We start from the raw sequence: 53242 nt of genomic DNA on the forward strand, positions 1-53242 counted from the left end.
ATGCCGAACTTCACCACCCCTCGGCGCAAATTTGATATGACTGGCTTCTTTCTTTTCGGCCTGAGTCTGGTGCTCTTTTCCAGCGGGATGGAGTTATTTGGCGAGAAAATTGTCGCCACCTGGATAGCACTGACCATTATTCTGCTGAGTATTGTGTTACTGCTGGCTTATATTCGTCATGCGCGACGCCATCCCACCCCGCTTATTTCGTTGTCACTATTTAAGACGCGCACTTTCTCCGTCGGCATTTCCGGTAACCTGGCAACCCGTCTGGGAACAGGATGTGTGCCGTTCCTGATGCCATTGATGCTACAGGTAGGATTTGGCTTTCCGGCGCTGATTGCCGGTTGCATGATGGCGCCCACCGCGCTGGGTTCAATACTGGCGAAGTCGATGGTGACGCAGGTACTGCGCCGTCTGGGTTATCGAACCACCCTGGTGGGCATTACGGTCTTTATCGGATTGATGATTGCGCAGTTTTCTCTGCAATCTCCCGCCATGCCCGTCTGGATGTTGATTCTGCCGTTATTCATTCTCGGGATGGCGATGTCGACGCAATTCACCGCAATGAACACCATTACGCTGGCCGATCTGACCGATGATAACGCCAGCAGTGGCAACAGCGTACTGGCCGTTACGCAACAACTGTCCATCAGTTTAGGGGTAGCGATAAGCGCGGCGGTGTTACGCATCTATGAAGGGATGGAAGGAACCAATACGGTCGAACAGTTCCACTACACCTTTATAACGATGGGTGCGATTACGATCGTGTCAGCCCTGATGTTCATGTTGCTGAGAGCCAAAGATGGCCGCAACCTGATCAAAGAGCGACACAAACCTACACGGAACCCCGCGCCATCAAAACAGGAGTAAGTTGCAAACGCTGCTGTTGTAGGGCGGGTTGCGCCATCCGATGAATCAGAACATCGATGGCCAGCTCACCCAGTTCATCTTTCGGCTGATGAATCGTGGTAAGCGGCGGCGTCATGTAACGCGCCAGTTCGATGTCATCGTAGCCAATCACCGCCATGTCCTGCGGAATTCGCAATCCGGCCTGGTACAACGCCTGATAGGCGCCGACGGCCATGGCATCATTGCCGGTAAACACAGCGTGGGGCCGATGTTGATGCGAAAGCAGTTTCTGCATGGCCTCAAACCCACCGCCAAATTCAAAATCACCGGTAATTTCGTAACCGTCCGGGATATCCAGTCCGGCACGCTTCATCGCTGCGCGATACCCTTCCAGACGCAATCGCGCCGGGGTTTTATCCAATGGCCCGGTAATGCAGGCGATACGGGTAAAGCCTTTATCAATCAAATGCTGTGTAGCCAGGTCGCCGCCAAGCAACGAGTTATCCTGAATAAGATCGCTATCCCCATCGCCATCAAAAGGCGACCAGTCCATCATAACAGTAGGGATAGAAGGATAGCGCTGCATGATCTCACGCGATGGCTGGTGTGTTTCGGTACAGAGCAACAATAAACCATCCACCCGCTTTTGCATCAGGGTTTCCAGATTACGGTTCATGCGCTGCTCATCGCCTTCAGTATTGCATAACACCAGGCTATAGCCGCGTTCAAAACAGCTGCGCTCAACGCCACGCACCAGTTCGGAATAAAAGGGGTTGGTACTCGCTGTAATCAGCATGCCGATGGTGCGCGTCTGATTCAGCTTCAGGCTGCGCGCCAGCGCAGAAGGGGCGTAATTTAATGACTTGATCGCCGCATCGACTTTTTGAGTTATCGCTTCACTGACAAAGCGATCCTTATTAATGACATGCGAAACGGTTGAAGTGGAAACGCCCGCCAGGCGGGCAACATCCTTCATGGTAGCCAAGCGTTACCTCTGCTGACCTAAAAACGCCTCAATTTCTTCACGCCACGGCACGGAAGGCTGTGCTCCTTTACGGGTCACCGCAATTGCCGCAGCGGCATGCGCAAAGCGGATTGCGTCAGACAACGGTTTTTCTTCCAGCAGAGCGGTGATCAGCGCGCCGTTGAAGGTATCGCCCGCAGCGATAGTATCGACAGCGTCAACTTTAAATCCAGGTATCCGACTGCCTTCGCCATTCACACTGGCCCAGACACCCCGGCTTCCTAATGTAATCAATACGGTACGAATGCCTTTTGCATGCAGCGCCTGGGATGCTTTCGCTGCGTCTGTATCAGTTTCGACACGGATCCCCGTCAGCTTTTCCGCTTCGGTTTCGTTGGGGGTGATGATATCCACCAGCGCCAGCAGTTCGTCGGATAACTCACGCGCCGGAGCCGGGTTCAGCGCCACAATCGTATTGTTTTGCTTTGCGATCTTCGCGGCCATCAACACGCTTTCTATCGGCGACTCCAGTTGCATCAACAATGCAGATGCCTGAGCAATGCGCTCACGCTGCGCCTCAACGAATGCAGGGGAAAGCGCCGCATTAGCGCCAGCATGAATACCAATAACGTTTTCACCGTCGCCGTTCACAAAAATCAGCGCCACGCCGGTGGACTCACCGCTAATGACACTGATCGAATCGACGTCAATGTTGTCACTGACAAGCTGTTTACGGATGTTACTTCCGATATCGTCATCGCCCGTACAGGCAATGAACGCAATATTAGCCCCACTGCGACCCGCAGCCACCGCCTGATTCGCCCCTTTACCGCCAAAAGCCACCTGATAGTGATTTCCGGTGACGGTTTCGCCTGGCGTAGGGAATGTTTCAAGGTTCAGGATATGGTCGGCATTAATGCTGCCTAGAACGACAAGACTGCCTGCGGTTTTCATTTTCGGGGTGTCCATCTGAGATCGCCACCGGTATTACCCGGTGGCGTATGCCACACTTTTCTTTATATTTAGTCCCTCAGGCGACACGCGGTCGCCTGAATCGCCAGTTACTGCTTGATGACCAGCTTCAGGTCAACTGGATATTTGGCCTGAACTTTCTCGCCTTTCAGCACCTTATCCGCTGTCTCAACGCCTTTCGCGCCGATCTGGTCCGGTAACTGTGCGATAGTCGCAGCCAGTTTGCCATCATTTACCGCTTTTTCGCCATCAGGCGTACCGTCAAATCCGACCACCATCACATCAGATTTACCTGCGGTTTGCAGAGCACGCAGCGCACCCAGCGCCATTTCATCGTTCTGTGCAAAAACAGCCTGCACGTCCGGATGCGCAGTCAGTAGGTTCTGCATAACGTTCAGACCCTTAGTGCGGTCGAAATCTGCCGGCTGACTGGCCAGAACGTTAAATTTGTGTGCCGCAACGGCCTGCTGGAAACCTTCACCACGCTCACGCGCCGCGGAAGTCCCGGCAATACCTTGCAGTTCAATGACTTTTGCGCCTTCACCGGCTTTTTTGGCGATGTAATCACCGGCGATTTTCCCGCCCAGCACGTTATCAGATGCGATATGGCTGACGACGTCACCTTTAGTTGCCTGGCGGTCAAGGGTAATCACCGGGATATTCGCCTGGTTCGCCATCTTCACTGCGTTACCCACCGCGTCGGAATCCGTCGGGTTGATCAGCAGAATTTTAGTACCACGTACGGTTAAATCCTGAACGTTCGCCAACTCTTTCGCCGGGTTGTTCTGAGAATCCAGTACCACCAGGTTGTAACCCAGCTTGTCAGCCTCTTTCTGCGCCCCGTCTTTCAGCGAGACAAAGAACGGGTTATTAAGCGTGGAGACCACCAGCGCAATGGTATCTTTCGCCATTGCATTCGCGCTCACGGTGGCGCTTAGCGCAACAGCAGAAACCAGGGTAGCCAGTTTTTTCATGTTCATATTTAAGATGTCCTGTAGTCGTTGTTACTGCTTTTTGTTGTCTACCAGTACCGCCAGCAAAATCACCACCGCTTTGACGATCATCTGGTAATAGGAGGAAACACCTAACAAATTCAAACCATTATTGAGGAAACCCAGAATTAATGCGCCGATCAAGGTCCCAACAATACGACCTTTGCCGCCCGCCAGACTGGTCCCACCCAGCACAACGGCTGCGATGGCATCCAACTCATAACCCGTACCGGCAGTCGGCTGGGCAGAGGAGAGGCGCGCCACTTCAATGATGCCCGCCAGCGATGCCAGCAGCCCACACAGTGAATAGACGATGATCTTGATTTTACTGACGCTAATGCCAGACAGACGCGTTGCCGCTTCGTTACCACCCAGCGCATAGATATAGCGACCCAGACGAGTGTGGTGCAACATGTACCATGCCGCCAGGAAAACAATACCCATGATCCAGACCGGCGTTGGAACCCCCAGCGGACGACCGATACCGAACCAGCCAAACAGATCGGCATTATCGGTAAAGCCCGTATTAACCGGACTCCCGTTGGTGTACACCATTGTCACGCCGCGCAGCAGTAGCATCATGACCAGCGTGGCGATAAACGCCTGCACGCGGCCTTTCGCCACAATCACACCTGTGACTGCGCCAACAGCGGCACCTAATGCCAGGGCAGCAGCAACGGCCACCAGCGCGTTAACTTCAATCCCTACAATTGAAGCCGCCACCGCGCCGGTGAGCGCCAGCAAGGAACCGACAGACAGATCGATACCCGATGTCAGGATCACCAGCGTCATCCCCACCGCCATAATGGCGTTCACGGATGTCTGTTGAAGAATGTTGAACAGGTTATTGACGGTAAAAAAGTTAGGGCTCAACGTCGAGACAATCGCGATCAGCACCAGCAGGGCGATGAGCGACTTCTGCTCCATCAACCACGCTTTGGTGAAATAACGGCGACCAGAAACAGCCTGGGTAGTCATCTTTTTTACTCCTGATTCACGCGATTAAGCTTGCCTACAGCGGCAGCCATCAGAACTTCCTGGGTGGCCTGCTCGCGAGTGAATTCACCGCCGAGATGCCCTTCATGCATGACGATAATGCGATCGCTCATGCCTAATACTTCTGGCATCTCAGAGGAGACCAGAATGATGCTCAGGCCGTCGGCCTTAAACTGGTTAATTAACTGATAAATTTCTTTCTTGGCCCCCACGTCCACGCCGCGGGTAGGCTCATCGAGGATCAGCACCTTCGGACGGGTCATCAACCCACGGGCAATCGCCACTTTCTGCTGGTTGCCACCGGACAGCAGACCGATAGCCTGTTCCATCGACGGCGTCTTCACGTTGAACAGGCGGATAAAATCGCTTACCGCCTGTTGCTCATCCTTATGCTTCAGACTGCCGCCGCTGCGACTGAAATAGCGCAGCGCGGTCAGCGACATATTCTCTTTTACCGACATACCGAGCACTAAACCGTCGCGCTTGCGGTCTTCAGAAATATAGACGATACCGTTCGCCAGTCCGTCCTGCGGAGAACGAGTGATCACTTCATGCCCGTCGAGCGTGACATAACCACTGGTGCGTGGCAGCGCGCCATACAGAACCTTCATCAGTTCGGTACGCCCGGCTCCCATCAGGCCCGAGATCCCTAATATTTCACCTTTACGCAGAGTAAAAGAGACATCGTTCACGCCAGGTCCGCACAGGTTATCGACCTTCAGACGGATGTCGCCAGGCGCTTTATCCAGGCGCGGATACTGCTCTTCGAGCTTACGTCCCACCATCATCTCTATCAGGGAGTCTTCGGTCAGCGAGGCCACTTCACGTTCGGCAATAAACTGCCCGTCGCGGAAAACGGTCACGTCATCGCAAATCTCGAAGATCTCTTTCATGCGGTGAGAAATATAGACAATACCGCGCCCCTGCGACTTCAGTTCGCGGATCACGCGGAACAGGGATTCGGTTTCGGTATCGGTGAGCGCATCCGTTGGCTCATCCATAATGATGACTTTCGACTCAAAGCTCAGCACTTTGGCGATCTCGACCATCTGCTGGTCGCCAATCGACAATTCACCAACCTGGCGGTCGCTCTTAAAGCGCAGATTGAGTTTAGCTAACAGGAGATCCGCTTCGGCATACATTTTCTTCCAGTCAATCTTGCCAAAGCGGTTAACGAATTCGCGGCCGAGGAAAATATTTTCCGCAATGGTGAGTTGCGGGATCAGGTTAAGTTCCTGATGGATGATGCCGATACCGGCTTCCTGGGACGATTTAGGGCCATTAAAGGTGGTTTCTTTACCCAGCCACAACAGCGAACCCGCATCACGGGTATAGATACCGGTCAGCACTTTCATCATGGTGGATTTGCCGGCACCATTTTCCCCCACCAGCGCCATCACGCGGCCGGGATAAACATTGAGTGCGGCGCCGGATAGCGCTTTCACGCCAGGGAACGCTTTATCGATCCCTTTGAGTTGCAGTAATGCGTCCATGACAGCCTCAGAAAGTGACGCCAGCACAGAGAATGATATTCGCATACGGGGAACACTCCCCGCTGCGAATTACCGCCTGACTGTCTGCGGTTTGTTTTTTAAATTGTTCATGCGTGGTGTAACGAATTTCTATGGTATTTCCCTGGTGTTGTTGCAGTTGCTCGATATGGCTGAGCAACGTTTCGTGGAGCTGCGGATTATGTTGTTTAATTTCCGTCGCGAGAATGGCCGACTCAACCTGCATTTCACGGGTCACCACATCCAGTACCTGCATAAAAGAAGGTACGCCCTGGGTTAATGCCATATCAATACGCGTAGTTCTGTTCGGGATGGGTAAACCTGCATCACACACCACCAGCGTATCGGTATGCCCCAGACGGGAGATCACCGATGAAATCTCTGAATTGAGTACAGTGCCTTTCTTCATTTTCTTACTCCACTAGCGAAACGTTTCGCTGGTATTGAGTGTAGTCTGAGAAGTGAGCAAATAACCATCATTACGTAACAGATTTGTGATCACCGTCGAAACGTTTCGCTAAGTGAAATGGCAAGAGAGACAAAGCAGAGCTGGACGGGAAGAAAAATGCCGGGCAAGCGTTGCGCTGCCCGGCTGGATGAGCACGTTAAATCTCGACCTGTGTCCCCAGTTCAATCACGCGGTTAGGCGGGATCTCAAACTGGTCAGGCGCGCGCAGCGCGTTACGCTGGAGAAGCAGATACAGCTTGCCACGCAGACGCAAATACCAGGGGCGTTTGCCGACGATTAACGACTCGTGCGACATAAAGAACGACGTTTCCATCATCCGGCAGCTCAACCCTTCCAGACCGCAGCGATGGAAGACTTCTTCAACATTCGGCGTTTCACGCCAGCCGTAGCTGGCAACGACGCGCCAGAAGGTTGGCGACAGCTGTTCAATCTGCACACGACGGACGTTATGCACGTACGGCGCATCTTCAGTCCGCAGCGTCAGCAGGATCACTCGCTCATGCAATACCTTGTTGTGCTTGAGATTGTGCATCAGAGCAAAGGGGATCACATTCAGCGCGCGAGACATATATACCGCAGTTCCCGGTACGCGTACCGGCGGGGATTTCTCCAGCGAGGCAATCATCGCTTCCAGAGAATTACCGTGCTCATGCATACGACGCAGCAGGCGGAAACGTTCACTCTTCCAGGTAGTCATGATGGTGAACATCACCAGACCCAGCGATAACGGTAACCAACCACCAGACAGCAGTTTGTCGAGGTTTGCCGAGAACAATGGAATATCAATACACAGGAACGCGACGAGAATCAGCGCCACGAAGTACTTATTCCAGTGCCAGTTTTTACGCGCCACGGTGGTTGAGAGAATCGAGGTCAGCACCATCGTGCCGGTCACGGCAATCCCATACGCCGCCGCCAGGTTACTGGAGTGTTCGAAGCTGACAATCACAATGACCACTGCGATATAAAGCATCCAGTTGACGAACGGAATGTAGATCTGTCCGGACTCCATTTCTGACGTATGAATGATACGCATGGGCGACAGATATCCCAGGCGAACCGCCTGACGCGTCAGCGAAAAGACGCCTGAAATCACCGCCTGAGAGGCGATCACCGTCGCCAGCGCCGCAATGATCAGCAGCGGAATCAACGCCCAGTCCGGCGCCAACAAGAAGAACGGGTTTTTAATCGCTTCCGGATGCTTTAACAGCAGCGCGCCCTGACCAAAGTAGTTGAGCACCAGCGAAGGCAGTACCACGGTGAACCACGCCAGGCGGATGGGGAACTTACCAAAGTGCCCCATATCGGCATACAGCGCTTCGACACCGGTAATCGACAGAACCACCGCGCCAAGCGCAACAAAGGAGACGGTTTTATATTCCAGAAAGAAATGCACCGCCCACATCGGGTTCAACGCCTGCAGCACTTCGGGGTTGGCAATAATGCTGCGCAGGCCAAGCACGGCCAGAATCAAAAACCAGGCCAGCATGATAGGCGCAAATAACTTCCCCACCATCCCGGTACCGTGCTTCTGAATCATAAACAGCAGCGTCAGGACGATTATCGACAGCGGGACAATCCAGGTATCCAGCTGCGGCGCAACGATCTCCAGACCCTCAATGGCCGACATCACCGAGATGGCCGGGGTGATCACCACCTCACCATAAAAGAAGCTGCCGCCGATTAAGCCCATGATGACCAGCATAGAGGTCGTTCGCGCGGAGGTATTACGCCCCGCCAGCGACATCAGCGTCAGGATCCCCCCTTCACCAGCGTTATCAGCACGCATGACGAAAGTCAGATACTTAATCGAAACAACAAAGATGAGTAGCCAGAAAATCAGCGACAAAAAACCAAAAACGGCATCACGTTCAACGCCAAAACCAAACTGACCGGACAAACATTCACGAAGTGTATAAAGTGGGCTGGTACCAATATCACCGTAGACAACCCCAATGGCTGCGAGGGTAATCGCAGACAATGATTGCTTATTATCAGTGCTCATAGACTAGTCTTTCATATATAAAGAAATGTGTGCGTAGTCCCTTGGCCCACAAAAAGCGCACAGTATGCACGATTCCAAGCAAAATCGTACCCCTAAATGAGACCAGATTAACCTGGCTCAAAGAAAAATAAACAGCCTCCCGAACAAGTTCAGCCTGTGAACCGAAACGTCTATACTCGCTGTTAACGCAGTACATTTATGAAAGGACGCCACTCTATTATGGCTCACCCACATTTATTAGCGGAAAGAATTTCCCGCCTGAGCAGCGCGCTGGAAAAAGGTCTCTATGAGCGCAGTCACGCCATTCGGCTTTGCCTGCTGGCCGCCCTGAGCGGCGAAAGCGTTTTCTTACTTGGCCCTCCAGGGATCGCCAAAAGCCTGATTGCCCGTCGGCTGAAATTTGCCTTCCAGAATGCGCGGGCGTTTGAATATCTGATGACGCGTTTTTCCACGCCGGAAGAGGTTTTTGGCCCACTCTCTATTCAGGCGCTTAAAGATGAAGGTCGTTACGAACGCTTAACCGCCGGTTATCTTCCCGAAGCGGAAATCGTCTTTCTTGATGAAATCTGGAAAGCGGGTCCGGCAATCCTCAATACCCTGCTGACTGCGATTAACGAACGTCACTTTCGCAACGGCGCGCACGAAGAAAAAATCCCTATGCGCCTGCTGGTGGCCGCCTCCAACGAACTACCGGAAGCAGACAGCAGTCTGGAAGCGCTGTACGACCGTATGCTGATCCGTCTGTGGCTGGACAAAGTGCAGGACAAAGCTAACTTTCGCTCCTTGCTGGTAAGCCAACAGGACGAAAGCGAAAACCCGGTTCCCGCCTCACTACAGGTGAGCGATGAAGAGTATTACCGCTGGCAGAAAGACATTGGCGCAATTACGCTGCCCGATCATGTTTTTGAGCTGATTTTTACGCTGCGCCAGCAGTTGGATAATCTGCCGAATGCGCCTTACGTCTCAGACCGTCGCTGGAAAAAAGCGATTCGTCTGTTACAGGCCAGCGCCTTCTTTAGCGGGCGTGACGCCGTTGCCCCTATCGATCTCATTCTGCTAAAGGACTGCCTGTGGTACGACGCCCAGAGCCTGAACCTGATGCAGCAACAGCTCGAAATATTGATGACCGGACACGCCTGGCAACAGCAAACCATGCTGACGCGCCTCGGCGGTATCGTCCAGCAACGCATTCAGTTGCAGCAACAACAAAGCGATAAAACCGCGTTTACCGTGCTGCGTCAGGGGGGCATGTTCAGCCGTCGTCCGCATTACGATTTGCCCGCTGAGGTCACTGCGACAACTCTGACACTACTTCTGCAAAAACCCTTGAAATTGCATGATATGGAAGTGATCCACATCGCTTTTGATCGCAGCGCGCTGGAGCAATGGCTGGCGAAAGGGGGCGAGATCCGCGGTAAACTTAACGGGATCGGGTTTGCTCAGACGCTGAATATGGAAGTCGATAGCGCCCAGCATCTGGTTGTGCGCGATGTGAGTCTACGGGGCACGCGCCTGGCGCTTCCTGGTTCTTCGGAAGAAGCCATGCCCGGCGAAATCAAGCAGCAGCTGGAGGCGCTGGAAAACGACTGGCGCCAGCAGCATACCCGCTTTAGCGAACAGCAAAAGTGCCTGTTTATTCATAGCGACTGGTTAGGTCGTATTGAGGCCAGCCTTCAGGATGTCGGTGAGCAGATCCGTCAGGCGCAACAATGCTGACACTGGATACACTCAATGTCATGTTAGCCGTCAGTGAAGAGGGGATGATCGAAGAGATGATCCTCGCGCTGCTGGCCTCGCCACAGCTGGCGGTCTTTTTTGAAAAATTTCCCCGTCTGAAAGCGGCAATCACGGACGATCTACCGCGCTGGCGCGAAGCGCTTCGTCGGCGGCTTAAAGATGCACGCGTACCGCCAGAGCTGACGGAAGAGGTGATGTGCTACCAGCAGAGCCAGCTTCTCTCTACCGCGCAGTTCATCGTCCAGCTTCCGCAAATATTGACGCTATTACACCGGCTGCACTCGCCGTATGCCGAACAGGCGCAGCAACTGGTGGACAGCAACACGATATTCACCCCCGCTCTGCATACGCTCTTTTTACAGCGTTGGCGCTTAAGTCTGGTGGTGCAGACCACGACACTGAATCAGCAATTGCTTGAAGAAGAGCGTGAGCAGTTACTGAGTGAAGTTCAGGAACGAATGACCCTGAGCGGGCAACTGGATCCGGTTCTGGCAGAAAACGAAACCGCCGCAGGCCGCCTGTGGGATATGAGCGCCGGTCAGCTCAGACGCGGTGATTATCAGTTGATCGTGAAGTATGGTGATTTTCTGCGCGAACAGCCGGAGTTGATGCGACTGGCAGAGCAACTGGGGCGTTCCAGAGAAGCCAAATCCGTTCCGCGAAAAGATGCGCCGATGGAGACCTTTCGCACGCTGGTGCGCGAGCCCGCCACGGTGCCTGAGCAGGTTGATGGTATTCAGCAAAGTGACGATATTCTGCGTCTGTTGCCACCGGAACTGGCCACGCTCGGCATAACAGAACTGGAATATGAGTTCTACCGGCGGCTGGTGGAAAAACAACTGCTCACTTATCGTCTGCACGGTGAAGCCTGGCGCGAGAAGGTCACTGAACGACCGGTGATTCATCAGGATTTCGATGAACAGCCGCGCGGGCCGTTCATTGTGTGCGTTGACACCTCCGGCTCAATGGGGGGCTTTAATGAACAGTGCGCAAAGGCCTTTTGCCTGGCCCTGATGCGCATTGCCCTTGCCGATAACCGTCGTTGCTTCATCATGCTGTTTTCCACCGAAGTGGTGCGCTATGAGCTTTCCGGCCCACAAGGCATTGAGCAGGCTATCCGCTTTCTGAGCCAACGCTTTCGCGGCGGTACGGATATCGCCAGCTGTTTTCGCGCCATTATTGAACGCATGCAGGGACGAGAGTGGTTTGATGCCGATGCGGTGGTGATTTCAGATTTTATCGCCCAGCGGTTGCCTGACGAAGTGGTGAGTAAAGTCGGAGAGCTGCAGCGGGTTCATCAACATCGCTTTCACGCGGTGGCGATGTCAGCACATGGCAAACCCGGCATCATGCGCATTTTCGATCATATCTGGCGCTTTGATACCGGGATGCGAAGCCGCCTGCTCAGACGCTGGCGGCGATAAGATTACAGCAGCGAAGCTACGCTTTCACGGACCTGTGCAGGCCATACGCCGCACTGAACCTGACCAATGTGCGGCAGTTGCAGCAGCAGCATGGTTAAGCGAGACTGACCAATGCCGCCGCCAATAGTCTGCGGCATTTCACCGCGCAGCAGCGCCTGGTGCCATTCCAGACTCAGACGATCTTCATCACCGGTAAGCTTAAGCTGATGTTTCAGCGCGTCGGCATCGACACGGATGCCCATGGAAGAGAGTTCAAACGCATCTTCCAGCACCGGGTTCCAGACCAGAATATCTCCGTTCAGACCGGCATACCCCAACTCGGATGCGGAACTCCAGTCATCATAGTCCGGCGCACGAACGTCATGGCGGTGGCCATCGCTGAGCTTACCGCCGATCCCCACCAGGAAGACCGCGCCTAACTCTTTGGCGATCGCACGTTCACGACCTTTTGCATCAAGAGCCGGATAACGGCTCAGTAATTCCTGGCTGTGAACAAAGTGGATCTGCTCTGGCAGGAACGGTGCCAGACCAAATTCTTTGCTTACCGCTGCTTCGGTCGCTTTAATTCCCGCCCAGATAGCCTCTACCGTGCTTTTCAGAGTGGAGAACTGACGCTCACCGTCGCCCATCACGCGTTCCCAGTCCCACTGATCGACATACACTGAGTGGAGCGGGGAGAGACGATCTTCATCCGGGCGCAGGGCTTTCATGTGCGTGTAGAGCCCTTCGCCAGCGCTGAAGTCGTGTTGTCCCAGTGTTTGACGCTTCCACTTCGCCAGCGAATGAACCACTTCGAACTGGGCATCTGGCAGCGCTTTCACTTTCACCTGCACCGCTTTTTCACAGCCCGACAAGTTATCCTGCGTGCCATCCCCTACACGGCTGAGGATCGGTGCCTGGACTTCAATCAGACCCAGACGCTCCTCCAGTTGACGAGAGAAGTGAGATTTCACGAAGCTAATTTGGCGTTGTTTGGCAATGTAAGCGGTTTTCATTTTTTTACTCCTGCGTCCTGTTGCCTATGATTAAGCAACAAAATGGGGGTGATATTCAATAATCAACAAATAAAAAGCCGCATTCAATTTTGATTCATTAAAATTAACCGCTAAAATAGAGTGAATCATTAATACACATAAGAAAAAACTATGGAAAATTATCAGATCGACAATCTGGACCGCGGCATTCTTGATGCCTTAATGGAAAATGCCCGTACCGCCTACGCCGAACTGGCAAAACAGTTTGGCGTCAGTCCGGGGACCATTCACGTGCGTGTGGAGAAAATGAAACAGGCGGGGATCATCACCGGTGCGCGCATTGACGTCAGCCCGAAGCAACTCGGTTATGACGTCGGCTGCTTTATCGGCATCATTCTCAAAAGCGCCAAAGACTATCCTTCGGCATTGGCCAGGCTGGAAAGCCTGGATGAAGTCACTGAGGCGTATTACACCACCGGCCACTACAGCATCTTTATTAAGGTCATGTGCCGGTCGATCGATGCGCTCCAGCATGTACTTATCAACAAGATCCAAACAATTGATGAAATTCAGTCCACCGAGACACTGATCGTCCTGCAAAACCCGATTATGCGTACCATCAAGCCGTGATCGCCTTTTTTAATCCCACATTTTTCCACAGGTAGATCCCAGCTCACTCACAGCGTACAATAGCCCTTCTTTAACAGGATGGGCTCGTATGGCTGACATAACTCTTATTAGCGGCAGCACCCTCGGCGGCGCTGAATATGTTGCAGAACACCTGGCTGAAAAGCTGGAAGATGCCGGTTTTACTACTGAAACCCTGCACGGCCCGCTGTTAGAGGATCTTTCTGCCTCCGGGATCTGGTTGGTCATTAGCTCCACGCACGGTGCGGGAGACATTCCGGATAACCTTGTTCCTTTATATGAAGATCTTCAATCGCAAAAACCAGATCTGTCGCAGGTTCGTTTCGGTGCGATCGGTATCGGCAGTCGCGAGTATGACACCTTCTGTGGCGCTATCGAGAAGCTCGAAGCTGAACTGAAGCATTCCGGAGCCAGACAGATCGGCGAAACGCTGAAGATCAACATCCTTGAACACGATATTCCGGAAGATCCGGCAGAAGCCTGGCTGGGATCCTGGATTAATTTACTCAAATAAGTGTAAAGATCGTGCGATCGTGTGTGGATAACTCTGTCAGGAACCTTGGATCAACCAGTAGTTATCCAAAGAATAACCATTGTTCAGTTTTTGAGTTGTGTATAACCCTTCATTCTGATCCCAGCTTATACGGACCAGGATCACCGATCATTCACAGCTAATGATCCTTACCAAGGTATTGATCTTAATACCGGGATCCGGCTTATCCACAGCCAATGGCGATCCTAATAAGAGATCACAATAGAACAGATCTCTAAATAAAAAGATCTTCTTTTTAATAGCCAGGATCCCGGGGTCTTTCTCAAGCCGACAAAGTTGAGTAGAATCCACCGCCCGGGCTTCAATCCATTTTCACACCGCGTTATGCGAGGCAATTACCATGTTTTATCCGGATCCTTTTGACGTCATCATCATTGGCGGGGGTCATGCAGGCACTGAGGCCGCGATGGCCGCAGCGCGTATGGGTCAACAAACCCTGCTTTTGACACACAATATCGACACGCTGGGGCAGATGAGCTGCAACCCGGCGATTGGCGGTATTGGGAAGGGACACCTGGTAAAAGAAGTGGATGCGCTCGGCGGGCTGATGGCACAAGCAATCGACCAGGCAGGTATCCAGTTTAGGATACTAAACGCGAGCAAAGGACCGGCGGTTCGCGCTACCCGTGCTCAGGCGGATCGTGTGCTGTACCGTCAGGCGGTGCGTACCGCGCTGGAGAACCAACCCAACCTGATGATCTTCCAGCAGGCGGTTGAAGATCTGATTGTTGAAAACGATCGTGTCGTTGGCGCTGTGACCCAGATGGGGCTAAAATTCCGCGCCAAAGCGGTAGTGTTAACCGTTGGAACTTTCCTTGACGGCAAAATTCATATTGGTCTGGATAATTACAGCGGTGGCCGTGCTGGCGATCCGCCATCCATTCCGCTCTCTCGCCGTCTGCGCGAACTGCCGCTGCGCGTAAGCCGTCTTAAAACCGGCACCCCGCCGCGTATCGATGCACGCACGATTAATTTCAGCGTGCTGGCGCAGCAGCATGGCGACAACCCAATGCCGGTCTTCTCGTTCATGGGCAATGCTGCCCAGCACCCACAACAGGTGCCGTGCTATATCACGCATACCAACGAGAAAACCCATGACGTGATCCGTAATAACCTCGATCGTAGCCCGATGTATGCAGGCGTGATCGAAGGAATCGGGCCACGTTACTGCCCGTCGATCGAAGATAAAGTGATGCGCTTTGCCGATCGTAACCAGCACCAGATCTTCCTGGAGCCGGAAGGGCTTACCTCAAATGAAATTTACCCGAACGGGATCTCCACCAGCCTGCCTTTCGACGTGCAGATGCTGATTGTCCGCTCAATGGAAGGGATGGAGAACGCGAAAATCGTCCGTCCGGGTTATGCCATTGAGTATGACTTTTTCGACCCGCGCGACCTGAAACCGACGCTGGAAAGCAAATTTATCCAGGGCCTGTTCTTCGCCGGACAAATTAACGGTACCACCGGCTACGAAGAGGCTGCTGCCCAGGGCCTGCTTGCAGGGCTCAATGCCGCGCGTCTGTCCGCAGACAAAGAGGGGTGGGCACCGGCACGTTCTCAGGCCTATCTCGGCGTACTGGTCGACGACCTGTGCACGCTGGGCACCAAAGAACCGTACCGCATGTTCACCTCGCGTGCCGAATACCGTCTGATGCTGCGCGAAGACAACGCCGATCTGCGTCTGACCGAAATGGGGCGTGAACTGGGGCTGGTGGATGACGTGCGTTGGGCTCGCTTCAACGAGAAGCTGGAGAACATCGAACGCGAACGCCAGCGCCTGAAATCTACCTGGGTGACGCCTGCGGCGGAATCGGCCAACGAAGTGAATGCTCACCTTACTGCGCCGCTGTCTCGTGAAGCCAGTGGTGAAGATCTGCTGCGTCGTCCGGAAATGACCTATGCACAGCTCACGACCCTGACGCCGTTTGCCCCCGCACTGGAAGACGCGCAGGCTGCTGAGCAGGTTGAAATCCAGGTGAAGTACGAAGGTTATATCGCTCGTCAGCAGGATGAGATTGAAAAACAGCTGCGCAATGAAAACACGCTGCTGCCTGCCACGCTGGATTACCGCCAGGTATCTGGCCTGTCGAACGAAGTGATTGCCAAGCTAAACGATCACAAGCCGGTTTCGATCGGCCAGGCATCGCGCATCTCTGGCGTCACGCCTGCCGCTATCTCCATTCTGCTGGTGTGGCTGAAAAAACAGGGTATGCTGCGCCGCAGCGCTTAATGTGTTGAACGTTGCCCGGTGGCGCATTGCTTACCGGGCAAATTAGTTAAAACAGGTAATCACCGTGCTCAACAAACTCTCACGCCTGCTGGCAGACGCCGGCATTTCGCTTACCGATCACCAGAAAAATCAGCTGATTGCGTATGTTGAAATGCTGCACAAATGGAACAAAGCGTACAACCTGACCTCTGTGCGGGATCCCAACGAGATGCTGGTTCGTCACATTCTCGACAGTATTATCGTGGCACCGCATTTGCAGGGTGAGCGTTTTATTGATGTCGGTACCGGACCGGGGTTGCCGGGCATTCCGTTGTCCATTGTGCGTCCGCAAGCGCATTTCACCCTGCTCGACAGTCTGGGTAAACGCGTGCGTTTCCTGCGTCAGGTCCAGCATGAGCTGAAGCTGGCTAACATCACGCCAGTGCAAAGTCGTGTGGAAGAATTTCCCGCAGAGCCACCGTTTGATGGCGTGATCAGCCGGGCGTTCGCTTCACTCAATGACATGGTGAGCTGGTGTCACCACCTTCCGGGCGAGAAGGGCTGTTTTTATGCGCTGAAAGGCCAGCTACCGGAAGACGAAATAGCGTCGCTTCCTCCTGCGTTTTGTGTTGAATCGGTAGTTAAACTGCAGGTTCCGCATCTGGAAGGTGAGCGCCATCTGGTGGTGATTAAGCCAAACAAAATTTAATATTTATCAAAAAAAATAGAGAAAAATCGGTCTTTTTATTGTTAAAACACTGAGACATTTTTGCCGATATAAGTCGTTACACTTAACGCCACATTTACTGTCTATTATCAACAGGGCAACGTGGCTTTTTTGGCTAAAGACAAAATTAGTCAACACTGAAAATATCAGGCTGCTAAAAATCCAGGCGTAGAATCACTCTCGAGTGTTGAATTTTTATTAAAAATGTCAATGGTTGGTTTTTGAGATGTAATCGGTCGTTTTTAAAAGAGTGAGTGATTTTAGGCTTAAATATCAGAAAGTTGAAAAGGCATCATTTGCCAAGTAAATAAATACCGTCGGGGCGAATATGCTCAATATGTGATCTGAAGCACGCTTTAACACCAGTGTTTACGCGCTATTTGCAGTTTTGCATGATCGTTCACAGTTTGGCTAAAAGTCATAAATGTGGGCCAGGGAAAAATATTTAAACATTTATTCACCTTTTAGCTACTTATTGTTTGAAATCACGAGGGCGCACCGTATAATTTGACCGCTTTTTGATGCTTGACTCTAAGCCTCAAAGAACGTTTTATACGACACGCGGCATACCTCGAAGGGAGCAGGAGTTAAAAACGTGATGTCTGTGTCGCTCTTGAGTCGAAACGTTGCTCGTAAGCTTCTGTTCATTCAGTTTCTGGCGGTAGTAGCAAGTGGATTGCTGTTCAGCCTCAAAGACCTCTTCTGGGGCACTTCCGCAATATGCGGAGGTATGGCAGTCTTTCTGCCTAACGTGTTGTTTATGATATTTGCCTGGCGTCACCAGGCGCATACACCTGCTAAAGGCCGAGTGGCCTGGACGTTCGCCTTCGGCGAAGCCTTCAAGGTGTTAGCGATGCTGATTTTGCTGGTGGTGGCGCTGGCGGTTTTCAAGGCGGTATTTTTGCCGCTGATCGTTACGTGGGTTTTGGTGCTGGTGGTTCAGATACTGGCGCCGGCTGTAATTAACAACAAAGGGTAAAAGGCATCATGGCTTCAGAAAATATGACGCCGCAGGATTACATAGGACACCATCTGAACAACCTTCAGTTGGACCTGCGTACATTCTCGCTGGTGGATCCGCATAACCCCCCAGCCACCTTCTGGACGCTCAATATTGACTCCATGTTTTTCTCGGTGGTGCTGGGTCTGTTGTTCCTGGCTTTGTTCCGCAGCGTGGCCAAAAAGGCGACCAGCGGCGTACCAGGCAAGTTTCAGACCGCGATTGAGCTGATAATCGGCTTTGTGCATGGTAGCGTGAAAGACATGTACCATGGCAAAAGCAAGCTGATTGCACCACTGGCCCTGACGATCTTCGTCTGGGTATTCCTGATGAACCTGATGGACTTACTGCCAATCGACTTGCTGCCGTACATCGGCGAGCATATCTTCGGTCTGCCTGCACTGCGCGTGGTTCCGTCTGCTGACGTGAACGTTACCCTGTCCATGGCGCTCGGCGTATTTATCCTCATTCTGTTCTACAGCATCAAAATGAAAGGCATCGGTGGCTTCGCGAAAGAGTTGACGCTGCAGCCGTTCAATCACTGGGCGTTCATCCCTGTCAACTTAATCCTTGAAGGGGTAAGTCTGCTGTCTAAACCGGTTTCTCTCGGTCTGCGACTGTTCGGCAACATGTATGCCGGTGAGCTGATTTTCATTCTGATTGCTGGTCTGTTGCCGTGGTGGTCACAGTGGATCCTGAATGTGCCGTGGGCCATTTTCCACATCCTGATTATTACGCTGCAAGCCTTCATCTTCATGGTTCTGACGATCGTCTATCTGTCGATGGCGTCTGAAGAGCATTAATTTACCAACACTACTACGTTTTAACTGAAACAAACTGGAGACTGTCATGGAAAACCTGAATATGGATCTGCTGTACATGGCTGCCGCTGTGATGATGGGTCTGGCGGCAATCGGTGCTGCGATCGGTATCGGCATCCTCGGGGGTAAATTCCTGGAAGGCGCAGCGCGTCAACCTGATCTGATTCCTCTGCTGCGTACTCAGTTCTTTATCGTTATGGGTCTGGTGGATGCTATCCCGATGATCGCTGTAGGTCTGGGTCTGTACGTGATGTTCGCTGTCGCGTAGTAAGCGTTGCTTGAATTAAGAGCAATATCAGAACGTTAACTAGATAGAGGCATTGTGCTGTGAATCTTAACGCAACAATCCTCGGCCAGGCCATCGCGTTTGTCCTGTTTGTTCTGTTCTGCATGAAGTATGTATGGCCGCCGTTAATGGCTGCCATCGAGAAGCGTCAAAAAGAAATTGCTGACGGTCTTGCTTCTGCTGAACGCGCACACAAGGATCTTGACCTTGCAAAGGCCAGCGCGACCGACCAGCTGAAAAAAGCGAAGGCGGAAGCTCAGGTAATCATCGAGCAGGCGAACAAACGTCGCGCTCAGATCCTGGACGAAGCCAAAACGGAAGCAGAACAGGAACGTACTAAAATCGTGGCCCAGGCGCAGGCGGAAATTGATGCCGAGCGTAAACGTGCCCGTGAAGAGCTGCGTAAGCAAGTTGCTATCCTGGCTGTTGCTGGCGCCGAGAAGATCATCGAACGTTCCGTGGATGAAGCTGCTAACAGCGACATCGTGGATAAACTTGTCGCTGAACTGTAAGGAGGGAGGGGCTGATGTCTGAATTTGTTACGGTAGCTCGCCCCTACGCCAAAGCAGCTTTTGACTTTGCCGTCGAACACCAAAGTGTAGAGCGCTGGCAGGACATGCTGGCGTTTGCCGCCGAGGTGACTAAGAACGAACAAATGGCAGAGCTTCTCTCTGGCGCACTGGCGCCGGAAACGCTCGCCGGGTCGTTTATCGCAGTTTGCGGTGAGCAACTGGACGAAAACGGTCAGAACCTGATTAAGGTGATGGCTGAGAATAACCGTCTGAACGCGCTCCCGGATGTTCTTGAGCAGTTTATTCACCTGCGTGCCGCGAGTGAGTCTATCTCTGAGGTAGAAGTCACTTCCGCGAACGAACTGAGTGAAGAACAGCTTGCGAAGATTAGCGCTGCGATGGAAAAACGTCTGTCACGCAAAGTAAAGCTGAATTGCAAAATCGATAAGTCTGTAATGGCGGGCGTAATCATCCGTGCGGGTGATATGGTCATTGATGGCAGCGTACGCGGCCGTCTTGAACGTCTTGCAGACGTCTTGCAGTCTTAAGGGGACTGGAGCATGCAACTGAATTCCACCGAAATCAGCGAACTGATCAAGCAGCGCATTGCTCAGTTCAATGTTGTGAGTGAAGCTCACAACGAAGGTACTATTGTTTCTGTAAGTGACGGTGTTATCCGCATTCACGGCCTGGCCGATTGTATGCAGGGTGAGATGATTTCCCTGCCGGGTAACCGTTACGCTATCGCACTGAACCTGGAGCGCGACTCCGTGGGTGCAGTGGTGATGGGTCCATACGCTGACCTCGCCGAAGGTATGAAGGTTAAGTGTACGGGTCGTATTCTGGAAGTTCCGGTTGGCCGTGGCCTGCTGGGCCGTGTGGTTAACACACTGGGTTCTCCGATTGACGGTAAAGGTCCAGTTGATAACGATGGCTTCTCGCCAATCGAAGTTATCGCACCAGGCGTAATTGAACGTCAGTCCGTCGATCAGCCGGTGCAGACTGGTTATAAATCCGTTGATGCCATGATCCCAATCGGTCGTGGTCAGCGTGAATTGATCATCGGTGACCGTCAGACCGGTAAAACCGCGATGGCAATCGATGCCATCATCAACCAGCGTGATTCCGGCATTAAATGTGTGTACGTGGCTATCGGCCAGAAAGCGTCCACCATTTCTAACGTGGTTCGTAAACTGGAAGAACACGGCGCCCTGTCTAACACCATCGTTGTGGTAGCGACCGCGTCTGAATCTGCCGCACTGCAATACCTGGCGCCGTATGCCGGTTGCGCAATGGGCGAATACTTCCGTGATCGCGGTGAAGATGCGCTGATCGTTTATGATGACCTGTCTAAACAGGCTGTTGCTTACCGTCAGGTTTCCCTGCTGCTCCGTCGTCCGCCAGGACGTGAAGCATTCCCGGGCGACGTGTTCTACCTCCACTCCCGTCTGCTGGAGCGCGCATCCCGCGTTAACGCGGAATACGTTGAGAACTTCACCAAGGGTGAAGTGAAAGGTAAAACCGGCTCCCTGACCGCTCTGCCGATTATCGAAACCCAGGCGGGTGACGTTTCTGCGTTCGTTCCGACCAACGTAATTTCTATTACCGATGGTCAGATCTTCCTGGAAACTAACCTGTTCAACTCCGGTATTCGTCCGGCGGTTAACCCGGGTATCTCTGTATCTCGTGTAGGTGGTGCTGCTCAGACCAAGATTATCAAGAAACTGTCCGGTGGTATCCGTACCGCGCTGGCACAGTACCGTGAACTGGCAGCGTTCTCTCAGTTCGCATCCGATCTGGACGAAGCAACCCGTAAACAGCTGAGCCACGGTCAGAAAGTGACCGAGCTGCTGAAGCAGAAACAGTATGCCCCTATGTCTGTAGCACAACAGGGTGTGGTTCTGTTCGCGGCTGAACGCGGTTACCTCGAAGATGTGGAACTGGCGAAAATCGGTAGCTTCGAAGCCGCTCTGCTGGCTTATGTCGACCGTGACCATGCTCCGCTGATGCAAGAAATCAACCAGACTGGTAACTATAACGACGAAATCGAAGGCAAGCTGAAAGCTATCCTCGATTCCTTCAAAGCAACCCAGTCCTGGTAACGTCTGGCGGCTTGTCTTAGGACAGGCCGCAAGGCATTGAGGAGAAGCTCATGGCCGGCGCAAAAGAGATACGTAGTAAGATCGCAAGCGTCCAGAACACGCAGAAGATCACTAAAGCGATGGAGATGGTCGCCGCTTCCAAAATGCGTAAATCGCAGGATCGCATGGCGGCCAGCCGTCCTTATGCAGAGACCATGCGCAAAGTGATTGGTCACCTTGCGAATGGTAATCTGGAATATAAGCACCCGTACCTGGAAGAACGCGACGTTAAACGCGTGGGCTACCTGGTGGTGTCGACTGACCGTGGTCTGTGCGGTGGCTTGAACATTAACCTGTTCAAAAAGCTGCTGGCGGATATGAAAACATGGTCCGATAAAGGCGTTCAGTGCGACATCGCAATGATCGGCTCTAAGGGCGTGTCTTTCTTTAATTCCGTTGGCGGTAATGTGGTTGCGCAGGTAACCGGTATGGGGGATAACCCTTCCCTGTCCGAACTGATCGGTCCGGTTAAAGTGATGCTGCAGGCTTACGATGAAGGTCGTCTGGACAGACTGTACGTTGTCAGTAACAAATTTATCAACACCATGTCTCAGGTTCCGACGCTGACTCAACTGCTGCCATTACCGGCATCAGAAGATGAAGAGTTAAAACAAAAAGCCTGGGATTACCTGTATGAACCTGATCCGAAACCGCTGCTGGATACCCTGCTGCGTCGTTACGTTGAATCTCAGGTTTATCAGGGCGTGGTAGAAAACCTGGCCAGCGAGCAGGCCGCACGTATGGTGGCGATGAAAGCCGCGACCGACAATGGCGGCAGCCTGATTAAAGAGCTGCAGTTGGTATACAACAAAGCTCGTCAGGCCAGCATTACTCAGGAACTCACCGAAATCGTCGGTGGTGCATCCGCGGTATAACCAGGTTAATTCGTAGAGGATTCAAGATGGCTACTGGAAAAATTGTCCAGGTAATCGGCGCCGTGGTTGACGTCGAATTCCCTCAGGATGCCGTACCGCGCGTGTACGATGCTCTTGAGGTTATGAATGGTAAAGAGAGTCTGGTGCTGGAAGTTCAGCAGCAGCTCGGCGGCGGTATCGTACGTACCATCGCAATGGGTTCTTCCGACGGTCTGCGTCGTGGTCTGGAAGTCAAAGACCTCGAGCACCCGATCGAAGTCCCGGTAGGTAAAGCAACCCTGGGTCGTATCATGAACGTCCTGGGTCACCCGATCGACATGAAAGGCGATATCGGTGAAGAAGAGCGTTGGGCTATCCACCGCGCAGCACCGTCCTATGAAGAGCTGTCCAGCTCTCAGGAACTGCTGGAAACCGGTATCAAAGTTATCGACCTGATGTGTCCGTTCGCGAAGGGCGGTAAAGTGGGTCTGTTCGGTGGTGCGGGTGTAGGTAAAACCGTAAACATGATGGAGCTTATCCGTAACATCGCGATCGAGCACTCCGGTTACTCCGTGTTTGCGGGCGTAGGTGAACGTACTCGTGAGGGTAACGACTTCTACCACGAAATGACCGACTCCAACGTTCTGGATAAAGTATCCCTGGTATATGGCCAGATGAACGAGCCGCCGGGAAACCGTCTGCGCGTTGCACTGACCGGTCTGACCATGGCAGAGAAATTCCGTGACGAAGGTCGTGACGTACTGCTGTTCGTCGATAACATCTATCGTTACACCCTGGCCGGTACGGAAGTTTCCGCACTGCTGGGTCGTATGCCATCAGCGGTAGGTTACCAGCCGACCCTGGCGGAAGAGATGGGTGTTCTGCAGGAACGTATCACTTCTACCAAAACCGGTTCTATCACTTCCGTTCAGGCGGTATACGTACCTGCGGATGACTTGACTGACCCGTCGCCAGCCACCACCTTTGCTCACTTAGATGCAACCGTGGTACTGAGCCGTCAGATCGCGTCTCTGGGTATCTACCCAGCCGTTGACCCGCTGGATTCTACCAGCCGTCAGCTGGATCCTCTGGTGGTTGGTCAGGAACACTACGACACCGCGCGTGGCGTACAGTCCCTGCTGCAGCGTTACCAGGAACTGAAAGACATCATCGCCATCCTGGGTATGGATGAACTGTCTGAAGAAGACAAACTGGTGGTAGCACGTGCGCGTAAGATCCAGCGCTTCCTGTCCCAGCCGTTCTTCGTTGCGGAAGTATTCACCGGTTCTCCGGGTAAATACGTTTCCCTGAAAGACACCATCCGTGGCTTTAAAGGCATCATGGAAGGCGAGTATGACCACCTGCCAGAGCAGGCGTTCTACATGGTTGGTTCTATCGACGAAGCCGTAGAAAAAGCCAAAAAACTTTAACGCCTTAATCGGAGGGTGATATGGCAATGACTTACCACCTGGACGTCGTCAGCGCAGAGCAACAAATGTTCTCTGGTCTGGTCGAGAAAATCCAGGTAACGGGTAGTGAAGGTGAACTGGGTATTTTCCCAGGGCACGCCCCACTGCTCACCGCCATTAAGCCTGGTATGATCCGCATCGTTAAACAGTTCGGTCATGAAGAGTTTATCTATCTGTCTGGCGGCATTCTTGAAGTGCAACCTGGCAGCGTGACCGTACTGGCTGATACCGCGATTCGCGGGCAGGATCTCGATGAAGCGAGAGCCCTGGAAGCGAAACGTAAGGCTGAAGAGCACATTAAGAGCTCTCATGGTGACGTGGATTACGCTCAGGCATCTGCGGAACTGGCCAAAGCGATCGCGAAACTGCGCGTTATCGAGTTGACCAAAAAAGCGATGTAACACCGGGTTGAAAAAATGAAAACCAGTCTGATTTCAGGCTGGTTTTTTTTTGCCTGTCATTAATGTGCTGTTTGCCTCATCTTACTTTATGGATCAAAAAAAGAGTAAAAACATTAGCCTGGCGCGTTAATCGCGATATCAGGTGACATTTCAGAAGACAAAAGTCGCAGTAATGGACGAAAATGTCTCTATCTTCGTTGGGGAAAATTCGCGATTGTGCGTTTTATCCTCTGCCCATTTCACGACGAAAAAAATGTAGTATTTTCAACGTGAAACGGTATAAATTCGTTCTCAAATTACAGTCAGGGCGCGTATGTTGAATAAAGCGATGAGCGTAGTGATCCTTGCCGCAGGCAAAGGTACACGCATGTATTCCGATCTTCCAAAAGTGCTGCACACCCTTGCCGGGAAATCGATGGTTCAGCATGTCATTGATGTAGCAAATGAATTGGGCTCTTCTCAGGTTCATCTGGTCTACGGACACGGCGGCGATCTGCTTAAAGAAAGCCTGAAAGAAGACAACCTTAACTGGGTGTTACAGGCGGAGCAGCTGGGCACCGGCCATGCGATGCAGCAGGCAGCGCCGTTCTTTGGCGATGATGAAGACATTTTAATGCTCTACGGTGATGTCCCGCTGATCTCCGTTGAAACCCTGACTCGCCTGCGTGAAGCTAAACCCCAGGGCGGCATCGGTTTGTTGACCGTCGTGCTGGACGACCCGAGCGGCTATGGTCGCATCACCCGTGAAAACGGCAAAGTGACCGGCATCGTTGAGCATAAAGATGCCAGCAAGGAACAGCGCAGGATTCAGGAGATCAACACCGGGATCCTGATTGCCAATGGCGCGGACATGAAACGCTGGCTGTCTAAACTGACCAATAACAACGCGCAGGGTGAATACTACATCACCGACATCATTGCGATGGCCTACCAGGAAGGGCGTGAGATTGCGGCGGTACATCCGGCGCGTATTAGCGAAACTGAAGGGGTAAATAACCGTCTTCAGCTCTCCCGCCTGGAGCGTGTTTACCAGTCCGAGCAGGCAGAAAAACTGCTGCTGGCGGGCGTGATGCTGCGCGATCCGGCGCGTTTTGACCTGCGCGGTACGCTCGTTCACGGGCGAGATGTTGAAATTGATACTAACGTTATCATCGAAGGCCACGTCACGTTGGGCCATCGCGTGAAGATTGGCGCGGGCTGCGTCATTAAAAACAGCGTTATTGGTGATGACTGTGAAATCAGCCCGTACAGCGTAGTGCAAGATGCCCATCTGGACGCGGCCTGCACCATTGGACCCTTTGCTCGTCTGCGCCCTGGTGCGCAACTGATGGAAGGTGCTCACGTCGGTAACTTCGTCGAGATGAAGAAAGCGCGTCTCGGCAAAGGCTCAAAAGCCGGTCACCTGACCTATCTGGGCGATGCGGAAATTGGCGACAACGTGAACATTGGCGCAGGCACCATTACCTGCAACTACGACGGCGCGAACAAGTTTAAAACCATTATTGGCGACGATGTGTTTGTCGGATCCGATACTCAGCTGGTGGCGCCGGTGACCGTAGGCCATGGGGCAACCATCGCTGCCGGGACCACCGTCACCCGTAACGTGGCTGATAATGAGTTGGTCATCAGCCGTGTTCCGCAGGTGAATAAGCAGGGCTGGAAACGCCCGGTGAAGAAAAAGTAGATATTTTTGCCGGATGGCGCTTTCGCTTATCCGGCCTACGTTCAGTGATGTTTTGTTGGCCGGATAAGGCGTTGCCTGCATCAGGCCAACCCGGATGAGGAAATAAAAATATATTTCCCCCCAGCAGTACCTATAAAAATAACCCCACTCTCTACAAGGCTCGGGGCGCCCGAAAATACGGGCATACAGGTCGAAAGACAACGACAGGCATAATGCCTTGATTCGGAATAAAAAACTATGTGTGGAATTGTTGGCGCTATCGCGCAACGTGATGTAGCTGAAATCCTTCTCGAAGGTTTACGTCGTCTGGAATACCGTGGTTACGACTCTGCGGGTCTGGCCGTGGTAGATGCACAAGGTCATATGACCCGTCTGCGTCGTCTGGGTAAAGTACAGATGCTGTCTCAGGCTGCGGAAGAACATCCGCTGCATGGCGGTACTGGTATTGCTCACACCCGTTGGGCTACGCATGGCGAACCTTCAGAAGCAAACGCGCATCCGCATGTTTCTGAACACATTGTGGTGGTGCATAACGGCATCATCGAAAACCATGAACCACTGCGTGAAGAACTTAAAGCGCGTGGCTATACCTTCGTTTCAGAAACCGACACCGAAGTAATTGCTCACTTAGTGCACTGGGAGCTGAAACAGGGCGGTACGCTGCGTGATGCTGTGCTGCGTACCATCCCGCAACTGCGCGGCGCGTACGGTACGGTAATCATGGATACCCGTCATCCAGATACGTTGCTGGCTGCACGTTCAGGTAGCCCGCTGGTTATCGGTCTGGGAATGGGCGAAAACTTTATCGCTTCCGATCAGTTGGCGCTGCTGCCGGTGACCCGTCGCTTTATCTTCCTGGAAGAAGGCGATATTGCGGAAGTGACTCGCCGTTCCGTCGCGATTTTTGATAAAACTGGCGCGGACGTGAAGCGTCAGGATATCGAATCTAATCTGCAATATGACGCGGGAGATAAAGGTATCTATCGCCACTACATGCAGAAAGAGATTTACGAACAGCCGAATGCGATTAAAAACACTCTGACCGGGCGCATCAGCCACGGCGAAGTGGATTTAAGCGAACTCGGGCCAAAAGCTAACGAGCTGTTGTCTCAGGTTGAGCATATCCAGATCATCGCGTGTGGCACGTCTTACAACTCCGGGATGGTTTCTCGCTACTGGTTTGAATCTTTGGCCGGTATTCCGTGCGACGTCGAAATCGCTTCTGAATTCCGCTACCGCAAATCAGCAGTACGCCGTAATAGCCTGATGATCACGCTGTCTCAGTCGGGTGAAACGGCGGATACGCTGGCAGGCCTGCGTTTGTCGAAAGAACTGGGCTATCTGGGTTCACTCGCCATCTGTAACGTTCCGGGGTCTTCTCTGGTACGTGAATCGGATCTGGCGATGATGACCAATGCCGGCACGGAAATCGGCGTGGCGTCGACGAAAGCCTTTACCACTCAGTTAACCGTTCTGCTGATGCTGGTGGCGAAACTGGCGCGTCTGAAAGGTCTGGATGCGTCCATTGAGCATGACATTGTTCATGGCCTGCAGGCGCTGCCGAGCCGTATCGAGCAAATGCTCTCTCAGGACAAACGCATTGAAGCGTTGGCTGAAGATTTCTCTGACAAACACCATGCCCTGTTCCTGGGCCGTGGCGATCAGTATCCGATCGCTCTCGAAGGCGCGTTGAAGCTGAAAGAGATCTCCTATATACACGCAGAAGCCTATGCGGCAGGTGAGCTGAAACACGGCCCGCTGGCGCTGATTGATGCCGATATGCCGGTTATCGTTGTTGCACCAAACAACGAACTGCTGGAAAAACTGAAGTCCAACATTGAAGAAGTGCGCGCCCGTGGCGGTCAGCTGTATGTCTTCGCTGATCAGGACGCCGGTTTTGCCAGCAGCGACAATATGCACATCATTGAGATGCCGCATGTGGAAGAGGTGATTGCACCGATCTTCTATACCGTGCCGCTGCAACTGCTGGCTTATCACGTGGCGCTGATTAAAGGTACCGACGTGGATCAGCCGCGTAACCTGGCAAAATCAGTTACCGTCGAGTAAAACACTCATGCCCTGCGAAAGCGGGGCTTTTTTTTCATTCCTGTGCTGTTTTTAATCAATTTCCCCGACGTTTTACTGTGACAAATCGTCATCTTCAGCTACTTTTTTCAGTGTCACAAAAAGAAAATTTTCCTGAAAATCTATTGTCATATTTTCAGTTAACTTAATGATAAACAGGAAAAAAATCATTCTGATTTAACGGAAATTTTCATTGTCATAAAACTGTCATATTTCGTACATTTAACTGTCACCTGTTTGTCCTATTTTGCTCATCGTAGCCACTTAACAATGATTTACGAAAATCTTGCAGGAGACATTATGAAAGTTATGCGTACCACTGTCGCAACTGTTGTCGCCGCGACCTTATCTATGAGCGCTTTCTCTGCATTAGCAGCAGCAAGTCTGACAGGCGCAGGTGCAACTTTTCCTGCGCCGGTGTATGCCAAATGGGCTGATACTTATCAGAAAGAGACCGGTAGTAAAGTTAACTACCAGGGTATCGGCTCCTCCGGTGGTGTTAAACAAATTACAGCGAATACTGTTGATTTCGGTGCCTCTGATGCGCCGCTGTCTGACGAAAAACTGAATCAGGAAGGCCTGTTCCAGTTCCCGACCGTGATTGGCGGCGTGGTACTGGCGGTGAACATCCCAGGTCTGAAGTCTGGCGAACTGGTGCTGGATGGTAAAACGCTGGGTGACATCTACCTGGGTAAAATCAAGAAGTGGGATGATGAAGCCATCACCAAACTGAACCCAGGCGTGAAACTGCCTTCTCAGAACATCGCCGTTGTGCGTCGTGCCGATGGTTCTGGTACCTCCTTCGTCTTCACCAGCTATCTGGCGAAAGTGAACGAAGAGTGGAAAACCAAAGTGGGCGCTGGCTCTACCGTTAACTGGCCAACCGGTCTGGGCGGTAAGGGTAACGACGGTATCGCCGCGTTCGTACAGCGTCTGCCAGGTTCCATCGGCTACGTTGAATACGCTTACGCTAAGCAGAACAACCTGGCATACACCAAGCTGGTTTCTGCTGACGGTAAACCGGTTAGTCCGACTGAAGAGAACTTCGCTAACGCCGCGAAAGGCGCTGACTGGAGTAAATCCTTCGCACAGGATCTGACGAACCAGAAAGGTGATGATGCGTGGCCGATTACCTCCACCACCTTTATTCTGATTCATAAAGAGCAGAAGAAACCTGAGCAGGGCGCTGAAGTGCTGAAATTCTTCGACTGGGCATACAAAAATGGCGGCAAACAGGCTAATGACCTGGATTACGCCAGCCTGCCGGACAGCGTGGTAGAGCAGATCCGTGCAGCATGGAAGACCAATGTGAAAGACAGCAGCGGTAAAGCGCTGTACTAAATACCCGTCATACTTCGAGCCGCAGCTGTGTTGGCTGCGTTTGTTCACCCCAGTCACATAGTGAATCTATGTGACTGGGGATTCACAAGCTTGCCGCCTTGCTGCAACTCGAATTATTTAGGGTATGGCATTACGTTAGCCAGGAAGCGCGATAAAATGCGCGCTTCCTGGCCCAAACTTAAAGAGTGATTTATGGCTGCAACCAAGCCTGCTTTTAACCCACCGGGTAAAAAGGGTGACAAAATCTTCAGCGCGCTGGTAAAACTGGCTGCGCTGATTGTGCTATTGATGTTGGGTGGCATTATTGTCTCTCTGATCATCTCCTCCTGGCCCAGCATTGAGAAATTTGGTTTCTCTTTCCTGTGGACCAAAGACTGGGACGCGCCAAACGATATCTACGGGGCGCTGGTACCGATCTACGGTACGCTGGTCACCTCTTTTATCGCACTGCTGATCGCCGTTCCGGTGAGCTTCGGCATTGCCCTGTTTCTGACCGAACTCGCGCCGGGCTGGCTGCGTCGTCCGCTGGGGATTGCGATTGAACTGCTGGCGGCGATCCCGAGTATCGTCTACGGCATGTGGGGCCTGTTTATCTTTGCTCCACTGTTTGCCACTTATTTTCAGGAACCGGTCGGTAATATCCTTTCCAACATTCCGTTTGTTGGCGCGCTGTTCTCCGGCCCGGCGTTTGGTATCGGTATTCTGGCGGCTGGCGTGATCCTCGCCATCATGATCATCCCTTACATTGCAGCTGTAATGCGTGATGTATTTGAACAGACGCCGGTGATGATGAAAGAGTCTGCCTACGGTATCGGCTGTACCACCTGGGAGGTTATCTGGCGCATCGTGTTGCCGTTCACCAAAAATGGGGTAATTGGCGGCATCATGCTGGGTCTGGGACGAGCACTGGGTGAAACGATGGCGGTGACCTTCATCATCGGCAACACCTACCAGCTTGACAGCGCATCGCTGTATATGCCGGGTAACAGCATCACCTCGGCGCTGGCGAATGAATTTGCGGAAGCGGAGTCTGGCCTGCACGTTGCAGCGTTGATGGAACTGGGTCTGATTCTGTTCGTGATTACCTTCATCGTGCTGGCAGCGTCTAAGTTTATGATTTTGCGCCTTGCGAAGAACGAGGGGGCACGCTAATGGCTACGCTTGAAATGCAAACCAGCGCGGAACTGGCGGAATCCCGCCGCAAAATGCAGGCTAAGCGCCGGATGAAAAACCGCATCGCCCTTACGCTTTCTATGGCGACGATGGCGTTTGGTCTGTTCTGGCTCGTCTGGATCCTGATGTCCACCATTTCCCGTGGTATCGACGGGATGTCGCTGGCGCTGTTCACCGAAATGACGCCGCCGCCGAACACGGCGGGTGGCGGTCTGGCGAACGCCCTGGCGGGCAGTGGTCTGTTGATCCTCTGGGCAACCGTGTTTGGTACGCCGCTGGGCATCATGGCCGGGATTTATCTGGCGGAATATGGTCGCAAATCCTGGCTGGCGGAAGTGATTCGCTTCATTAATGACATTCTGCTTTCCGCCCCGTCTATTGTGGTTGGTCTGTTCGTGTACACCATTGTGGTGGCGCAGATGGAGCACTTCTCCGGTTGGGCGGGCGTGATTGCGCTGGCGCTGCTGCAGGTGCCTATCGTGATTCGAACCACCGAAAACATGTTGAAGTTGGTGCCGGACAGTCTGCGTGAAGCGGCTTATGCACTGGGGACGCCGAAGTGGAAAATGATCTCCGCGATTACGCTGAAAGCGTCTGTCTCCGGGATCATGACCGGTATCCTGCTGGCGATTGCGCGTATCGCAGGTGAAACCGCTCCGCTGCTGTTTACCGCGCTCTCCAATCAGTTCTGGAGTACCGACATGATGCAGCCGATCGCCAACCTGCCGGTCACCATCTTTAAATTTGCGATGAGCCCGTTTGCGGAATGGCAGCAACTGGCGTGGGCCGGGGTGCTGATTATCACGCTGTGCGTATTGCTGCTGAACATTCTGGCGCGCGTAATTTTCGCCAAGAGTAAACACGGTTAACACGTTGCCGGATGGCGGCGTGCGGCCTACGGTTGAACCTATTTGTTGTAGGCCTGATAAGCGAAGCGCCATCAGGCATGATAAGGAAAAGAGTAAAATGAGTATGGTTGATACTGCTCCGGGTAAGATTCAGGTTCGTGATTTGAACTTCTACTACGGCAAATTCCATGCCCTGAAGAACATCAACCTGGATATTGCAAAGAACCAGGTAACGGCATTCATCGGGCCTTCTGGCTGCGGTAAATCGACGCTGTTGCGTACGTTCAACAAGATGTTTGAACTCTACCCGGAACAGCGTGCGGAAGGTGAAATTCTGCTCGATGGTGACAATATTCTCACCAATACCCAGGATATCGCCCTGCTGCGTGCCAAAGTCGGGATGGTGTTCCAGAAGCCGACGCCGTTCCCGATGTCTATCTACGACAACATCGCCTTTGGCGTGCGTCTGTTTGAGAAGCTGTCCCGGGCGGATATGGACGAGCGTGTGCAGTGGGCGTTGACCAAGGCCGCACTATGGAATGAAACCAAAGATAAATTGCACCAGAGCGGATATTCTCTCTCCGGTGGTCAGCAGCAGCGTCTGTGCATCGCGCGAGGTATCGCCATTCGCCCGGAAGTCTTGCTGTTGGATGAGCCGTGCTCAGCACTGGATCCGATCTCAACCGGTCGTATCGAAGAGCTGATTACCGAGCTGAAACAGGATTACACCGTGGTGATCGTGACCCACAACATGCAGCAGGCTGCGCGTTGTTCCGATCATACGGCGTTTATGTACCTGGGCGAGTTGATTGAGTTCAGCAACACGGACGACCTGTTCACCAAGCCCGCGAAGAAACAAACCGAAGATTACATTACTGGCCGCTACGGTTGATATGCCCGGGCATCTGGAGAAATGATGGACAATTTAAACCTTAATAAACACATTTCCGGTCAGTTCAACGCCGAACTGGAAAGCATCCGCACTCAGGTAATGACGATGGGCGGCATGGTCGAGCAGCAGCTTTCTGATGCCATCACCGCGATGCACAATCAGGACAGCGAGCTGGCGAAACGCGTTGTTGATGGCGATAAGCACGTCAATATGATGGAAGTGGCGATTGATGAAGCCTGTGTTCGCATCATCGCCAAGCGCCAGCCGACGGCGAGCGATCTGCGTCTGGTGATGGCGATCATCAAAACCATCGCCGAACTGGAACGTATTGGCGACGTGGCGGATAAAATCTGTCGTACCGCGCTGGAGAAGTTCTCCCAGCAACATCAGCCGCTGCTGGTGAGCCTGGAGTCACTGGGGCGTCACACCATACAGATGCTGCACGACGTGTTGGATGCGTTTGCGCGGATGGATCTGGATGAAGCAGTGCGTATCTACCGTGAAGACAAGAAAGTGGACCAGGAATACGAAGGGATCGTGCGTCAGCTGATGACCTACATGATGGAAGATTCCCGCACCATTCCCAGCGTGTTAACCGCGTTGTTCTGCGCGCGCTCTATCGAGCGTATCGGCGACCGCTGCCAGAATATCTGCGAATACATCTTCTACTTCGTGAAGGGCCAGGATTTCCGTCACGTGGGCGGCGATGAGCTGGATAAGTTGCTGGCGGGTAAAGATCCAAAAGAGTGATAAAACGTAGAAAATAAGCCGGATAAGCGTTAGCGCCATCCGGCAATTGCCCGGTGGCGCAAGCTTACCGGGCCTACAAAAATTACCGGGTAATATTCCAGCCGCGTGCTTTCCACAACGCCGGCAACTGTGCCAAATCGGTAAAAGTCGTCACTTTGGGATGTTCGATAGGCTTGTTGTGCGGATCGGCACAGAAGTAGAACACTTCCATTCCCGCATCAATCCCTGACTGCGCGCCAGCGGAAGAGTCATCGACCAGAATGCAGTTCTGTGCGTTGACGTTCATCGCTTTTGCTGCGTGGAACATCAGCGCCGGATCGGGCTTCCAGCGTTGAATATCGTAGCCGCTGTACAGTTTGTCTGGGAAATGATGCAGCATGCCCAGTTTACCCAGCGAGTGTTGCATTTTGCTGACCGGACCGTTAGAGACCACGCACATCGGCACCGTCATGCTGTCCAGCAAGGTATTCGCACCAGGGATCACTTCCAGTTCCGAGTCGAACAGGCGTGCGACCTCGGCGCGGTAGACGGGTTCTAAGTCGGCTTTGGCCAACGTCACCCCATGCTCCTCGTTAATGATATCAATGATTTCGTAGAGTTTTACGCCCTTAAAGCGTTTAAAAGTTTCTTCGAGATCGAGGGTGATACCGAATTCCTGGAACATTGCGACGTACGCGCGGGAACAGATCACTTCACTGTCGACCAGCGTACCGTCACAGTCAAAAAATACCGCTTCAATTCCGGACATGCCTTTCCCTTTTCACTAGTTTAACGTTTACGTACTGCCTGATTGTGCAACGCAATCGTTGCCGTATAAGCAAATTCAATGAAAAAAACCTCACACAATCACCCCCTATTGTCGCATTTTGGTATAGGATAGCGACGAATTTTCCCTCCTTGTTTGGAAATTGATAATGAGTCAACAACACACAACCCAGACGTCTGGTCAGGGGATGCTGGAACGCGTGTTCAAACTGCGCGAACATGGCACAACGGCACGAACCGAAGTGATCGCCGGTTTTACCACCTTCCTGACGATGGTTTACATCGTTTTTGTTAACCCGCAAATTCTGGGCGTTGCTGGCATGGACACCAGCGCCGTCTTCGTGACCACCTGTCTGATTGCCGCGTTCGGCAGCATTCTGATGGGGCTGTTCGCTAACCTGCCGGTGGCACTGGCGCCCGCGATGGGGCTGAATGCGTTCTTTGCCTTCGTTGTGGTTGGCGCGATGGGCCTGTCGTGGCAGGTCGGTATGGGGGCTATTTTCTGGGGTGCCGTCGGTCTGCTGCTGCTGACTATTTTCCGCGTGCGTTACTGGATGATTGCCAATATCCCGGTCAGTCTGCGCGTGGGGATCACCAGCGGTATCGGTCTATTCATCGGCATGATGGGGCTTAAAAACGCGGGTGTCATCGTTGCGAATCCGGAAACGCTGGTCAGCATTGGTAATCTGACCTCCCATAGCGTCCTGCTGGGCGTGCTCGGTTTCTTTATCATCGCTATCCTGGCGTCACGTAATATTCACGCCGCCGTGCTGGTATCCATCATCGTCACTACGCTGTTGGGCTGGATGCTGGGTGATGTGCACTATAACGGCATTGTCTCTGCGCCGCCGAGCGTCTCGTCGGTGATTGGGCATGTCGATCTGGCGGGGTCGTTTAACATTGGTCTGGCTGGGGTGATTTTCTCCTTCATGCTGGTTAACCTGTTTGACTCCTCCGGCACATTGATCGGCGTAACTGATAAAGCCGGTCTGGCGGATGAAAAAGGGAAATTTCCGCGCATGAAGCAGGCGCTGTTTGTCGATAGCGTCTCCTCTGTGACCGGGGCATTTATCGGTACGTCTTCCGTCACTGCTTATATCGAGTCCTCTTCCGGCGTTTCTGTTGGGGGGCGTACTGGCCTGACCGCGGTGGTGGTTGGTCTGCTGTTCCTGCTGGTGATCTTCCTGTCACCGCTGGCGGGGATGGTGCCGGGCTATGCGGCTGCAGGCGCGCTGATTTACGTCGGTGTGTTAATGACGTCCAGTCTGGCGCGCGTGAAGTGGGACGATCTCACTGAATCTGTACCGGCGTTTATCACTGCCGTGATGATGCCGTTCAGCTTCTCCATTACCGAAGGGATCGCGCTGGGCTTTATCTCTTACTGTGTGATGAAAATCGGTACCGGTCGTCTGCGTGAGCTGAGCCCGTGCGTGGTCGTTGTGGCGCTGCTGTTTGTGCTGAAGATTGTGTTTATCGACGCGCACTAATGTAGAACATGCTTCAGCTTTGTTATCAAGGCTGAAGCATTTCCTGTCTGATAGTCTTTTATTCCTGTCCCAAAATATCAAGCTTGAAAATTATCTCTCTGCGAATAAATAACCTCTGTAATTTATGACCATGTTTTAGCGAGTTGTGGTTTCTTCTGGTGAATTATCTGTTAACAGATTGAAATGTTTTTACTTTGGTTTTTTTGAAATATCAAAAATAGCCATAGTAAATGCAGGGGGTATTTCAACTTTCGCACAGGCATTTTTCGTTACTGTTTCTTATCTCTATTAAAAGGAGTTTCGAAATGAAGAAAACTGTCATTGCGACGTTCTGTATCTCTCTGTTTTTTCCGCTATTCGCAAGCGCTACCACCAGCGTGACGCTGGATGGTCATTCATTAACACTGGATGATGCCTGGGCCATTGCTCAGGGGGAAAAACAGGTTGAGATCGCTGCCACTGCGATGGATCGCGTCGATAAAGCCAATAAACTTTTAATGATTGCTGCCGGAAAAGGCGTTCCCGTTTACGGACTGACGGTAGGTGTGGGACTCAATAAAGATAAATCTTTGTTTGATGCGCATGGAAAACTGACTCCGGAGGTTATTCAGGCCTCTCGTGAGTTTAATATCAATGCGCTGCATGCGCATGCGGCGGGCGTTGGTCCAGACATGCCGGATGAACTGGTGCGTCTGGCTATGGTGATTCGCCTGAATACGATGTTAACGGGAAATACTGGTGCCCAACCGCAGGTTGCCAAAATGTATCAGCAGTTTCTCAATAAGCACATTACCCCCGTCGTGCCCTCACAGGGCTCTGTGGGTGAAGCTGATATCACGCTTGCCTCTCATATCGGCGATGTGATGATTGGTGAATGGCGCGTTCGCGTAAAAGGCGTCGAGATGGATTCGGCAAAAGCGCTGAAACAGGCGGGTATTGATAAGCTGGAACCGCTCGGCAAAGATGCGCTGTCGATTCTTTCTTCCAATGCAGTATCAACAGCTTATTCTGCGCAGGCTCTTCTGGAGTCCAGACAGATTATTAACGTCACCCCGGCGGTGTTCGGTTTATCGCTGGAAGCGCTAAATGGCAACGTTGCGCCATTCCTGCACCAGAGTTTAAGCGTTAGACCTTTCCCTGGCATTCAGGATACTGCCGGAACGATTCGAACTGTGCTCACGGGTTCTTATCTCTGGCAACATCAGGATGGACGTCCTTTGCAGGACCCGCTCTCTTTCCGTACGACGGTATTTGTGCTTAATGAAGCGCGTCGCGAATGGAATGAAGCTTGGCAAATGCTGGAAATCCAGATGAACAGCTCGGACGACAACCCCGCGGTAATCGTAAATGCCGATCGTTCGTTGGCGGAAAATAGCCAGGTTGAGCAGTATTTCGTGAGCGCAAAAGGGGCCAATGGCGAAACCCTCAGCGGCGCGATTTTCCCGACCTCTAATTTTGAACCGCTACCTCTGGCGCTGGCGATTCAGAATCTGTCTTTGGCGATGGGACATCTGGCGCATAACAGCGTTCAGCGCACTTTGCATTTATCTGACGATCATTTCACCGGACTGAGTCGTTTCCTCGCTTCCGACACCAATCAGCAGGGACATGCCTTCGGCGCTATTCAGAAGCCACAGGTTGCGTTACTGGCGGATATTCGCGACTTGGTTAACCCAGTATCACTGGATGGGCAACCGATGGCGGGAACGATTGAGGATACCTACACCAACAATCTCCAGGCGTCCAAGCGATTGAGTCAAATCGTGGATGATATGCGCAGCATTTATGGTCTGGAACTGTTGCACGCCAGTCAGGCTGTCGATCTACGGAAACAGAAAAATCCTGACCTGAAGTTGGGTGAGATGACTGGAAAACTCTTTGCCGCCTATCGTGAAAAAGTACCGTTTGTTGTGCAGGATAGGATTTTTACTGACAACATTGCTGATTCATCCGCGTTAGTCGCATCGTTTCCTTCCGGTTCCCTGGTCAGTACGCAAGCAGGGAGCAAATGACGACAATGAAAAAAACCGTTAATGCGTCGCGGCGAGCCTTTTTGACGAAAAGTACCCTCCTGGCGACCGGCGGCGCACTTACGGCGCTGACTGGAAAGGTGATGGCGCAGGATAACTGCGCCCCGGCTTCGTCGGTTCGTTACCATAAAGTCTATGATGTGATCGTTGTCGGAAGCGGCTTTGCCGGACTAGCTGCTGCACTTGAAGCCGCTCAGGCTGGCCGCAGCGTGCTGGTGATTGAAAAGATGCCTGTTTTTGGTGGCAACTCAGCGATTAACGGCGGTGCGGTTGCCGTAGCCGGATCGACTGTGCAGAAAAAAGAAGGGATCGTCGATTCACCAGAGTTGATGTTTAAGGACATGTTGAAAGCTGGACGTGGGCTAAATGATAAAGATCAGTTGAAGATTCTCGTTAACAACACGACCGCTGCATATGAGTTTACCCTACAACACGGCGTAAAATATAAACCGTTCGTACAGCATTTTGGCGGTCACTCTGTCCCTCGTACGTTGCAAACGGTAGAGAGTTCTGGGGCGGGGATCACTCGGCCGCTAAAAGAGTCCGCCATGAAAATGGGCGTTGTTTTTCGCGCCCAATGCAAGCTGGAATCTTTCCTGCAAAATTCGCAAGGACGTGTTATCGGTCTGACGGTACGTGACGGCTATCGTTTCCCGGATGAACAGAGCGGCAAGATAAGGCATTACGGCGCGCGTTACGGCGTGGTGATGTGTTCTGGCGGTTTTTCCAATGATCTGCGTTTTCGTAAAATGCAAAACCCCATGCTGGATGAGCGTGTCGACTCCACCAACCACCCTGGCGCTACATCGGAATGTCTGGTGCAAATGCTACGTATTGGCGCAACGCCAGTGCAGCTTGATCTTATCCAGCTAGGCCCCTGGTCTTCGCCAGACGAACGCGGATTTGGCTACGTTTCGCAGTTCAATACCATCTCAGGTTTTCCTAACGGAATTATGGTTAACCCGCGTTCTGGTCATCGTTTCACAAATGAGCTTGCCGATCGCAAAGAGCGTGAAGAGGGGATTCTGGCGCAGGTGGATGAGAAAGGGGATCCACTTTATCCCATCTGCTTCACCACGCTTGAAGGCGCTAAACTGGCTCAAAGCCTGAAACATGCCTTGCATTATGGTGTCGCCTGGCAGTTTGACTCACTGGATCAGTTGGCGGCGCATTTCGGCATACCTTTCGACACACTGCAAGAAGAAGTGGAGACCTACAATGCGGCCGTTGCGCGCAAAGGCGGCGATCGCATGAAAAAAGATGTGAGTCGTGCGGTTCCGTTAGACAAAGGGCCATTTGTTGCTGTACGCGTGTGGCCTAAAGTGCACTACGTCATGGGGGGGGTGCAGATCAGTATGCGCACAGAGGTACTCAATGCGGCTGATAGCAAACCTATCCCCGGCCTGTACGCTGCCGGAGAAGCGACAGCAGGTTCACATGGTGGAAGTCGTCTGGGGAGTTGCGCCGTTGCGGATTGCCTGGTTTTTGGCCGGATTGCGGGGCTTAGCGTTGCCTCAGCGACTGCTGCGGATGAAGCCTTTGACGTTGAGGGAATTTAATATGGCAAAATTATGGATAGCCATGCTGTTGCTGTGTATTGGTGGTTTTTCCCAGGTCATCGCTGCGACTGACGACGAAGCTGCTTTTCATCAGCAACTGAATGCAATGAACGTCAAGCCTTATCACCATTCATTGGAAGCCACCGGACGCAATACATCATGTCAGTTATGTCACGGTTCCAGCACGCCTGTAGCGGCACCGAATGATAAATCTTGCCTGAGTTGCCACGGTTCGCGCGACCAGATTGCCGGACTAACGCAACCCAATCCGCATGACAATAATGCAGAGCCCAACCCGCATGATTCAATGCATTACGGCAAAGATGTTCCTTGTACCGCTTGTCATAACGAACATAAACCCTCGGTAATTTATTGTAATAATTGCCATCTCTTTAAATATCCGGATATGAAGCCATGAGAGATATCATGCGCGGATTATTAACAAGAGGACTATTCTTTCTGCTGGTGGGATGGATACCCCTGTCGGGATATTGTGCGCCAGTGCCGACAGCGCAACTCAATCAACCTTGTCTGGCATGCCACGCTGATAGCGATATTCAGGGGATCTCGACGGACAAAGTACAGGTGAATTTAGTTGTCTCCGCCGATAAATATCACGACAGCGTGCATGGTGAAGTGCCGTGTATCGCCTGCCATCAGAGCCAACCCGGAAGCGAGGGATTTTCTGTCACCCCGCATGTTCTGAAGCCTGGCGACGACCAAAACTGCGAAAGTTGTCATGGCGTGGTCATGCGCGATACGGTGCATGCCGTACAGCAGAGCGCCCACAGTGAAAAGATAGCCAAAGGACTCTTCTCTTGTACCTCATGCCATAACGCGCACACCATGACGGCGGGAGAGCTAAACCATCCGGGTAAACAACGGGTTGCCGACGACAATTTGATGTGCACGAATTGTCATTCGCGGGCGGGAGTCTTTATGCACCTGTCCGGTGGGAAAAGCTCAACATCTCAGGATATGGCACACTCTGCGCTGCCTTATGCTTCTGAACATCTCAACAGTTTACGCTGCATTGACTGCCATGCCGATGCGGCGGATAGCACTTTGCATCGTATTCTGCCTGCTTCAAAAGCCATCAGCTGTGTACAGTGTCATGGCGACGGAATGCTGCTTACCGCTCGGCGGAAAACGTTTGCGCCTGATGAAAATGCCATGGCAGGTAGCTTGTTAGGGAAAGGGTTATTTGATGATGTATCTCTTAGAGAAAAACTGACGGCGGTGGCGCCTCCTGTTCCCGCAGTTCGTCAGATAGATGGTGTGTTATTTACCGATACCTACATGATTGGTAATAACGGCAGTGGTCAGGCCGATCGCTTCATTGCCTGGGCGCTGAGCGGCTTCGTAGTGTTGCTACTCTGTCATGGTTTGGGGCGGCTAATCATGTCGCGTCGTAAGACAGATATGCCGCTGGAGAAAAGTTATCTCTATACGCTGCCTGTTCGCTGCTGGCACTGGCTGAACGCACTCTGTTTTGCCGCGCTAATTATCAGCGGCTGTGCCTTGCATTGGGTGAGTGCGCGATTCTCGCTGTGGGTTGATGTGCACAATATTGCAGGGATATCGCTGTGTGTTATATGGCTGGGTTTTATCCTGGTTTCGATGTGTGGCAACGGGCACCATTATCAGGTGCGCTGGCAAGGTATTACAGGGCGGCTTATCCGTCAGACCCGCTACTACCTGTATGGTATTTTCCGTGGAGAACCTCACCCGGAGCATGCGTCGCCAGCGGCTAAATTCAATATTCTCCAGCAACTGGGCTATATTGGTGTGATGTTCCTGTTATTGCCGCTGCTCATTGTGACCGGATTACTGATGATGTATCCCGGTTATACGCCAGAAACTCTGTTTGCGTTACCTGGTAAGCAGGTTGTGGCTTGGCTCCATTACGCTTTGGCTGTCGTGATGGTGGCATTTATCATCGTGCATCTCTATTTAAGTAGTACAGGGGATACGCCGGGGGCACTGATTAAAGGTATGCTCGACGGTTTCCATCGCGCCAGAAAGCAAAAATAAAGACTGCTCCCCTTTTCCTGAAGAGAGAAGGGGACGTCAGATTATTTTTCTTTCACCACAATGCCCAGTTTCTTCATTTTGCTGTATAGCGTGTTGCTGTTAACACCAAGTAACTCTGCTGCACCGCCTTTGCCTGATATTTTCCCCTGACTTTGTTGTAACGCCATTTGGATATGTTGGCGCATTGCGTCATCAAGCGGAGGGATGGTTATCGCATTTCTCTCTTTTGGTAGGACAATGTGTAACTCATTGCCTGTGCAACGGAAAAACGCATTTTCTAATAATCCTATCAATTCCGTAATGTTGCCCGGCCAGTGATACTTCAATAATAAGCGTAGTGAATCATCACCCAGTACAGGTAAAGAGGTGCGTCTATACTGGCTTGATAGCTTCCTCAGGTAGTAGGTCAGCAGCAGAGGAATATCATCATAGCGATGCCGCAACGGTGGCAATGTAACGACCTGACAAAGGGTATTTGCATAATATTGGTTTGTCAGATAGTGAGTGGATATATCGTGATTAAGTGTGTTGTTTACCATTGAAAATGGAAGTGTTTGTATGGCAATAATCTGTAGCTGGCAATACTCGCTGTAATTTGAGTGCAGTGCCAGTAAAAATGTTTGCCAACGATCCGGAAAAGAATTTATTTCTTTTATCAGTAAAGATCCCTGATGCAAGATTAGAAATGAAGCCATGTTAGGGGGGGTGTTGAAATCAATAGTTATAGTGCGGTTCAGGACACCATTTTTCATGACGATCAACTGCCCCTGAGGACTAATCAATCCATAATAACCACTGCGCGTTGAACGTTGTTGCTGAAGCTCGGAAGCAAGTGAGTTTTTTCCAACCCCTTTCTCTCCCAGTAATAAAACAGGCAATTCACTGTTTGCCAACCTTTTCAATGAATGGTACAACTGAAAAAGAGGAAGATTATTTTGACTAACGACAAATTTTTCGCTCTCTTCTGCAATAGTTAGTCCGGGAATAGAAGGAGGCGTATTATTTAATAAAAGGTTATGTCGAGAAAGGGCAATAAAGGCCAGTAAGGAGAGTTCTCCCCGTACTGATTCGAATAATTCAGCATGTTGAGGTGTAAAAGCATCAGTCCGGTGGCTAAATATACCCATCGCGCCAAGCCGTAGACCATCCAGGTGCATACGCATCAGGATCAGAGATTTGATATTACGAAAGCAGGTGTTAACGACATATTCAGTCAGCGGACATTGGCTCAGAGTATCGATAACTTGGGTAGAGAAGTTATCTGAGTGATTGAATTGCTTGGCTATAACTTCAGGGATCGGGATGATATCTCGTTTCAGTCGCGCTGTTTTGTGTGTCGCTAATGCTAAAAACTGGATACAGCGAATATCACTTCGATAATAGTTAAAGAAAATACCATCACAAACAATTGAGTCAGGTATCGACTGTAAGCAGGCATGCATGGATTTCTCCAGTTGTGTACTGCTACATAATGCGGTCCTTAGATGTGAAAATGTCCTGTCCATGGTATATCCATTGTTCACGGTAGACAAAATGTCGGAAAAATATTAGATATATTTATTGATTTTATTGCAACAGCAATGCTGGTAACACTATGGCACAATAATGAAGGGGAAAAAACAGACAACAGTGATTTATAGACAGATTTACGCAAATAATAATAAGAAAATAATCCAGATGCATAAGCGCTTACTGGATTATTTAAGAGTAGTCGGCAAGTTTTGTTATCAGGCCTTCACGCGCTGGATGTAGTCACCAAACGCGGTGAGCTGGCCGGTTAGATGGTCCAGCGTACTCTGGTCAATCACTTCACCCGTCTGCGGGTCTACTTTGTTCTGTATCACGCCACCCATAAATTCCGGCTTGTTCATGACCATGGCATCCAGGAAAACCAGGATCTGACGCAGATGATACTGGCAGCGCGCGCCGCCAATCGCCCCCATCGAGCTGGTCTGGATGAGCACCGGTTTGCCTGAAAGCGGCTGATCGGGCAGGCGTGACAGCCAGTCGATGGCGTTCTTCAGACCACCCGGTACCGAATAGTTATATTCCGGCGTAACGATAACCACGCCATCAGCCTGGCGAATTTGCTCAGCCAGCGCGTCGACGCTTGCCGGAAACCCCTCTTCCTGCTGCACGTCAGCATCGTAAAGCGGGATATCACCGATAGACGGTAACGCACTGACTTTCATACCCGCCGGGGCGATTTTCGGCAGCGTACGGGCAACCATACCGTTAAACGAACCTTTGCGCAGGCTTCCCAGTAACGTAACAACATTCAACGTTTCAGACATGGTAACTCCATCAGTTGTGCGTATAAGACGTCGCGGCAGATAATTGCGCGAATCGCATCAGACGACCCGTCGGCGCATTCGCGCGGGTCTGGATATCAGGCAGGCTTTTCCAGCCCTGCTTAACATCAAACTCCCAAAGTTGAAGTTTATCAATGGCTGGCGTAACCGCAACTGACCACACCAGCAGGTCTTCGGCATCGCAAATAGCCTCAATCTGAGCAACACGGGCACATTTCAGACGCCCGGAGACTGGCAGCAATTGCAGTTCATGCGGATCGTTGTTGCGGACGTCACCCGTCAGTTTCAGGACGCTCTGGCGTAAGGTGATCATCTGTGCGCGCGCTTCGTCCGGATCGTTTTGCTTGCTGATCCACAGGCTTTCGTTGCTGGAGAAGGTCGGGACGTCGGCGGTATGGGGGCTAATAAATCCACGGGGGGCGCGCTGGAGTTCCATATCCAGTCCGCATTCCCCTTCGGTTGTCAGCGCAACACCGACCATATTACCGGCATAGGCGATGGAAAAGCTGGGTAGATTTTTATCGCGAAATGCCGGTTTGCCTTTGGCTTTGTATACGATTTCCGGTAACTCGAGCGTGCCATACAGCATAAACATCAGCTCGGCGAGAAGTCCTCGGGATGCCAGAAAACGGGTCTGGCGATGTGTGGGAAGTCTTCGTGCTTCATGATGGCAGGATGACGGAAGGCGCATCGAAATCAAGTGTCCTTCCGTCAGGATCCCTCTGGCAAAATGGGTCGCCATTTTTCTCTCCATGATTAATGGTCGGTGATAATGACGAGAGTAACATTTACTCGGTTTATAGACAGAGTAAATAGCCAAAAAGTACGAATGAATCAGCCTCCCTTACGCGCATTTACATTTCCTGGTACGGATTGGCTGTTTTTGCGTCAGGAGAGGTTGTTTGATGGTCTCCCAGGGAAGAAGGCGAATTGCCATTTGGACAACAGTGAATTCCTGACTGACATGCCGCCCTGAATGAGGCGGCATGTCAGCATGGAGGAACAGCAATTTAACTGAATCGGGGTAACAGGTTGAAGACGTTGCCGAACCAGCAAACAATAACCGCTACGCCGAACAGGATCACGATAGTCGGGATAAAGACACCGCCCCAGACGGTAAACATTTTATTGGGGAACTTCTGGCGGGCTTTCAGGGCCAGTACCGCAGGGATGATCACGGCCCATATCGTTGCGCACAGCCCTGCGCCGCCGATGCCATAGATAAAACCGTTCGGGAAGATTAAGTATAAAAGCGCCGGAGGCAGGAAGGTTAACAAGACGGTTTTAAAACGTCCCACTGCCGAATTGTCGAATTTGAACAGATCCGCAAGATAATCAAATAGCCCCAGAGTCACACCAAAAAAGGAACTGGCGACGGCCAGGTTTGAAAAAACCAGCAGACAAAATTCGATGATTCCGGTTTGCCTGGTGCCGAGAAATGATTTTACTAATGAATCAACATTACCGCCCGACGCAATGATCTCACTGAAGCTTTCCCGTGTAATGTTACCCATGGTGCAATACAACCAGAACAGATAAATCACCAGCGCCAGCAAAGAACCAAAGACAATGCTTTTAATTAATTTATCTTTTCTTTTGCCATAGCAGATGATCAGACTGGGAATGTTTCCGTGAAAGCCAAATGAAGCCAGGCATACCGGTAATGCCATAAAAATATAGGGGAAGTAAGAGACGTTGTTTTGAGCCTGGCCTGCCGTATCCCGCAGTATAGAAAAATCGACCTGGAAGAAGAATGACCCAAAAACGATAATAAAAGAGATGATTTTAATCCCGAGGAACAAGGAGGTAATTCGACTGGCTGCCAGTGAACTGATCCACAACACGCTGGCGACAAAAATGGCAGTACAGATTCCAACAATTCGGGGGTTAACGCGATATCCCATATTCATGGAGATCGTTTCGCTAATGATGGCGCCATTAGCAGAAATATAGGCATACGTGAGAATGTAGAGAACAAAGGCAACGGTAAATCCACTCACAATGTTCCATTTGTTGCCAATAAGATCTTTAGTAATGGTATTAAAACTGGATCCAACGGGGTAATTTAAATTTGCCTCTAATAACAGGAGTCCGGAATGCATCATTGAAAACCAGGCGATTATTAAAATAAACGCCCCCCAAAAAAACCACGCGCCGGACAAATCAACGGGGAGAGCAAACATCCCCCCACCAATCACCGTACCGGCTATGACCATAATCCCCCAAAAGGAGGAGTGTTTAGCATTCGAATTTTCTTCCATGATGCCTCATTAATTATAGTGAACCTATAAGGTTTTAATTATGCAACAATATAAAGGAAGTGGATTTATCGCTGGGGGGTTACATCGTATAACCCCCCTGATGCTTATAATTAAACTTCTTTCAGTTTAGCGGTGAAGTGACGTAATACTTTCGGTTCGTAGGTGAAGGTCAACCCTTTAATATTCATCGCGTTTTCTTTGACGTGTTCAAAGGCTTCAATAATGAAGTCCATATGAGATTGCGTATACGTTGCTCTTGGGATGGTTAGACGCAGAAGCTCGGCCGGGCAAGGTAATTGCTTACCGGTTTTAGGATCTCTGCCTAATAAGAATGAACCAATCTCAACGGCGCGGATACCGGCCACTTTATAGAGTTCGCAAGCGAGAGCCTGAGCCGGGAACTGTTCTGCCGGAATGTGCGGCAATAATTTACCCGCATCGACAAAGGCCGCGTGGCCGCCAGCTTGTTGGCAAGTGACGCCAATCGCCTCGAGGCCATCGACTAAATATTGCACTTGCGCGATACGATAGGCCAGCCAGTCCTGGTTCATACCATCCACCAGACCCACCGCAAGACGCTCCATTGCCCCGCCTTCCAGACCACCGTATGTCGGGAAGCCTTCCTGTACGACGCACAGGGTTCTGCACTCGGTATAGACGTCAAAATAGGTGTCGTCTTTAATGCACAGTAAGCCGCCCATTGGCACCATCGCATCTTTTTTCGCGGACATTGCCAACATATCGGCATATTTGTAAGTCTCGCGGGTAATTTCTTCGATGCTCCAGTCCCGGTATTCTGCTTCGCGTTTCTGGATAAAATACGCATTCTCGGCAAAGCGCGCGGAGTCCATGACTACCGGAATGTCATATTTTTTAGCGATATTATACATGGACTTCAGGTTGGCTAATGAAACCGGTTGCCCGCCTGCAGAGTTACTGGTAATGGTCGCCACAATATACGGAACGTTGTTGGGGCCGACTTCCTGAATGCCGCGCTCTAATCCATCGAGATCGAAATTTCCCTTAAAGTCATAACGAACACCAGTATCAAATGCCTCTTTGATGTACACGTTACGCACGGCGCAGCCGTTGATTTGGCTGTGTCCCTGAGTGGTATCGAAGAAGTAGTTGGAGAAAACCGCCATCTTACTTCTGTCTAACCCTTTTTCCTGCTCACGTTTTTTGATGAGAACCGGAATATAAATTTGTTCTGCACCGCGGCCCTGGTGCGTTGGAATTGTATATTGATAACCAAAAATGTTTTTCACTGCTTCAGATAACGCATAATAGCTACGGCTGCCGCTGTAGGCTTCATCCCCACGTAGCATGGCTGCTTGCATATTCTGTGTCACTGCGCCAGTACCGCTGTCGGTCAGCAGATCAATAAAGACATCTTCACTATCCAGCAGGAAAGGGTTCATCCCGGATTTAATAATTGCGTTATTCCGATGTTCTCTCGTTGTACGTTTTACCGGTTCAATAACACGAATACGGAAGGGTTCTGGTAAATGTTTAAAGTTATCCATGACATAATCCTTTAATTTATTTCACTGTATTGACTCAATACGTCTGCACGCGGGTATAAATATACCCGGCATAATTCATCTCTCATTTATTCCAGTCATGACTGTATTTTCGTTTTAAAAAACGAACAGGCATACGTGGCGTTGCGATATGCAACCACAATGAGAAATTGAGCTATGTTTGAGATGTGCCAAATGAACAGACTACGAATAGCCTATGTTCTGGCAAAATAAAGGCAGGGAAATTTAAGGGTGATGATTGACAATTTTATTGTCAACATTAAACCATTTTGAAATGATGTATGCATGTAAGATAATCATGATTGAGTTATCCTCTGTAGACACAATGCTACATTATGGCAATGAAAATATTTGTCTATGAGAGAATAATTTAACTGTGATAAAAATCACAGTTAAATTAACATTTAATTAATTAAGGATCATTCAAGAAAATACAATATTCCGCTAGCGATTTACCGAACGGGCAATACGTGTATAAGTATGTCTGACGCCACGAATCGCCACGCTGTAGGCCAGTATATTTTCCGGCAACGCCATTCCCATATAGCCAGTATCGCCAATATGATGGAGATCCGCCCCTGCCATTTTACTCATCAGGGCTATCTGGCGAATTGTACTGACGTCTGCGCCCTCCTGAGAGGTGCCGATTGCCGTCATTGCCAGCGCACCGTGCGCGTGTGCACACGCGATCAGCGACTCTACTTTTTGCTGGCTCATACCCGGTACTGTTCCTGGTGCTGGAATAAGCACGATATCTGCGCCCTGTCCGGCAAAGGCGGCGACGTCACTTTCACTGATAATTGCGCTGCCGCTTTCCCGCACAATCCCTGCGCCGTGCATTTTACCGGTGATGATAATGGCCTTGTCGCCAACGGCCTCACGGATCGTTTTCACCGCTTTTCCCAGAGCGAAATTGCTAACGCCGTTGTTGGGATTTCCCGTCAGTACCAGGATCTTCGCTCCCATTTCTACCAGTTTGCGAGCATTCTCTGCGGTTGCGGCACGGCCTGGTTTCATCTTCCAGATGTCATCATGCGCACTGGCAAATTCAGGATCGACGGCCTCAAGGTTGACGCCTATGATGCGTCCGGTCAGGCGCTGCAGTTCATGCAACGTCTGATCCGGTGCAGTACCGGCAGGCATTCCCTGGATTAGCGGTGCTTCGCTATCGAACATGTTGATCAGCAGAATGTCCGCCCCCTGCGACGCGGCAAGTTCGGCATTAGTGACGTTATTGAGCAATGGTTGGGTAATGGCGATGGTTTCACTGACCAGGACGCGGCCTTCACTGGCGCGGATTGCGTACAGCAGCGCCGTTTTGTCCATGCACACGAAATCAGAAGCACTACAGTCAAGTAAACGTTTATGTTCCATAAAAAGAGACCCTCTTATAAAACGATAATGCCCTGAATTAACCGTCAGTTAATTCAGGGCTACGGGATTACTTACCGATACAGAAGCTGGAGAAAATTCTTCCCAGCAGATCGTCGGAGGTAAACTCACCGGTGATCTCACTTAAGCTTTGCTGCGCCAGACGGAGCTCTTCAGCCAGTAGCTCACCGGCCCATGCACCTAACAGTTGGGCCTTGCCCTGCTGGAGATGCTCAGCGGCGTCGGCCAGCGCCTGTAAGTGACGACGACGGGCCAGGAAGCCTCCTTCCATGTTGGTATCAAAACCCATGCTCTGTTTGAGATGGTTGCGCAGTACGTCCACGCCTTCACCGGTGCGCGCCGAAAGACGAACCAGTGAGTGACCATTCACCTCGCTGATGCCCAGCGGTTCGCCGGTGATATCCGCTTTGTTCCGTACCACGGTAATGGGCAGTTTTGACGGTAAACGGGCGATAAAGTCCGGCCAGATGTCAGCCGGGTCAACGGCATCCGTGGTAGTGCCATCGACCATAAACAACACGCGATCCGCTTGCTCAATTTCCTGCCAGGCCCGTTCGATACCGATACGCTCCACTTCGTCGCTGGCCTCACGCAGACCGGCGGTATCGATAATGTGCAGCGGCATACCATCGATATGGATGTGCTCACGCAGCACATCGCGCGTGGTACCGGCGATGTCGGTGACAATGGCCGCCTCACGGCCCGCCAGCGCATTCAGGAGGCTTGATTTACCGGCGTTAGGGCGTCCGGCAATGACCACCTTCATCCCTTCACGCAGCAGGCTGCCCTGACGCGCTTCAGCGCGAACGGCATCGAGATCGGCAATCACGCCATTCAATTGCGCTTCAATTTTGCCATCCGACAGGAAGTCGATCTCTTCATCCGGAAAGTCGATGGCCGCTTCTACGTAGATGCGCAGGTGAGTGAGTGCTTCCACCAGATGGTTTACGCGGGTGGAAAACGCTCCCTGCAATGAGTTCAACGCTGAACGAGCCGCCTGCTCAGAACTGGCATCAATCAGGTCGGCAATCGCTTCGGCCTGGGCTAAGTCGAGTTTATCGTTGAGAAACGCGCGCTCAGAGAACTCGCCGGGGCGGGCAATGCGTAGGCCGGGCAGCGTCAGGATGCGTTTTAACAGCAGGTCGAGAATGACCGGGCCGCCGTGTCCCTGAAGTTCCAGCACATCCTCACCTGTAAACGAGTTCGGGCCGGGAAACCACAGGGCGATCCCCTGGTCCAGCGCGGTACCGTCGGCATCTTTAAACGGCAGATAGTCGGCGTAACGGGGTTTGGGCAGCTTGCCCAGAACAGCTTCGGCCACCTCACGCGCCTTCAGGCCGGAAATGCGCAGAATACCCACACCACCGCGTCCCGGTGGGGTTGCCTGGGCGACGATAGTGTCGTTATGGCTCATGATATGTCTCTTCGTAAATGTAAAAAAGGCGGTCTAATGACCGCCTTCTCTGGCATTAACTTTAACGTGAATACTCGAAATAATTCAAGTTGCAGGAAGGCGGCAAGTTTGTGAGCCCCAGGAGCTTACTGAAGTAAGTGACTGGGGCAAGCAAATGCAGCCAACGCGCCTGCGGCTTGAAGAATGAAGAGTATCAGGACTTTTTCTTCTCGCGGCTATGCAGGCCACGTTTTTCCAGACCACGGTAAATCAGCTGCTGCTGGATGATCGTCACCAGGTTGCTGACGATATAGTACAGCACCAGACCTGACGGGAACCACAAGAAGAACACGGTAAAGATGACCGGCATAAAGGTCATGATCTTCTGCTGCATCGGGTCGGTCACGGTGGTCGGCGACATCTTCTGGATGAAGAACATCGTTACGCCCATCAGGATCGGCAGGATGTAGTACGGGTCCTGTGCAGACAAGTCATGGATCCACAGGGCGAACGGCGCATGACGCAGTTCCACGGAGCCCATCAGCATGTAGTACAACGCCAGGAAGATAGGCATCTGGATGATCAGCGGGAAGCAGCCGCCCAGCGGGTTAACCTTCTCAGCTTTGTACAGGGCCATCATTTCCTGGCTCTGACGCTGTTTGTCATCGCCCAGACGCTCACGCATTGCCTGAATCTTCGGCTGCAGCATACGCATCTTCGCCATGGAGGTATACTGCGCTTTAGTCAGCGGGTACATGATGCCACGAACGATAAAGGTGATGATGATAATGGAGAAGCCCCAGTTACCGACAAAGCTATGGATCCATTTCAGCAGTTTGAACAGCGGCTGAGAGATGAACCACAACCAACCGTAATCCACGGTCAGATCCAGGTGCGGTGCAACGGCCGCCATTTTGTCCTGAATTTCCGGGCCAACCCACAGGGTGCTGGTCATCGCGCCAGACTGACCCGGCTGAACCAGTACCGGCTGAGATTTATAGCCGATAGCGGCAATGCCGTTACCCAGGTTCGCGGTATAGAAGTTGTTGGTACCGTCGTTACGTGGCACCCATGCCGTTGCAAAATACTGTTGCAGCATCGCCACCCAACCGTCTTTCGCATTGACGTTCAGGTTTTCGTTATCCGCGATGGTGTCGAATTTGTATTTTTCATACTTCTCATCTGGCGTGGAATACGCAGCGCCACGGAAAGTATGCAGCGCGAAGTTGCTGCTTCCGGTGTCGCGATGAGACGGTAGATTGATGGATTGCTTCAGCTGACCAAAGGTGGAGATCTCCAGCGGTTTCTCGCTGGCGTTCTGCACGCTGTAGTTAACGTTAACCGCATAGTCGCCACGTTTGAGGACAAACGTTTTGGTAAAGGTGTTACCCGCGGCATCCGTATAGGTCATCGGGATCTGCAGTTCGTTCTGACCATCAGCCAGTACAAAGGCGTCTTTTTCGACGTTGTACAGCGGACGTGGGCCGTTAGCCGGGTTATCCGGGCCGTCACGACCTGTCAGACCGCTCTGAGCCTGATAGATAAACTGCGGCGTGGTTTCCAGCAGTTGGAACGGTTCGCTGGAACCGAGTTCTTTCGGGTAAGCTGGCAGCAGGGCCTGTTCCACATCACCACCACGGGTGTTAATGGTCAGATCAAGCACGTCAGTCTTAACCGTAATCAGTTTCCCCTGGCCACTGGCCGGTACGCCCTGGTCGGCGGCGCTACCCGCTGCGGTGGTCGTTGTCTGCGTGGTCTGTTGGGTCTGAGGTTGCGGATTTTTATCCTGCTCCCAGGCTTGCCAGATCATGAAAGACACGAACAGCAAAGCGATGACTAAAAGATTGCGTTGCGAATCCATCGTTAGTGTTCTCTGGTATCAAATGGTCCGGGCGGGACGGGATCGTCACCACCAGGGTGTAAAGGGTGGCATTTTAATACGCGTTTCACCGTCAACCAACTGCCTTTTATCACTCCAAACCTGCGCAATGCCTCAATTCCGTAGCTTGAACACGTTGGAGTGAAACGGCAATGCGGCCCAAGCAGCGGACTGATCAGGCGTTGATAGACCCGAATAAGGGCTATCAGGACCCGCGAGCCAGGCGACAATGGCGGCGCCATAATTTTTCCAACGCTTCCGAGAGAGCACGGTTATCGAGGTCGGCAACCCCTTTTTTCGCCACCACTACGAAGTCCATTGCTGGCAATTCGTGTTGACGCAGACGAAAGCTTTCACGCGTCAGACGTTTAATCCGATTGCGTTCATGCGCGCGTCGAACGTTTTTCTTGGCGACAGTAAGACCGATACGGGGATGCCCCAGCGAATTCAGGCGGCCGAGGATGGTGATTTGCGGCGTGCCAGCCCGTTGTGGCTGCTGGAAGACGAAAGTGAAATGAGCGGGAGTTAACAAACGTAACTCCCTGGGAAATGCGAGCTTAACCACTCAGGGGTTAGCTTTATTACTTGGAAACGGTCAGACGAGCGCGGCCTTTAGCACGACGACGTGCCAGAACCTGACGACCATTTTTAGTAGCCATACGAGCACGGAAGCCGTGAGAACGGTTGCGCTTCAGTACAGACGGTTGAAAAGTGCGTTTCATGGCGATTTCTACCTAAACTTGAATAAATTCACTGACTTTTGCGTATACCCGAACGAGTTTCGAACGACTAACGCCTCAGCGTGGGTGATTAAAGAGGCCGGATTGTAATAATTGTACACTCCGGAGTCAATTCTCTTTCCTTATTTCCCGCGTATTTCCGCACGTTTTCGCGTGAAAAACAGGCAGCGTTGACACCGTGTTACGGGCATCGCGCGACGGGGGAAAGATTATACGGGCTGATGAACAAAGCGCAAGGATCGCTCGGGATCTTTATGAGATCGTTTTAGCAGTATAGCGTCTTTACTCATTAATTTTTCCAATATGCGGGCGAAATCGTGCAGCACTTCTCCAGGATCGTTTACACTTATCCGGTCCTGTGAAGGCCTGTGGATAAATCGGGAAGAATCTGTGAGAAACAGAAGATCTCTTGCGCAGTTTACGCTATGATCCGCGGTCCCGATCGTTTCAAAGGATCCTGATCGGGTTAAAATTGCAGATAGCAATTCGCACGTCACCCTTTGCATAGGGTCTAGCCGACGTGCGTCAACAATCATGAATGTTTCAGCCTTTGTCA

General features: G+C 51.8%; 49 protein-coding genes (1 of these 49 running past the window's edge). 28 read left to right on the forward strand and 21 right to left on the reverse strand.

Annotation, left to right across the window (positions count from 1 at the left end):
- On the forward strand, window positions 1-873 hold the 3' portion of the coding sequence (gene mdtD / locus KI228_RS22025) for a multidrug transporter subunit MdtD (protein ID WP_044268176.1). It extends 555 nt beyond the left edge of the window; the window shows 873 of its 1428 coding nt (coding positions 556-1428); the start codon falls outside the window, past its left edge; the stop codon is at window positions 871-873.
- Here mdtD and rbsR read toward each other — a convergent pair.
- The 7 genes from rbsR to kup all read right to left on the reverse strand — a co-directional run bounded on the left by rbsR (window position 839) and on the right by kup (window position 8761).
- Window positions 839-1837, reverse strand: coding sequence for a ribose operon transcriptional repressor RbsR (rbsR, locus tag KI228_RS22030; RefSeq protein WP_080721904.1), 999 nt, complete (start codon window positions 1835-1837; stop codon window positions 839-841). The two genes, mdtD and rbsR, sit on opposite strands and share 35 nt — an antisense overlap.
- 3 nt (window positions 1838-1840) lie before the next feature.
- The gene (gene rbsK / locus KI228_RS22035) at window positions 1841-2770 is read right to left on the reverse strand and encodes a ribokinase (protein ID WP_061070643.1); all 930 of its coding nucleotides are present in this window, start codon (window positions 2768-2770) and stop codon (window positions 1841-1843) included.
- A gap of 107 nt (window positions 2771-2877) precedes the next feature.
- Entirely contained in the window at window positions 2878-3768 is an 891-nt protein-coding gene (rbsB, locus tag KI228_RS22040) for a ribose ABC transporter substrate-binding protein RbsB (RefSeq protein WP_042998766.1), read from the reverse strand.
- A 24-nt stretch (window positions 3769-3792) separates the two neighbouring features.
- On the reverse strand, window positions 3793-4758 hold the full coding sequence (gene rbsC / locus KI228_RS22045; protein WP_042998765.1) for a ribose ABC transporter permease: 966 nt from the start codon (window positions 4756-4758) through the stop codon (window positions 3793-3795).
- Window positions 4759-4763: 5 nt separating this feature from the next.
- The gene (gene rbsA, locus KI228_RS22050) at window positions 4764-6269 is read right to left on the reverse strand and encodes a ribose ABC transporter ATP-binding protein RbsA (protein ID WP_061069422.1); all 1506 of its coding nucleotides are present in this window, start codon (window positions 6267-6269) and stop codon (window positions 4764-4766) included.
- A gap of 7 nt (window positions 6270-6276) precedes the next feature.
- Entirely contained in the window at window positions 6277-6696 is a 420-nt protein-coding gene (gene rbsD / locus KI228_RS22055; protein ID WP_042998763.1) for a D-ribose pyranase, read from the reverse strand.
- A gap of 196 nt (window positions 6697-6892) precedes the next feature.
- A complete protein-coding gene (gene kup, locus KI228_RS22060; RefSeq protein WP_042998762.1) occupies window positions 6893-8761 on the reverse strand; it encodes a low affinity potassium transporter Kup in 1869 nt (622 codons plus the stop codon).
- A gap of 219 nt (window positions 8762-8980) precedes the next feature.
- Here kup and ravA point away from each other — a divergent pair, with 219 nt between their 5' ends.
- Window positions 8981-10477 carry an ATPase RavA gene (gene ravA, locus KI228_RS22065; protein WP_061069421.1) on the forward strand — a complete coding sequence of 499 codons (1497 nt, stop codon included), beginning with the start codon at window positions 8981-8983 and terminating at the stop codon, window positions 10475-10477.
- Window positions 10471-11922, forward strand: coding sequence for an ATPase RavA stimulator ViaA (gene viaA, locus KI228_RS22070; protein WP_061069420.1), 1452 nt, complete (start codon window positions 10471-10473; stop codon window positions 11920-11922). Before ravA ends, viaA begins: the two co-directional genes overlap by 7 nt.
- Before the next feature lie 2 nt (window positions 11923-11924).
- Here the strand turns inward: viaA and asnA are convergent, their stop codons facing one another.
- Window positions 11925-12917 carry an aspartate--ammonia ligase gene (gene asnA, locus KI228_RS22075; RefSeq protein WP_061069419.1) on the reverse strand — a complete coding sequence of 331 codons (993 nt, stop codon included), beginning with the start codon at window positions 12915-12917 and terminating at the stop codon, window positions 11925-11927.
- A gap of 150 nt (window positions 12918-13067) precedes the next feature.
- On the opposite strand from asnA, the gene asnC reads away from it, so the two are divergent.
- The 20 genes from asnC to phoU all read left to right on the forward strand — a co-directional run bounded on the left by asnC (window position 13068) and on the right by phoU (window position 33290).
- Window positions 13068-13526 (forward strand): transcriptional regulator AsnC, encoded by a 459-nt coding sequence (gene asnC / locus KI228_RS22080; RefSeq protein WP_042323573.1) that lies wholly within the window; start codon window positions 13068-13070, stop codon window positions 13524-13526.
- A gap of 88 nt (window positions 13527-13614) precedes the next feature.
- Entirely contained in the window at window positions 13615-14058 is a 444-nt protein-coding gene (gene mioC / locus KI228_RS22085) for an FMN-binding protein MioC (protein ID WP_061069418.1), read from the forward strand.
- Between the two features lie 379 nt (window positions 14059-14437).
- Window positions 14438-16327 carry a tRNA uridine-5-carboxymethylaminomethyl(34) synthesis enzyme MnmG gene (gene mnmG / locus KI228_RS22090; RefSeq protein WP_061069417.1) on the forward strand — a complete coding sequence of 630 codons (1890 nt, stop codon included), beginning with the start codon at window positions 14438-14440 and terminating at the stop codon, window positions 16325-16327.
- 64 nt (window positions 16328-16391) lie between these two features.
- Window positions 16392-17015, forward strand: coding sequence for a 16S rRNA (guanine(527)-N(7))-methyltransferase RsmG (rsmG, locus tag KI228_RS22095; protein ID WP_042998756.1), 624 nt, complete (start codon window positions 16392-16394; stop codon window positions 17013-17015).
- A 616-nt stretch (window positions 17016-17631) separates the two neighbouring features.
- On the forward strand, window positions 17632-18012 hold the full coding sequence (atpI, locus tag KI228_RS22100; RefSeq protein ID WP_042323565.1) for a F0F1 ATP synthase subunit I: 381 nt from the start codon (window positions 17632-17634) through the stop codon (window positions 18010-18012).
- 8 nt (window positions 18013-18020) lie between these two features.
- Window positions 18021-18836, forward strand: coding sequence for a F0F1 ATP synthase subunit A (atpB, locus tag KI228_RS22105; protein WP_042998755.1), 816 nt, complete (start codon window positions 18021-18023; stop codon window positions 18834-18836).
- Between the two features lie 46 nt (window positions 18837-18882).
- A complete protein-coding gene (gene atpE, locus KI228_RS22110; RefSeq protein ID WP_000429386.1) occupies window positions 18883-19122 on the forward strand; it encodes a F0F1 ATP synthase subunit C in 240 nt (79 codons plus the stop codon).
- Between the two features lie 59 nt (window positions 19123-19181).
- Window positions 19182-19652 (forward strand): F0F1 ATP synthase subunit B, encoded by a 471-nt coding sequence (gene atpF, locus KI228_RS22115; RefSeq protein ID WP_003827022.1) that lies wholly within the window; start codon window positions 19182-19184, stop codon window positions 19650-19652.
- Window positions 19653-19666: 14 nt separating this feature from the next.
- Window positions 19667-20200 (forward strand): F0F1 ATP synthase subunit delta, encoded by a 534-nt coding sequence (atpH, locus tag KI228_RS22120; protein ID WP_042998754.1) that lies wholly within the window; start codon window positions 19667-19669, stop codon window positions 20198-20200.
- Between the two features lie 12 nt (window positions 20201-20212).
- Window positions 20213-21754, forward strand: a complete 1542-nt coding sequence (gene atpA / locus KI228_RS22125) for a F0F1 ATP synthase subunit alpha (protein ID WP_042998753.1) — start codon at window positions 20213-20215, stop codon at window positions 21752-21754.
- Window positions 21755-21804: 50 nt separating this feature from the next.
- On the forward strand, window positions 21805-22668 hold the full coding sequence (atpG, locus tag KI228_RS22130) for a F0F1 ATP synthase subunit gamma (protein WP_005121458.1): 864 nt from the start codon (window positions 21805-21807) through the stop codon (window positions 22666-22668).
- Between the two features lie 26 nt (window positions 22669-22694).
- The gene (gene atpD / locus KI228_RS22135) at window positions 22695-24077 is read left to right on the forward strand and encodes a F0F1 ATP synthase subunit beta (RefSeq protein WP_003023806.1); all 1383 of its coding nucleotides are present in this window, start codon (window positions 22695-22697) and stop codon (window positions 24075-24077) included.
- Window positions 24078-24097: 20 nt separating this feature from the next.
- On the forward strand, window positions 24098-24517 hold the full coding sequence (locus KI228_RS22140; RefSeq protein WP_003023809.1) for a F0F1 ATP synthase subunit epsilon: 420 nt from the start codon (window positions 24098-24100) through the stop codon (window positions 24515-24517).
- 313 nt (window positions 24518-24830) lie between these two features.
- Window positions 24831-26201, forward strand: coding sequence for a bifunctional UDP-N-acetylglucosamine diphosphorylase/glucosamine-1-phosphate N-acetyltransferase GlmU (gene glmU / locus KI228_RS22145; RefSeq protein ID WP_061069416.1), 1371 nt, complete (start codon window positions 24831-24833; stop codon window positions 26199-26201).
- Between the two features lie 237 nt (window positions 26202-26438).
- A complete protein-coding gene (glmS, locus tag KI228_RS22150) occupies window positions 26439-28268 on the forward strand; it encodes a glutamine--fructose-6-phosphate transaminase (isomerizing) (protein WP_042998750.1) in 1830 nt (609 codons plus the stop codon).
- A 318-nt stretch (window positions 28269-28586) separates the two neighbouring features.
- Window positions 28587-29627, forward strand: coding sequence for a phosphate ABC transporter substrate-binding protein PstS (gene pstS, locus KI228_RS22155; RefSeq protein ID WP_044268157.1), 1041 nt, complete (start codon window positions 28587-28589; stop codon window positions 29625-29627).
- Window positions 29628-29819: 192 nt separating this feature from the next.
- The gene (pstC, locus tag KI228_RS22160; RefSeq protein ID WP_042323550.1) at window positions 29820-30779 is read left to right on the forward strand and encodes a phosphate ABC transporter permease PstC; all 960 of its coding nucleotides are present in this window, start codon (window positions 29820-29822) and stop codon (window positions 30777-30779) included.
- Window positions 30779-31669, forward strand: coding sequence for a phosphate ABC transporter permease PstA (pstA, locus tag KI228_RS22165; protein WP_042998748.1), 891 nt, complete (start codon window positions 30779-30781; stop codon window positions 31667-31669). The genes pstC and pstA overlap by 1 nt, the downstream gene beginning before the upstream one ends.
- A gap of 97 nt (window positions 31670-31766) precedes the next feature.
- Window positions 31767-32540, forward strand: a complete 774-nt coding sequence (pstB, locus tag KI228_RS22170) for a phosphate ABC transporter ATP-binding protein PstB (protein WP_042998747.1) — start codon at window positions 31767-31769, stop codon at window positions 32538-32540.
- A 24-nt stretch (window positions 32541-32564) separates the two neighbouring features.
- Window positions 32565-33290: a phosphate signaling complex protein PhoU gene (gene phoU, locus KI228_RS22175; protein ID WP_042998746.1), complete on the forward strand. Its 726-nt coding sequence runs from the start codon at window positions 32565-32567 to the stop codon at window positions 33288-33290.
- A gap of 82 nt (window positions 33291-33372) precedes the next feature.
- Here phoU and yieH read toward each other — a convergent pair whose 3' ends face one another.
- Entirely contained in the window at window positions 33373-34038 is a 666-nt protein-coding gene (gene yieH / locus KI228_RS22180) for a 6-phosphogluconate phosphatase (protein ID WP_042998745.1), read from the reverse strand.
- Between the two features lie 166 nt (window positions 34039-34204).
- Here yieH and adeP point away from each other — a divergent pair, with 166 nt between their 5' ends.
- From adeP to phsC, 5 genes are all read left to right on the forward strand, one after another.
- Window positions 34205-35542 (forward strand): adenine permease AdeP, encoded by a 1338-nt coding sequence (gene adeP / locus KI228_RS22185; RefSeq protein WP_042998744.1) that lies wholly within the window; start codon window positions 34205-34207, stop codon window positions 35540-35542.
- Window positions 35543-35847: 305 nt separating this feature from the next.
- Entirely contained in the window at window positions 35848-37554 is a 1707-nt protein-coding gene (locus KI228_RS22190) for an HAL/PAL/TAL family ammonia-lyase (RefSeq protein ID WP_061069415.1), read from the forward strand.
- 5 nt (window positions 37555-37559) lie between these two features.
- Window positions 37560-39131 (forward strand): flavocytochrome c, encoded by a 1572-nt coding sequence (locus KI228_RS22195; protein WP_043001783.1) that lies wholly within the window; start codon window positions 37560-37562, stop codon window positions 39129-39131.
- 1 nt (window position 39132) lies between these two features.
- Complete coding sequence (locus tag KI228_RS22200) at window positions 39133-39549, forward strand: cytochrome c3 family protein (RefSeq protein ID WP_051642285.1); 417 nt, start codon at window positions 39133-39135, stop codon at window positions 39547-39549.
- Window positions 39550-39557: 8 nt separating this feature from the next.
- Window positions 39558-41165 carry a thiosulfate reductase cytochrome B subunit gene (gene phsC, locus KI228_RS22205; RefSeq protein ID WP_052517422.1) on the forward strand — a complete coding sequence of 536 codons (1608 nt, stop codon included), beginning with the start codon at window positions 39558-39560 and terminating at the stop codon, window positions 41163-41165.
- A gap of 41 nt (window positions 41166-41206) precedes the next feature.
- On the opposite strand, the gene KI228_RS22210 is transcribed toward phsC, so the two are convergent.
- The 12 genes from KI228_RS22210 to rpmH form a co-directional block, all read right to left on the reverse strand.
- Window positions 41207-42607 carry an AAA-type ATPase lid domain-containing protein gene (locus KI228_RS22210; RefSeq protein ID WP_061069414.1) on the reverse strand — a complete coding sequence of 467 codons (1401 nt, stop codon included), beginning with the start codon at window positions 42605-42607 and terminating at the stop codon, window positions 41207-41209.
- Between the two features lie 285 nt (window positions 42608-42892).
- Entirely contained in the window at window positions 42893-43459 is a 567-nt protein-coding gene (locus KI228_RS22215; protein ID WP_044268144.1) for an NADPH-dependent FMN reductase, read from the reverse strand.
- Window positions 43460-43469: 10 nt separating this feature from the next.
- Complete coding sequence (locus tag KI228_RS22220) at window positions 43470-44219, reverse strand: 4'-phosphopantetheinyl transferase family protein (RefSeq protein WP_044268139.1); 750 nt, start codon at window positions 44217-44219, stop codon at window positions 43470-43472.
- A 268-nt stretch (window positions 44220-44487) separates the two neighbouring features.
- Window positions 44488-45738, reverse strand: a complete 1251-nt coding sequence (gene tnaB / locus KI228_RS22225; protein ID WP_042998739.1) for a low affinity tryptophan permease TnaB — start codon at window positions 45736-45738, stop codon at window positions 44488-44490.
- Between the two features lie 110 nt (window positions 45739-45848).
- Window positions 45849-47264 (reverse strand): tryptophanase, encoded by a 1416-nt coding sequence (gene tnaA / locus KI228_RS22230; RefSeq protein WP_054177155.1) that lies wholly within the window; start codon window positions 47262-47264, stop codon window positions 45849-45851.
- Between the two features lie 243 nt (window positions 47265-47507).
- Window positions 47508-47582, reverse strand: a complete 75-nt coding sequence (gene tnaC / locus KI228_RS24655) for a tryptophanase leader peptide (RefSeq protein ID WP_099433256.1) — start codon at window positions 47580-47582, stop codon at window positions 47508-47510.
- A gap of 144 nt (window positions 47583-47726) precedes the next feature.
- The gene (locus KI228_RS22240) at window positions 47727-48656 is read right to left on the reverse strand and encodes a DUF7916 family protein (protein WP_061069413.1); all 930 of its coding nucleotides are present in this window, start codon (window positions 48654-48656) and stop codon (window positions 47727-47729) included.
- A gap of 67 nt (window positions 48657-48723) precedes the next feature.
- Window positions 48724-50088 carry a tRNA uridine-5-carboxymethylaminomethyl(34) synthesis GTPase MnmE gene (mnmE, locus tag KI228_RS22245; RefSeq protein ID WP_042998736.1) on the reverse strand — a complete coding sequence of 455 codons (1365 nt, stop codon included), beginning with the start codon at window positions 50086-50088 and terminating at the stop codon, window positions 48724-48726.
- Window positions 50089-50281: 193 nt separating this feature from the next.
- On the reverse strand, window positions 50282-51928 hold the full coding sequence (gene yidC, locus KI228_RS22250) for a membrane protein insertase YidC (protein ID WP_042323526.1): 1647 nt from the start codon (window positions 51926-51928) through the stop codon (window positions 50282-50284).
- A 2-nt stretch (window positions 51929-51930) separates the two neighbouring features.
- The gene (gene yidD, locus KI228_RS22255; protein ID WP_001307474.1) at window positions 51931-52188 is read right to left on the reverse strand and encodes a membrane protein insertion efficiency factor YidD; all 258 of its coding nucleotides are present in this window, start codon (window positions 52186-52188) and stop codon (window positions 51931-51933) included.
- Entirely contained in the window at window positions 52152-52511 is a 360-nt protein-coding gene (gene rnpA / locus KI228_RS22260) for a ribonuclease P protein component (RefSeq protein WP_000239725.1), read from the reverse strand. Before rnpA ends, yidD begins: the two co-directional genes overlap by 37 nt.
- Window positions 52512-52527: 16 nt before the next feature.
- The gene (gene rpmH, locus KI228_RS22265; protein WP_000831330.1) at window positions 52528-52668 is read right to left on the reverse strand and encodes a 50S ribosomal protein L34; all 141 of its coding nucleotides are present in this window, start codon (window positions 52666-52668) and stop codon (window positions 52528-52530) included.
- Window positions 52669-53242: the final 574 nt, after the last annotated feature.

This window comes from Citrobacter amalonaticus, from assembly GCF_018323885.1.
Lineage (GTDB): Bacteria > Pseudomonadota > Gammaproteobacteria > Enterobacterales > Enterobacteriaceae > Citrobacter_A > Citrobacter_A amalonaticus.

Excerpts from the sequence above, each read along its gene's own strand:
- KI228_RS22220 (WP_044268139.1), bottom strand. The coding sequence starts at position 44,219 with ATGGCGACCCATTTTGCCAGAGGGATCCTGACGGAAGGACACTTGATT.
- rbsD (WP_042998763.1), bottom strand. The coding sequence starts at position 6,696 with ATGAAGAAAGGCACTGTACTCAATTCAGAGATTTCATCGGTGATCTCC.
- rbsC (WP_042998765.1), bottom strand. The coding sequence starts at position 4,758 with ATGACTACCCAGGCTGTTTCTGGTCGCCGTTATTTCACCAAAGCGTGG.
- rpmH (WP_000831330.1), bottom strand. The coding sequence starts at position 52,668 with ATGAAACGCACTTTTCAACCGTCTGTACTGAAGCGCAACCGTTCTCAC.
- glmU (WP_061069416.1), top strand. The coding sequence starts at position 24,831 with ATGTTGAATAAAGCGATGAGCGTAGTGATCCTTGCCGCAGGCAAAGGT.
- atpE (WP_000429386.1), top strand. The coding sequence starts at position 18,883 with ATGGAAAACCTGAATATGGATCTGCTGTACATGGCTGCCGCTGTGATG.
- rbsB (WP_042998766.1), bottom strand. The coding sequence starts at position 3,768 with ATGAACATGAAAAAACTGGCTACCCTGGTTTCTGCTGTTGCGCTAAGC.
- ravA (WP_061069421.1), top strand. The coding sequence starts at position 8,981 with ATGGCTCACCCACATTTATTAGCGGAAAGAATTTCCCGCCTGAGCAGC.
- atpI (WP_042323565.1), top strand. The coding sequence starts at position 17,632 with ATGTCTGTGTCGCTCTTGAGTCGAAACGTTGCTCGTAAGCTTCTGTTC.
- atpA (WP_042998753.1), top strand. The coding sequence starts at position 20,213 with ATGCAACTGAATTCCACCGAAATCAGCGAACTGATCAAGCAGCGCATT.
- pstB (WP_042998747.1), top strand. The coding sequence starts at position 31,767 with ATGAGTATGGTTGATACTGCTCCGGGTAAGATTCAGGTTCGTGATTTG.
- yidC (WP_042323526.1), bottom strand. The coding sequence starts at position 51,928 with ATGGATTCGCAACGCAATCTTTTAGTCATCGCTTTGCTGTTCGTGTCT.
- tnaA (WP_054177155.1), bottom strand. The coding sequence starts at position 47,264 with ATGGATAACTTTAAACATTTACCAGAACCCTTCCGTATTCGTGTTATT.
- atpH (WP_042998754.1), top strand. The coding sequence starts at position 19,667 with ATGTCTGAATTTGTTACGGTAGCTCGCCCCTACGCCAAAGCAGCTTTT.
- adeP (WP_042998744.1), top strand. The coding sequence starts at position 34,205 with ATGAGTCAACAACACACAACCCAGACGTCTGGTCAGGGGATGCTGGAA.
- KI228_RS22210 (WP_061069414.1), bottom strand. The coding sequence starts at position 42,607 with ATGCATGCCTGCTTACAGTCGATACCTGACTCAATTGTTTGTGATGGT.
- asnC (WP_042323573.1), top strand. The coding sequence starts at position 13,068 with ATGGAAAATTATCAGATCGACAATCTGGACCGCGGCATTCTTGATGCC.
- KI228_RS22240 (WP_061069413.1), bottom strand. The coding sequence starts at position 48,656 with ATGGAACATAAACGTTTACTTGACTGTAGTGCTTCTGATTTCGTGTGC.
- pstA (WP_042998748.1), top strand. The coding sequence starts at position 30,779 with ATGGCTACGCTTGAAATGCAAACCAGCGCGGAACTGGCGGAATCCCGC.
- pstC (WP_042323550.1), top strand. The coding sequence starts at position 29,820 with ATGGCTGCAACCAAGCCTGCTTTTAACCCACCGGGTAAAAAGGGTGAC.
- KI228_RS22200 (WP_051642285.1), top strand. The coding sequence starts at position 39,133 with ATGGCAAAATTATGGATAGCCATGCTGTTGCTGTGTATTGGTGGTTTT.
- asnA (WP_061069419.1), bottom strand. The coding sequence starts at position 12,917 with ATGAAAACCGCTTACATTGCCAAACAACGCCAAATTAGCTTCGTGAAA.
- atpD (WP_003023806.1), top strand. The coding sequence starts at position 22,695 with ATGGCTACTGGAAAAATTGTCCAGGTAATCGGCGCCGTGGTTGACGTC.
- mioC (WP_061069418.1), top strand. The coding sequence starts at position 13,615 with ATGGCTGACATAACTCTTATTAGCGGCAGCACCCTCGGCGGCGCTGAA.
- rbsK (WP_061070643.1), bottom strand. The coding sequence starts at position 2,770 with ATGAAAACCGCAGGCAGTCTTGTCGTTCTAGGCAGCATTAATGCCGAC.
- KI228_RS22215 (WP_044268144.1), bottom strand. The coding sequence starts at position 43,459 with ATGTCTGAAACGTTGAATGTTGTTACGTTACTGGGAAGCCTGCGCAAA.
- tnaB (WP_042998739.1), bottom strand. The coding sequence starts at position 45,738 with ATGGAAGAAAATTCGAATGCTAAACACTCCTCCTTTTGGGGGATTATG.
- KI228_RS22190 (WP_061069415.1), top strand. The coding sequence starts at position 35,848 with ATGAAGAAAACTGTCATTGCGACGTTCTGTATCTCTCTGTTTTTTCCG.
- viaA (WP_061069420.1), top strand. The coding sequence starts at position 10,471 with ATGCTGACACTGGATACACTCAATGTCATGTTAGCCGTCAGTGAAGAG.
- mnmG (WP_061069417.1), top strand. The coding sequence starts at position 14,438 with ATGTTTTATCCGGATCCTTTTGACGTCATCATCATTGGCGGGGGTCAT.
- KI228_RS22195 (WP_043001783.1), top strand. The coding sequence starts at position 37,560 with ATGAAAAAAACCGTTAATGCGTCGCGGCGAGCCTTTTTGACGAAAAGT.
- yidD (WP_001307474.1), bottom strand. The coding sequence starts at position 52,188 with ATGGCGCCGCCATTGTCGCCTGGCTCGCGGGTCCTGATAGCCCTTATT.
- mnmE (WP_042998736.1), bottom strand. The coding sequence starts at position 50,088 with ATGAGCCATAACGACACTATCGTCGCCCAGGCAACCCCACCGGGACGC.
- yieH (WP_042998745.1), bottom strand. The coding sequence starts at position 34,038 with ATGTCCGGAATTGAAGCGGTATTTTTTGACTGTGACGGTACGCTGGTC.
- rbsA (WP_061069422.1), bottom strand. The coding sequence starts at position 6,269 with ATGGACGCATTACTGCAACTCAAAGGGATCGATAAAGCGTTCCCTGGC.
- glmS (WP_042998750.1), top strand. The coding sequence starts at position 26,439 with ATGTGTGGAATTGTTGGCGCTATCGCGCAACGTGATGTAGCTGAAATC.
- phsC (WP_052517422.1), top strand. The coding sequence starts at position 39,558 with ATGCGCGGATTATTAACAAGAGGACTATTCTTTCTGCTGGTGGGATGG.
- atpG (WP_005121458.1), top strand. The coding sequence starts at position 21,805 with ATGGCCGGCGCAAAAGAGATACGTAGTAAGATCGCAAGCGTCCAGAAC.
- kup (WP_042998762.1), bottom strand. The coding sequence starts at position 8,761 with ATGAGCACTGATAATAAGCAATCATTGTCTGCGATTACCCTCGCAGCC.
- atpB (WP_042998755.1), top strand. The coding sequence starts at position 18,021 with ATGGCTTCAGAAAATATGACGCCGCAGGATTACATAGGACACCATCTG.
- phoU (WP_042998746.1), top strand. The coding sequence starts at position 32,565 with ATGGACAATTTAAACCTTAATAAACACATTTCCGGTCAGTTCAACGCC.
- pstS (WP_044268157.1), top strand. The coding sequence starts at position 28,587 with ATGAAAGTTATGCGTACCACTGTCGCAACTGTTGTCGCCGCGACCTTA.
- KI228_RS22140 (WP_003023809.1), top strand. The coding sequence starts at position 24,098 with ATGGCAATGACTTACCACCTGGACGTCGTCAGCGCAGAGCAACAAATG.